60 protein-coding genes are annotated in these 53,316 nt (G+C 54.0%); 33 read left to right on the forward strand and 27 right to left on the reverse strand.

The genetic code is table 11. The features are described 5' to 3' along the window. The 3 genes from VSS37_RS02990 to VSS37_RS03000 form a co-directional block, all read right to left on the reverse strand. A partial coding sequence (locus VSS37_RS02990; protein ID WP_445971471.1) for an arsenate reductase/protein-tyrosine-phosphatase family protein occupies nucleotides 1-91 on the reverse strand: 91 nt, incomplete at its 3' end. A 67-nt stretch (nucleotides 92-158) separates the two neighbouring features. Beyond that, nucleotides 159-1,175 carry an ion transporter gene (locus tag VSS37_RS02995; protein ID WP_324693161.1) on the reverse strand — a complete coding sequence of 339 codons (1,017 nt, stop codon included), beginning with the start codon at nucleotides 1,173-1,175 and terminating at the stop codon, nucleotides 159-161. 68 nt (nucleotides 1,176-1,243) lie between these two features. Continuing rightward, nucleotides 1,244-1,579: a hypothetical protein gene (locus VSS37_RS03000; protein ID WP_324693162.1), complete on the reverse strand. Its 336-nt coding sequence runs from the start codon at nucleotides 1,577-1,579 to the stop codon at nucleotides 1,244-1,246. A gap of 178 nt (nucleotides 1,580-1,757) precedes the next feature. On the opposite strand from VSS37_RS03000, the gene VSS37_RS03005 reads away from it, so the two are divergent. Together VSS37_RS03005 and VSS37_RS03010 are read left to right on the forward strand one after the other, a co-directional pair. After that, nucleotides 1,758-2,594, forward strand: coding sequence for a hypothetical protein (locus tag VSS37_RS03005; protein WP_324693163.1), 837 nt, complete (start codon nucleotides 1,758-1,760; stop codon nucleotides 2,592-2,594). Nucleotides 2,595-2,736: 142 nt separating this feature from the next. Then, nucleotides 2,737-4,644, forward strand: coding sequence for a peroxidase family protein (locus VSS37_RS03010; protein WP_324693164.1), 1,908 nt, complete (start codon nucleotides 2,737-2,739; stop codon nucleotides 4,642-4,644). Here the strand turns inward: VSS37_RS03010 and VSS37_RS03015 are convergent. Together VSS37_RS03015 and VSS37_RS03020 are read right to left on the reverse strand one after the other, a co-directional pair. Further along, nucleotides 4,610-5,395: an HAD family hydrolase gene (locus VSS37_RS03015; protein ID WP_324693165.1), complete on the reverse strand. Its 786-nt coding sequence runs from the start codon at nucleotides 5,393-5,395 to the stop codon at nucleotides 4,610-4,612. The genes VSS37_RS03010 and VSS37_RS03015 overlap by 35 nt on opposite strands. Before the next feature lie 112 nt (nucleotides 5,396-5,507). After that, a complete protein-coding gene (locus VSS37_RS03020) occupies nucleotides 5,508-6,371 on the reverse strand; it encodes a PfkB family carbohydrate kinase (RefSeq protein ID WP_324693166.1) in 864 nt (287 codons plus the stop codon). An 86-nt stretch (nucleotides 6,372-6,457) separates the two neighbouring features. Between VSS37_RS03020 and VSS37_RS03025 the strand changes: the two genes are divergently transcribed. The 7 genes from VSS37_RS03025 (at nucleotide 6,458) to VSS37_RS03055 (ending at nucleotide 13,174) form a co-directional block, all read left to right on the forward strand. Beyond that, nucleotides 6,458-7,417, forward strand: coding sequence for a serine protease (locus VSS37_RS03025; protein WP_324693167.1), 960 nt, complete (start codon nucleotides 6,458-6,460; stop codon nucleotides 7,415-7,417). Between the two features lie 183 nt (nucleotides 7,418-7,600). Then, the gene (hflK, locus tag VSS37_RS03030) at nucleotides 7,601-8,794 is read left to right on the forward strand and encodes an FtsH protease activity modulator HflK (protein ID WP_324693168.1); all 1,194 of its coding nucleotides are present in this window, start codon (nucleotides 7,601-7,603) and stop codon (nucleotides 8,792-8,794) included. 2 nt (nucleotides 8,795-8,796) lie between these two features. After that, on the forward strand, nucleotides 8,797-9,678 hold the full coding sequence (gene hflC / locus VSS37_RS03035) for a protease modulator HflC (protein WP_324693170.1): 882 nt from the start codon (nucleotides 8,797-8,799) through the stop codon (nucleotides 9,676-9,678). A gap of 15 nt (nucleotides 9,679-9,693) precedes the next feature. Next, nucleotides 9,694-9,882, forward strand: a complete 189-nt coding sequence (locus VSS37_RS03040; RefSeq protein ID WP_324693302.1) for a DUF2065 domain-containing protein — start codon at nucleotides 9,694-9,696, stop codon at nucleotides 9,880-9,882. A gap of 7 nt (nucleotides 9,883-9,889) precedes the next feature. Beyond that, complete coding sequence (locus tag VSS37_RS03045; RefSeq protein ID WP_324693171.1) at nucleotides 9,890-11,080, forward strand: ATP phosphoribosyltransferase regulatory subunit; 1,191 nt, start codon at nucleotides 9,890-9,892, stop codon at nucleotides 11,078-11,080. Nucleotides 11,081-11,117: 37 nt separating this feature from the next. Then, nucleotides 11,118-12,413: an adenylosuccinate synthase gene (locus VSS37_RS03050; protein WP_324693172.1), complete on the forward strand. Its 1,296-nt coding sequence runs from the start codon at nucleotides 11,118-11,120 to the stop codon at nucleotides 12,411-12,413. After that, nucleotides 12,413-13,174, forward strand: coding sequence for a tRNA threonylcarbamoyladenosine dehydratase (locus VSS37_RS03055; protein ID WP_324693173.1), 762 nt, complete (start codon nucleotides 12,413-12,415; stop codon nucleotides 13,172-13,174). Before VSS37_RS03050 ends, VSS37_RS03055 begins: the two co-directional genes overlap by 1 nt. Here VSS37_RS03055 and dcd read toward each other — a convergent pair. The 4 genes from dcd to VSS37_RS03075 all read right to left on the reverse strand — a co-directional run bounded on the left by dcd (nucleotide 13,155) and on the right by VSS37_RS03075 (nucleotide 16,583). Further along, nucleotides 13,155-13,721, reverse strand: coding sequence for a dCTP deaminase (gene dcd / locus VSS37_RS03060; protein WP_324693174.1), 567 nt, complete (start codon nucleotides 13,719-13,721; stop codon nucleotides 13,155-13,157). The genes VSS37_RS03055 and dcd overlap by 20 nt on opposite strands. Next, entirely contained in the window at nucleotides 13,718-14,161 is a 444-nt protein-coding gene (locus tag VSS37_RS03065; RefSeq protein WP_324693175.1) for an LEA/WHy family protein, read from the reverse strand. The genes dcd and VSS37_RS03065 overlap by 4 nt, the downstream gene beginning before the upstream one ends. Nucleotides 14,162-14,231: 70 nt before the next feature. Beyond that, nucleotides 14,232-15,566, reverse strand: coding sequence for a TolC family protein (locus tag VSS37_RS03070; RefSeq protein ID WP_324693176.1), 1,335 nt, complete (start codon nucleotides 15,564-15,566; stop codon nucleotides 14,232-14,234). Between the two features lie 342 nt (nucleotides 15,567-15,908). Then, nucleotides 15,909-16,583 carry a hypothetical protein gene (locus tag VSS37_RS03075; protein ID WP_324693177.1) on the reverse strand — a complete coding sequence of 225 codons (675 nt, stop codon included), beginning with the start codon at nucleotides 16,581-16,583 and terminating at the stop codon, nucleotides 15,909-15,911. 101 nt (nucleotides 16,584-16,684) lie between these two features. On the opposite strand from VSS37_RS03075, the gene VSS37_RS03080 reads away from it, so the two are divergent. Genes VSS37_RS03080 through VSS37_RS03090 form a run of 3 tightly spaced genes read left to right on the forward strand, consistent with a single transcriptional unit; the run spans nucleotide 16,685 to nucleotide 20,801 of the window. Beyond that, the gene (locus tag VSS37_RS03080) at nucleotides 16,685-18,382 is read left to right on the forward strand and encodes a type I secretion system permease/ATPase (protein ID WP_324693178.1); all 1,698 of its coding nucleotides are present in this window, start codon (nucleotides 16,685-16,687) and stop codon (nucleotides 18,380-18,382) included. A gap of 4 nt (nucleotides 18,383-18,386) precedes the next feature. Continuing rightward, nucleotides 18,387-19,706 carry an HlyD family type I secretion periplasmic adaptor subunit gene (locus VSS37_RS03085; protein WP_324693179.1) on the forward strand — a complete coding sequence of 440 codons (1,320 nt, stop codon included), beginning with the start codon at nucleotides 18,387-18,389 and terminating at the stop codon, nucleotides 19,704-19,706. Nucleotides 19,707-19,730: 24 nt separating this feature from the next. Continuing rightward, on the forward strand, nucleotides 19,731-20,801 hold the full coding sequence (locus tag VSS37_RS03090) for a phosphotransferase (protein WP_324693180.1): 1,071 nt from the start codon (nucleotides 19,731-19,733) through the stop codon (nucleotides 20,799-20,801). Between the two features lie 52 nt (nucleotides 20,802-20,853). On the opposite strand, the gene apbC is transcribed toward VSS37_RS03090, so the two are convergent. After that, complete coding sequence (gene apbC, locus VSS37_RS03095; protein WP_324693181.1) at nucleotides 20,854-21,942, reverse strand: iron-sulfur cluster carrier protein ApbC; 1,089 nt, start codon at nucleotides 21,940-21,942, stop codon at nucleotides 20,854-20,856. A gap of 210 nt (nucleotides 21,943-22,152) precedes the next feature. Between apbC and VSS37_RS03100 the strand changes: the two genes are divergently transcribed. Together VSS37_RS03100 and VSS37_RS03105 are read left to right on the forward strand one after the other, a co-directional pair. Further along, the gene (locus tag VSS37_RS03100) at nucleotides 22,153-22,431 is read left to right on the forward strand and encodes a type II toxin-antitoxin system TacA family antitoxin (protein ID WP_324693182.1); all 279 of its coding nucleotides are present in this window, start codon (nucleotides 22,153-22,155) and stop codon (nucleotides 22,429-22,431) included. Further along, nucleotides 22,428-22,940, forward strand: a complete 513-nt coding sequence (locus VSS37_RS03105; RefSeq protein WP_324693183.1) for a GNAT family N-acetyltransferase — start codon at nucleotides 22,428-22,430, stop codon at nucleotides 22,938-22,940. Before VSS37_RS03100 ends, VSS37_RS03105 begins: the two co-directional genes overlap by 4 nt. Nucleotides 22,941-22,948: 8 nt before the next feature. Here the strand turns inward: VSS37_RS03105 and VSS37_RS03110 are convergent, their stop codons facing one another. Both VSS37_RS03110 and VSS37_RS03115 read right to left on the reverse strand, forming a co-directional pair. Beyond that, nucleotides 22,949-23,899: an AAA family ATPase gene (locus VSS37_RS03110; protein WP_324693184.1), complete on the reverse strand. Its 951-nt coding sequence runs from the start codon at nucleotides 23,897-23,899 to the stop codon at nucleotides 22,949-22,951. 11 nt (nucleotides 23,900-23,910) lie between these two features. Continuing rightward, complete coding sequence (locus VSS37_RS03115; RefSeq protein ID WP_324693185.1) at nucleotides 23,911-25,827, reverse strand: CHAT domain-containing protein; 1,917 nt, start codon at nucleotides 25,825-25,827, stop codon at nucleotides 23,911-23,913. 83 nt (nucleotides 25,828-25,910) lie between these two features. Here VSS37_RS03115 and VSS37_RS03120 point away from each other — a divergent pair, with 83 nt between their 5' ends. The 14 genes from VSS37_RS03120 to VSS37_RS03185 all read left to right on the forward strand — a co-directional run bounded on the left by VSS37_RS03120 (nucleotide 25,911) and on the right by VSS37_RS03185 (nucleotide 38,280). Continuing rightward, nucleotides 25,911-26,231, forward strand: coding sequence for a Pepco domain-containing protein (locus VSS37_RS03120; RefSeq protein WP_324693186.1), 321 nt, complete (start codon nucleotides 25,911-25,913; stop codon nucleotides 26,229-26,231). A gap of 8 nt (nucleotides 26,232-26,239) precedes the next feature. Then, complete coding sequence (locus VSS37_RS03125) at nucleotides 26,240-28,846, forward strand: SPOR domain-containing protein (RefSeq protein WP_324693187.1); 2,607 nt, start codon at nucleotides 26,240-26,242, stop codon at nucleotides 28,844-28,846. Between the two features lie 207 nt (nucleotides 28,847-29,053). Beyond that, complete coding sequence (gene rsxC, locus VSS37_RS03130) at nucleotides 29,054-30,559, forward strand: electron transport complex subunit RsxC (RefSeq protein ID WP_324693189.1); 1,506 nt, start codon at nucleotides 29,054-29,056, stop codon at nucleotides 30,557-30,559. Continuing rightward, the gene (locus VSS37_RS03135; protein WP_324693190.1) at nucleotides 30,556-31,632 is read left to right on the forward strand and encodes an RnfABCDGE type electron transport complex subunit D; all 1,077 of its coding nucleotides are present in this window, start codon (nucleotides 30,556-30,558) and stop codon (nucleotides 31,630-31,632) included. The genes rsxC and VSS37_RS03135 overlap by 4 nt, the downstream gene beginning before the upstream one ends. Continuing rightward, nucleotides 31,629-32,270 carry an electron transport complex subunit RsxG gene (gene rsxG / locus VSS37_RS03140; RefSeq protein WP_324693191.1) on the forward strand — a complete coding sequence of 214 codons (642 nt, stop codon included), beginning with the start codon at nucleotides 31,629-31,631 and terminating at the stop codon, nucleotides 32,268-32,270. Before VSS37_RS03135 ends, rsxG begins: the two co-directional genes overlap by 4 nt. Next, the gene (locus tag VSS37_RS03145; RefSeq protein WP_324693192.1) at nucleotides 32,267-32,962 is read left to right on the forward strand and encodes an electron transport complex subunit E; all 696 of its coding nucleotides are present in this window, start codon (nucleotides 32,267-32,269) and stop codon (nucleotides 32,960-32,962) included. Before rsxG ends, VSS37_RS03145 begins: the two co-directional genes overlap by 4 nt. Beyond that, nucleotides 32,959-33,240, forward strand: a complete 282-nt coding sequence (locus VSS37_RS03150) for an RnfH family protein (RefSeq protein ID WP_324693193.1) — start codon at nucleotides 32,959-32,961, stop codon at nucleotides 33,238-33,240. The genes VSS37_RS03145 and VSS37_RS03150 overlap by 4 nt, the downstream gene beginning before the upstream one ends. A 70-nt stretch (nucleotides 33,241-33,310) precedes the next feature. After that, on the forward strand, nucleotides 33,311-34,666 hold the full coding sequence (gene nhaD, locus VSS37_RS03155) for a sodium:proton antiporter NhaD (protein ID WP_375339124.1): 1,356 nt from the start codon (nucleotides 33,311-33,313) through the stop codon (nucleotides 34,664-34,666). Nucleotides 34,667-34,680: 14 nt separating this feature from the next. Beyond that, the gene (locus tag VSS37_RS03160; RefSeq protein ID WP_324693195.1) at nucleotides 34,681-35,010 is read left to right on the forward strand and encodes a (2Fe-2S) ferredoxin domain-containing protein; all 330 of its coding nucleotides are present in this window, start codon (nucleotides 34,681-34,683) and stop codon (nucleotides 35,008-35,010) included. A gap of 3 nt (nucleotides 35,011-35,013) precedes the next feature. After that, nucleotides 35,014-35,394, forward strand: a complete 381-nt coding sequence (locus VSS37_RS03165) for a hypothetical protein (RefSeq protein ID WP_324693196.1) — start codon at nucleotides 35,014-35,016, stop codon at nucleotides 35,392-35,394. Between the two features lies 1 nt (nucleotide 35,395). Then, complete coding sequence (locus VSS37_RS03170) at nucleotides 35,396-35,899, forward strand: tetratricopeptide repeat protein (protein ID WP_324693198.1); 504 nt, start codon at nucleotides 35,396-35,398, stop codon at nucleotides 35,897-35,899. Next, nucleotides 35,896-37,596, forward strand: coding sequence for an AAA family ATPase (locus VSS37_RS03175; RefSeq protein WP_324693199.1), 1,701 nt, complete (start codon nucleotides 35,896-35,898; stop codon nucleotides 37,594-37,596). Before VSS37_RS03170 ends, VSS37_RS03175 begins: the two co-directional genes overlap by 4 nt. Beyond that, entirely contained in the window at nucleotides 37,589-37,939 is a 351-nt protein-coding gene (locus VSS37_RS03180) for a NifB/NifX family molybdenum-iron cluster-binding protein (RefSeq protein ID WP_324693200.1), read from the forward strand. Before VSS37_RS03175 ends, VSS37_RS03180 begins: the two co-directional genes overlap by 8 nt. Further along, the gene (locus VSS37_RS03185; RefSeq protein ID WP_324693201.1) at nucleotides 37,936-38,280 is read left to right on the forward strand and encodes a hypothetical protein; all 345 of its coding nucleotides are present in this window, start codon (nucleotides 37,936-37,938) and stop codon (nucleotides 38,278-38,280) included. The genes VSS37_RS03180 and VSS37_RS03185 overlap by 4 nt, the downstream gene beginning before the upstream one ends. Nucleotides 38,281-38,527: 247 nt before the next feature. Here the strand turns inward: VSS37_RS03185 and VSS37_RS03190 are convergent, their stop codons facing one another. The 14 genes from VSS37_RS03190 to VSS37_RS03255 form a co-directional block, all read right to left on the reverse strand. Next, nucleotides 38,528-39,682: an Arm DNA-binding domain-containing protein gene (locus tag VSS37_RS03190; protein WP_324693203.1), complete on the reverse strand. Its 1,155-nt coding sequence runs from the start codon at nucleotides 39,680-39,682 to the stop codon at nucleotides 38,528-38,530. Between the two features lie 265 nt (nucleotides 39,683-39,947). Then, nucleotides 39,948-40,415, reverse strand: a complete 468-nt coding sequence (locus VSS37_RS03195; RefSeq protein ID WP_324693204.1) for a hypothetical protein — start codon at nucleotides 40,413-40,415, stop codon at nucleotides 39,948-39,950. Beyond that, nucleotides 40,412-40,705, reverse strand: a complete 294-nt coding sequence (locus tag VSS37_RS03200; protein WP_324693205.1) for a hypothetical protein — start codon at nucleotides 40,703-40,705, stop codon at nucleotides 40,412-40,414. Before VSS37_RS03200 ends, VSS37_RS03195 begins: the two co-directional genes overlap by 4 nt. A 3-nt stretch (nucleotides 40,706-40,708) precedes the next feature. Beyond that, nucleotides 40,709-40,942: a hypothetical protein gene (locus tag VSS37_RS03205; protein WP_324693206.1), complete on the reverse strand. Its 234-nt coding sequence runs from the start codon at nucleotides 40,940-40,942 to the stop codon at nucleotides 40,709-40,711. Between the two features lie 23 nt (nucleotides 40,943-40,965). After that, nucleotides 40,966-41,310 (reverse strand): hypothetical protein, encoded by a 345-nt coding sequence (locus VSS37_RS03210; protein WP_324693207.1) that lies wholly within the window; start codon nucleotides 41,308-41,310, stop codon nucleotides 40,966-40,968. A gap of 26 nt (nucleotides 41,311-41,336) precedes the next feature. After that, a complete protein-coding gene (locus tag VSS37_RS03215) occupies nucleotides 41,337-41,636 on the reverse strand; it encodes a helix-turn-helix domain-containing protein (RefSeq protein ID WP_324693208.1) in 300 nt (99 codons plus the stop codon). Nucleotides 41,637-41,816: 180 nt separating this feature from the next. Then, nucleotides 41,817-42,116, reverse strand: a complete 300-nt coding sequence (locus VSS37_RS03220) for a hypothetical protein (protein WP_324693209.1) — start codon at nucleotides 42,114-42,116, stop codon at nucleotides 41,817-41,819. Nucleotides 42,117-42,137: 21 nt separating this feature from the next. Continuing rightward, nucleotides 42,138-43,532, reverse strand: coding sequence for a M23 family metallopeptidase (locus VSS37_RS03225; RefSeq protein ID WP_324693210.1), 1,395 nt, complete (start codon nucleotides 43,530-43,532; stop codon nucleotides 42,138-42,140). A 13-nt stretch (nucleotides 43,533-43,545) separates the two neighbouring features. Then, nucleotides 43,546-43,728, reverse strand: a complete 183-nt coding sequence (locus VSS37_RS03230; RefSeq protein WP_324693211.1) for a hypothetical protein — start codon at nucleotides 43,726-43,728, stop codon at nucleotides 43,546-43,548. Then, a complete protein-coding gene (locus VSS37_RS03235) occupies nucleotides 43,725-44,273 on the reverse strand; it encodes a hypothetical protein (protein WP_324693212.1) in 549 nt (182 codons plus the stop codon). The genes VSS37_RS03230 and VSS37_RS03235 overlap by 4 nt, the downstream gene beginning before the upstream one ends. Before the next feature lie 256 nt (nucleotides 44,274-44,529). Then, on the reverse strand, nucleotides 44,530-45,876 hold the full coding sequence (locus VSS37_RS03240; protein ID WP_324693213.1) for an FtsK/SpoIIIE domain-containing protein: 1,347 nt from the start codon (nucleotides 45,874-45,876) through the stop codon (nucleotides 44,530-44,532). Nucleotides 45,877-45,881: 5 nt separating this feature from the next. Continuing rightward, nucleotides 45,882-46,823 (reverse strand): hypothetical protein, encoded by a 942-nt coding sequence (locus VSS37_RS03245; RefSeq protein WP_324693214.1) that lies wholly within the window; start codon nucleotides 46,821-46,823, stop codon nucleotides 45,882-45,884. Between the two features lie 26 nt (nucleotides 46,824-46,849). Continuing rightward, entirely contained in the window at nucleotides 46,850-47,941 is a 1,092-nt protein-coding gene (locus VSS37_RS03250) for a hypothetical protein (protein WP_324693216.1), read from the reverse strand. Continuing rightward, nucleotides 47,938-48,267, reverse strand: a complete 330-nt coding sequence (locus VSS37_RS03255) for a hypothetical protein (RefSeq protein ID WP_324693217.1) — start codon at nucleotides 48,265-48,267, stop codon at nucleotides 47,938-47,940. Before VSS37_RS03255 ends, VSS37_RS03250 begins: the two co-directional genes overlap by 4 nt. Nucleotides 48,268-48,569: 302 nt before the next feature. Between VSS37_RS03255 and VSS37_RS03260 the strand changes: the two genes are divergently transcribed. Continuing rightward, complete coding sequence (locus tag VSS37_RS03260; RefSeq protein ID WP_324693218.1) at nucleotides 48,570-49,403, forward strand: DUF6694 family lipoprotein; 834 nt, start codon at nucleotides 48,570-48,572, stop codon at nucleotides 49,401-49,403. A gap of 148 nt (nucleotides 49,404-49,551) precedes the next feature. Here VSS37_RS03260 and VSS37_RS03265 read toward each other — a convergent pair whose 3' ends face one another. Then, the gene (locus VSS37_RS03265; protein WP_324693219.1) at nucleotides 49,552-50,199 is read right to left on the reverse strand and encodes a S24 family peptidase; all 648 of its coding nucleotides are present in this window, start codon (nucleotides 50,197-50,199) and stop codon (nucleotides 49,552-49,554) included. 274 nt (nucleotides 50,200-50,473) lie between these two features. Here VSS37_RS03265 and VSS37_RS03270 point away from each other — a divergent pair, with 274 nt between their 5' ends. The 4 genes from VSS37_RS03270 (at nucleotide 50,474) to VSS37_RS03285 (ending at nucleotide 53,239) form a co-directional block, all read left to right on the forward strand. After that, entirely contained in the window at nucleotides 50,474-50,704 is a 231-nt protein-coding gene (locus tag VSS37_RS03270) for a helix-turn-helix domain-containing protein (protein ID WP_324693220.1), read from the forward strand. Beyond that, nucleotides 50,701-50,991 (forward strand): hypothetical protein, encoded by a 291-nt coding sequence (locus tag VSS37_RS03275; protein WP_324693221.1) that lies wholly within the window; start codon nucleotides 50,701-50,703, stop codon nucleotides 50,989-50,991. The genes VSS37_RS03270 and VSS37_RS03275 overlap by 4 nt, the downstream gene beginning before the upstream one ends. A 233-nt stretch (nucleotides 50,992-51,224) precedes the next feature. Next, nucleotides 51,225-52,418, forward strand: a complete 1,194-nt coding sequence (locus VSS37_RS03280; RefSeq protein WP_324693222.1) for a hypothetical protein — start codon at nucleotides 51,225-51,227, stop codon at nucleotides 52,416-52,418. Nucleotides 52,419-52,477: 59 nt separating this feature from the next. After that, nucleotides 52,478-53,239 carry a phosphoadenosine phosphosulfate reductase domain-containing protein gene (locus tag VSS37_RS03285; RefSeq protein ID WP_324693223.1) on the forward strand — a complete coding sequence of 254 codons (762 nt, stop codon included), beginning with the start codon at nucleotides 52,478-52,480 and terminating at the stop codon, nucleotides 53,237-53,239. Nucleotides 53,240-53,316 lie beyond the last annotated feature (77 nt).

The raw sequence follows: 53,316 nt of genomic DNA on the forward strand, positions 1-53,316 counted from the left end.
GCGACTTGACCAGATCCTCAAAAACACCCTGAGCCGTTGGGGAACGGCAGATGTTGCCCATGCACACAAACAAAACGCTAACTTTTTTCATCAGACCACAACACCGTAAGCTGTCAATATCAACATACCTGCCATCATAACCATAATCAGGCAGCCCGTCACAAAGCCGCGACTTGTCCCCGTTGCCTTTTGGCCGACCGCACATGGACATGCCCCGGCGGATGCTTGATCACAATGGCCTGCCCACAATGCGGGCAAGTCAAATAGGTCTGCAAACGGGTTTCCTGCTTGACCTCTTCAAACACCAGACGCGCATCCGCCCGGCTGACGCCGATTTTGACGCGCATCTTTTCCAGATAACGCAGGCTGCCGAAATCCAGCCTGCCATCCTCCATGGCGCGCACCAATTCCTGACGAAAATGCTCCCGCCGCCGTTTCAGTTCACTGATCATGCCGGATGCAAGAATCGCTGCGGGCAATGCGGCGACAGCAATGCCCGTGATAATGGTGACGCCGCTGAACACCCTGCCGGTTACAGTGGAAGGGATGACGTCGCCGTAACCCACTGTCGCCAACGTCACCGTCGCCCACCAAAGCGACCGGGGAATGCTGCCAAATTTGTCCGGCTGGATATGCCCTTCCACCAGATAAATCCCAGTTGCCGACAGCAGAATCAGCATGCATAGAATGAACATGGCCGAAATCAGGTTTTCCGCCTCCTGACGCAGCACCGCCAGCAGCAGTTCCAGCGAATGGGAATAACGGGTCAGCTTCAATAAACGCAATAGCCGCAAACTGCGCAAAACACGCAAATCAGCCACCCCGAAGAAAAAGCTCAGATAAAAAGGCGCAATCGCCAGCAGATCCACCAGCGCCATCGGCGACAGCAAATAGCGCCCCCGTCCGCCGATGGGATGCTGGAAATCCACATTCCCTGATTCAACACAAATCCACGCCCGCACGATATATTCAATCGTAAAAACCAGCACCGAGGAAACTTCCAAATATTGGAACAAGGTTTCGTGCGCCTTGTAGATAGCGTGTTCAGATTCAAGCGCCACAGCAACCACATTGATGACCACCAACGCCACCAGGCAGTGGTTAATGAATTTTGCCCATTTATTACCTTTCTGTTCCTCCAGCGCCAGATACAGCCAGCCCCGAACATTGTGCATACCCTGCTCCTCTTGCCCCTAATGATTGGGGCAAAGATTAACACAGCTTGTATCCGGCCATGCGCCCCCTATTTAAAGCGCTTACGTATTTTCTGGTACAAATCTGCGATCTCTTCACCCAACTCATGGATTTCTTCCATCCACTCCACGCGCAAATCCGCCACCTTGTCGCTTAATTTATGTTGCAACTTGTCAACCTCCTCGCCCATATCATGGACTTCCTCCTTGGTTTCCAACTGCAACTTATAACCTGCATCCCGCAGCCTCAATTGCAGGTTGTCCCATTTGGTTTCAGCTTTTTCCCACTCCTGTTTGGCCTCCATTTCCAACAAATGCAGGCTAACGCGAAAATCATCACGTTCAGTCGTCAAGCTATGCAACAATTGCTGTAATCTTTCGTTCATCTGCTTACCTCCTTTTACTGGCCTCAGTCTGAAATATAGCCTTCCTTCCCCGCAAGAGTAAGGGCATTGGTCAATGATTGGAACTTTCAACGCCATCAATGCTCTATCTGGTTACATTGATGCAGGTATTCCGATGGGTGCCAACATTTCATTCCAACAGGAAACGACAGGGCTTAACATGAAAAAAATACTGCTTTCGCTGACAGTCATCGCAGGTCTGGGGTTGTCTGCATGCGCGCCAATGACCCAGGTGACCCAACCCCAACCTACCGTGATACCCGCCAAGGATCTGAACTGGATTGCCGACAAGGTCTACAAGAATGAAACCAGTGGCAGCCCAATGCTGTTGGTCGTCTGGAATGACCGGGAAGAATTCGCCTCCCTCGGCATTGGGCATTTCATCTGGTACCCGGCTGGCCACCGTGGGCCTTATACCGAAACCTTCCCCGGACTATTGGATTACACCAAAGCGCAAGGCGTGCCAGTGCCGCAATGGCTGGCCAGCCGCCCAACCCGCACTGCGCCATGGCCAAACAAGGCAGCGTTTGAACGCGCCAAAAACGACCCTGAAATGCAGCAACTGCGCAATTTCCTGCAACAAACCATGAATATCCAGGCCAACTACATGGCAGACCGCCTAACCCGCGCCCTGCCGTTGATGCTCAACCAAGTCGCCGCACAAGACCGCGACCGCGTCTTGAGGAACTATCAGGCCGTGGAAAAATCACCACGCGGATTGTACCCCTTGCTGGATTACGTCAACTTCAAGGGTGAAGGCACCAGCCCCAGCGAACGCTACAACGGCCAAGGCTGGGGGTTGCTGCAAGTGCTGGCGGCCATGCAGCCTGTTGAGGCTGGCCCACAGGCGTTGGATGCATTCGCCAGCGCCGCTGAAGAGGTGCTGCTGCGCCGCATCGCCAACGCCCCACCGGAACGCGGCGAAGCCAAATGGCTGGCGGGCTGGCGCAACCGCCTGGGCACCTACCGTTCCCAAAACTTGCTCAGTGGGAACTGAGTCTGTTATTCGTGACCATTTGTCTTTGAATCTTTGGCGATGAGGAATTCGCCCTTGCCGCGCCAGCTTCGGCTGGCGTATTTTTTGCCTGGTGCCCTGTAAGGAATTTTCACTCAACGGATTGAACCAAAAGGAAAACATCATGCAAGCAATCGACAACATTTCCCGTTCCCTTTCCCAAATTTATAAGCAGTTGTCTGATGGCGGCAACACAACTGCCAGCCAAACAGCCACCCAGCAAGCGGTCGCCGCCCTTGGCCAATTGCAGGGATATAATGATAATGGCAGGAGCAGGCAAAACCCCGTCTGGAAAAACCTGCTAAACCTTATCCAAACGTTACTGGCGCAACTGGAGCAAAACAAGCCCAAACCAGCCCCCACCGAATACCGCAGCATGGACGGCTCCGGCAACAACAAGAAAAATCCTGCCTGGGGCCAAGCAGGCATCCAGCATCAGCGCCGAATCCCACAGGACAGCAGCCGCGAACCTGGTGGCAGCACCGAGCAACGCCTGCCCAATCCTCGTGAAGTCAGTAACGCCGTTGCCGCCCAAAATGGGCAAAACACCGTAAACCAAAAAGGATTGAGTGACCTGTTTTGGATGTGGGGGCAATTTCTTGACCACGACATGACCTTAACCCCCACCGATGCCAACGAGCCGATCAACATTGCCATACCCCAAGGCGACCCCCAACTTGACCCGAACGGGACTGGCACAGCCGCCATCACCATTGACCGCAGCGCCGCCACCCTGGATGCCAATGGGCAGCGCCAACAGAGCAACAAGATTACGGCCTTTGTTGACGGCTCCAACGTCTACGGTTCTGATGCCGCCTATGCGGACTCCCTGCGCACCCACAGCGGCGGCAAAATGAAAACATCAGCGGGTGATTTGTTGCCAACCGATGCCAATGGGCAATTCCTGGCGGGCGACCCTCGTTCCAATGAAAATATCGGCCTAACATCCATGCATACGATCTGGGTACGGGAGCACAATCGTCTGGCCGATGAGCTGGCGCAAAAGCATCCAGACTGGAGTGACGAAAAACTGTATCAGGAGGCCCGCCGGGTCAATGTTGCCCAAATCCAGTCCATCACCTACAACGAATTCCTGCCTAACCTGCTTGGCAAAAATGCCATCCCACGGTACACAGGCTACAAGCCCAATGTAGACCCCAGCATTGACAATGCTTTCGCCACTGCCGCCTTCCGCATGGGGCATACCATGCTTTCCCCCAACCTGCTGCGGTTGGATGAAAACGGTGAAACCATCAGCCAGGGCGACGTTGCTTTGCGGGATGCCTTCTTCAGGCCAGACAAGGTAATGGAGGCAGGCATTGACCCGATCCTGCGCGGCGCGGCATCCCAGACGGCGCAAGCCGTAGACCCGATGATTGTGGATGATGTGCGCAACTTCCTGTTCCCGCAAGGTGGCCTGGATCTGGCCGCCGTCAATATCCAGCGTGGGCGTGACCACGGTCTGGCAGGTTACGGTGATGCCCGTGCAGCATTGGGGCTGAAACCGGTCACCAGCTTTGAATCTTCCATCTGGCGCGAAGGTTTCGGTGAAAAGCTGGCGCAAGTCTACGCCAAACCTGCTGACGTTGACCTATGGGTGGCCGGTTTGGCAGAAAAACCAGTAGGTGATTCCCTGTTCGGGCAGACATTCACCAAGATCATGGCCGACCAGTTTACCCGCCTACGTGATGGTGACCGTTTCTGGTATGAAAACCAATTTTCCGGCAAGGAATTGCAGGCCATCAAGAACACCAAGCTGTCCGACATCATTGCCCGTAACACGGACTTTGACAACGTGCAGGAAAATGCTTTCGTGGCCTCCAATATCCACCTGGGTGGGCAGCCACAGGCAACACCAGCAACCCAAAGCCACAGCGTGGCACAATCCTTGGGCGCGGCGGATTCAGCAATAGGCAACGGCTCACGCATGGACAATGGCTTCACCCAGCAAATGATGCAGCCATCCTCCATGCTGACGCCTCAGCAGCTCGACATTTTCAATCAGGCTGTCCAGAAAGGCTATTTTGGATAAACAACTGCTGCAATAACGGCACGGTGACGCAGGTGTAAGCATCTGCGTCACCACTCAAAACGGTAAAAGGCATGCCCGGTTCGCCAAACTGGTCAAGCACTAGAACAGCCCGACTGAAATCGTGGCCACGAGTGTAATCATTGACCGTAACCACCGTTTTCAGATTGGCTGCCAACGATGAGCGGATGCCATTTTCTGAGTCCTCAAACGCCAGGCATTCCTCCGCTTTCAAACCCATCATGTCCATCGCGTACAGGTAGATGTCCGGCGCGGGCTTTTTCGCAGGCACAATGTCACCCGCCGCAATACAGTCGAACCAACCGACAGATGCCCCCCCCAGCGTCGCTTTCAGCAGATAGGTGACATTCTCCGGCGTGGTGGTGGTGGCGATGCCCAGACGCAACCCGGCGGTGCGGGCTTCATTCAGCAGACGGGCAACGCCGGTGCGCAATGGGATTTCCCCGGCTTGCAGCATTTGCAGATAGAAATGGGTTTTGCGCTTGTGCATACGCGCCGCAAATTCAGCCATGCCTTCTTCTGGCGCAAAGCCCGGCAGGTATTTTTCCAGAAAATAGCAGATACGTTCCTTGCCGCCAGTGACGGTCAACAAATCAGCGTACAGTTCCACTGTCCAATCCCAGTCCAGTCCGGCTTCACGGAAGGCTTTATTGAAAGCTGGCCGGTGTCCGTCCCGCTCAGTGTCCGCCAGCGTGCCATCCACATCGAACAAAAGCGCTTTAAGCTGTGGCATGTCGTCTTCTCCTCATTTTTACGCTGGGCGCATTCTAGCCCGAAGCAGAAAATGGGGGGAATAGCCTTTAAGCGCAGTTTTCCCAGCGATGCCTTGGACAGTACAGAGGCTATCAGACCAAACCATCGAACCCTTGTTGCTGCACCTTGCGCCCAGCCAGTTTGACGGCGTAATGCAAGGCTTCCTCCAGCAGGTTCCCGGTCGCCAGCGCATGCACCAGCCCGGCGTTGAACACATCCCCCGCGCCAACCGTATCCACCACCTTTCCCACCGGTGAAGCAGGCGCATGAAAGACCATTCCCAATTGGTCAATCGCCCAGGCCCCCGCCTCACCCCAGGTGCAGGTCATCCACACCTTGCCATGTTTGTGCTGCCGATCCCGCAAAAAGCTTTCCGCCTCCTGAAACCCCTGCGCCTGCGCATAGGCGCGCGGGAACATCGCCAGATCAACCTGCGGAACCAGATCCTCCAGCCCAGCGCGAATCTTCTCAATTTCCAGCGACACCGGCTGGTCGTACAGGTTTTCACGGGCATAGGCCAGCATCTTCGCCAGTTCACCCACATTCCGCCCCTCAAAATGCAGCCAGTCATAATGCGTCACCGGAACACGGCGAAAGTCCCCGGCGGACAACTCCGGCAAATCACGGTAATGGACGATGGTGCGGCTGCCATTCTGCTGATTGAGTGTGATATAGGAAACTGGCGCGGCGCCCGGATGGCGCACCACGTATTCCAGCCCGACAGATTTGCTGGAAAGATCAGCAGAAATGTGATCGCCATCACTATTTTTGGCAATTACTCCGCATAAATCACAACGATGTGCATGAGCCGCCAGCACCTTGGCCATATTGGCGGCATTACCGCCAGCGCTAACCCATTGATGCAGCGCACGCATTTCTTCGTCCTCAGACGGGTAATGGGCAACCAAATTGGTGATGTCGAGCGTGGCGTTTCCCGTTATCAGAATAAAACTCATAAAAATTTTCTCGTCCCGTGCAGCATTTTGCCGGTTTTGGCGGTCGTAAACGATGGGCTGAATCATAACGTGATAGGGGATTTATAATGTACAAATTATTGGGGCTCATTTTTTTCCTGTTGGTGCCACTACAACAGGTGCACGCTGATCCGATGAAAATGCGGATCATAGGGGGTAACCCAGTTGGGCAAAACGCTTGGCCATCAGTGGTTGCAATCAAGACAACAGCAACGGGGGAAGTTTTGTGTGGGGGCAACCTGATCCATCCGTTGTGGGTGCTGACTGCGGCGCATTGTGTCCGCGGTGAGGCTGAGGGGCTTTACTACGAATACGGTGTTGACGACATGATCATCTTTTCCGGCGCGACCGGGTTGGATTCCCCCAGCGGCCGGAACATGCGCGTGCAACGCATCATTGTCCACCCCAATTACAACATGGCGACCGGAGCCAATGACCTTGCCCTGCTGATGCTGGATGCGCCGCTGGAAGGCGCGACCATGCCGGTTTACGCCGATAACCCACCGCCAGGCACCTCCGCCACCGTAGTCGGCTGGGGAGCGCGCACCGCCAAGGCGCCCAATGGTTATCCTGGCAATTACCCGCGCCAGTTACAGCAGGTCACGATTCCAATCGTGCCCAATGAAGCCTGCAACACGCCATCGTCCTATAACGGCAGGATCCAATCGACCATGCTGTGCGCCGGTTTTCCCCAAGGCGGCAAGGACGCCTGCGTCGGCGACAGCGGCGGGCCGTTGATGGTGCAGCAGAACGGCGTTTACCGGCAGGTGGGCATCGTCAGCCAAGGCGAAGGTTGCGCAATGCCGGGCAAATACGGCATCTATACCCGCGTGGCCAGCTACGCCAACTGGATACAGCAGTTCGCCCCGCCGCCTTATGCTGGCTCGCCGGTTTCCCAGCCGGACAACCCGCGTGTCAATTACCCAGGAGGCGCGGGTGCGCTGGATCCAGTTGGTGCCGCCGGACTCTTTGCACCGTTGCTGCTGACTGCGTTCAGAAGGGGGAAATCTGCCGGGGGTGCTGGTTAGAACCGGCCTTCCCCCGTCTTATTTATTCCCTTGTCAGGCCAAATTTGCATTTGAATCGCTTTTCATCCCCCATTTTTCGGGGGTGAGTTGAATACTGCCCCCCTGAATCTGCTATGCTTCGCGTTGAAATTGACCCTGCGACCCTTAGACTCGCGAAAATTAGAACATTTAGGAGCTTAAGCTATGCCCTGGAACGAACCGGGTGGAAATCAACAAGACCCATGGACGGGGAAAAAACGCACCCCGGGAGGCAATGATCCCGAAGAGCTGATCCGTAAACTCAACCAGAAACTGAGCAAATTGTTTGGCGGTTCAGGCCATGGCGACGGGTCTGACAACAATGGCGGAAAAGGTGTCCTGTTACTGGTGGGCTTGCTGGTGATCGGCTGGTTATTGTCCGGTTTTTACACCATTGATGCGCGCCAGAAAGGGCTGGTGCTGCGCTTTGGGGCTTACCAGGAAACCACGGGGGCAGGCCTGCATTGGCGTTTGCCTTACCCATTCGAAACGGTCGAAGTCTTTGATGTTGAGCAGAACCGTAGCGCGCAAGATCGCAGCACCATGCTGACCAAGGATGAAAACATCGTCGATATCGCGGTTTCCGTCCAATACAAGATAAGCAACGCTGAAGAATACGCCTTCAATATCCTCAATGCTGACTATGTGTCCGACCAAACCCAAGGCACCCTCTATCAGGTCATGCGCGGTTCCATCCGTGACATTATCGGGCGCAATAATATGGACTTCATTCTGCAGGAAGGCCGCGAGCAAATCGCCATCGACACCCAAAACCTGATGCAGCAAATTCTGAATGACTACAAGGCAGGCCTGAAAATCATCAAGGTTAACCTGACTTATGCCGAAGCGCCGACCGAAGTCAAGGACGCCTTTGATGAGGCCAACCGCGCCCGTGAAGACAAAAACCGTTTCCAGAACGAAGCGGAAACCTATTCCAAGAAAGTCCTTCCCGAAGCTGGCGGCCAAGCGGCACGCCTGAAAGCCGATGCGGAAGCCTTCCGGCAAGAGGCTGTCGACCGGGCGATGGGTGACGCCGCCCGCTTCAGCCAATTGGTGGTGGAATACCACAAAGCCCCGGCAGTCACCCGTGAACGCCTGTATCTGGATGCGATGGAATCTGTCATGTCTGGCAGCCGTAAAGTGATGGTTGACACCCGCAGCAACAACATGCTGTATCTGCCGCTGGATCAGTTGAACACACAGGGCAACGCGGCAACAGCAGCGGCCACGGCAGCAGCGGCCCAGAATGCCCAGCAGGATGCCACCACCAACGTCAACTCACCCGCCGCCGCCAGCAACAATGGCGCTGCCAACGTGCGCCAACAGTCTCGTGAAACCAGCGTCAGGGAGGGCCGTTAATCATGGACATCAGAAATACAATCATTGCCGCCGCTGGCTTGGTGTTGCTGCTGCTTTACTCCTCCATTTACATGGTCGACCAGCGCCAGCGCGCCATCCTGTTCAAGTTCCGGGAAATCGTCAACCCTGACATCGGGCCTGGGCTGCATTTCCGGGCACCGTTCATCAACACCGTCAGCAAGTTCCCCTCCCAGATTCTGACGCTGAGTTCCGAATCCGAACGTTTCCTGACCGGCGAGAAAAAATACGTGCAGGTTGACTTTTTCGTCAAATGGCGCATCCAGGATTTTGCATCGTTTTACCGCTCCACCGGCGGTGGGCGTGTCGAGGATGCAATCCAGAACGCCCAAAACCGCCTGGAACAATTGATGAAAGATGGCCTGCGCAACGAATTCAGCCGCCGCACCATTGAAGAGGCCCTGTCAGCTGAACGTGGCATGATCATGCAGGGGCTGGAAAACAAATCCAATGAAGTGGCCAAGCAACTGGGCATTGAGATTGTGGATGTGCGGGTCAGCAAGATCGATTTCCCCGAAACGGTCAGCAATTCCGTATTCGAACGGATGCGCTCCGAACGCCAGCGGGTAGCGGAAGATTTCCGTTCACGCGGTAAGGAAGAGGCGGAAAAAATCCGCGCCGACGCCGACCGGCAGGCCACCATCATCAAGGCAGAAGCGTACCGGGAAGCGGAAAAAATCCGGGGTGAAGGCGATGCCAAGGCCGCAGAAGTCTACGCCAGCGCCTATCAGCAAGATCCCGAATTCTATGCGTTCTACCGTAGCATCAACGCCTACAAGAACACCCTGGGCAAGGGCAACGACATGATGGTGTTGGAGCCGGATTCCGAGTTCTTCCGCTACTTCAAACAGCAATCTGCCCAATAAGTCCATGCCGTGGAAGTGAACTGGAACGATTTGCTCAACGCTGTCGCCCTCCTTCTGATAGTGGAGGGGCTTATGCCGTTTTTAAGCCCCTCCCGCCTCAAACAGGCCTACACCCAATTGCTCTCATTACCGGACAAAACCTTACGAAGCATTGGTCTGGTAAGTGTGATTGCTGGTATCCTACTGCTCTTTTTGACTGATTAGCCAAAATATGCTGAATACTGACCAATATTGGGCGCTCCCCGACGGCATCAGCGAAGCCCTGCCCGATGAAGCCGAGTGTCTGGAACAACTGCGCCGCAGCCTGCTGGATCTGTTTTCCACTTGGGGTTACCGCTTGGTGATGCCGCCGCTGGTGGAATTCATGGAATCGTTGAGCACCGGCCACGGCACCCACCTGGATGTGCAGACCTTCAAACTGACTGACCAGTTGAGCGGGCGCATGATGGGCGTGCGCGCCGACATGACGCCGCAGATCGCCAGGATTGACGCCCACAAGCTCAAAACGGCGCAAACCAACCGCCTATGCTATATCGGCAGCGTGTTGCGCACCCGCAGTTTCCATCGCGACGGTTCCCGCTCCCCCCTCCAGGTTGGCGCGGAACTGTTCGGCCATGCGGGGTTGGACAGTGATTTCGAAGTCATTTCCCTGCTATTGGCGACACTCAACCATTGCCAGGTTCCTGATTTGCTGCTGGATATTGGCCATGTCGGCATCTTCCGCTCCTTGGCCCGCGCCGCTGGCCTGAATGCACAGCAGGAACGCGCGCTCTATGACATCTTGGAACGTAAATCCCTACCGGAAATGGATGAATGGCTGCAATCCGCCAAGCTGCCTGACAGCATCAAGCGTTGCCTGCGCCAGTTGCCCCGCCTGAATGGCTCCGTGGCCGTGCTGGATGAAGCGGCAGGGCTGTTCGGCGATGCCTTCCCGGAGATTCAGGAGGCGCTTGCCTACCTGCACACTTTGGTCGGACGGGTTGCCGCCAGCTTCCCAAGCTGCCGGATTCATGTCGACCTGAGTGAATTGAGCGGTTACGACTACCATACTGGCATTGTGTACGGTGTCTATACGCCCAACATGGGCCGCGAAGTGGCGCGCGGCGGACGTTACGACGGTATCGGCGAAGCCTTCGGACGGGGGCGCCAAGCCACGGGTTTCAGCACCGATTTGCGCACCCTGGCGAAATTCTCCCTGCCCTCCATGCAGTTGCCGACAGAGACGGCGATTTTCGCCCCAGCCCTACAGGATGCAGCGCTGGAGCAACTGATCCATCGGCTACGCAACCAAGGCCAGCGGGTAATCCGCGCACTGGACGGGCAAACTGCAACCCCTGCGTCACTGGGTTGCAAGCGGCAAATTACACTGCAAGACGGCCAATGGAGCGTGGTGGCCGTCTGAGATTTTCTGACACTTTGAAGCATTGAGCGAGACTGACATGGGAAAATTCGTCGTTGTATTGGGCACTCAGTGGGGTGATGAAGGCAAGGGCAAGATTGTTGACCTGCTGACCGAAAACGCCTCCGCCGTTGTACGTTTTCAGGGCGGCCATAATGCCGGGCATACGTTGGTCATCAACGGGGAGAAAACCGTCCTGCATCTGGTGCCGTCCGGCATCCTGCGCGCGGGTGTCGAGTGCATGATCGGCAACGGCGTGGTGCTCGCCCCGGATGCGCTGCTCAAGGAAATCGAGATGCTGGAATCGCGCGGTGTGCCTGCCCGTGAACGCCTGAAAATTTCCGAAGCCTGTCAGTTGATCCTGCCTTACCACATGGCGCTGGATGCGGCGCGTGAACAGGCGCGCGGCAAAAAAGCCATCGGCACCACCGGGCGCGGCATTGGCCCGGCCTACGAAGACAAGATTTCCCGCCGTGGCCTGCGCGTCGGTGACCTGCTGAACCCAGAACAGTTTGAGATCAAGCTGCGCAGCATCATGGAATACCACAATTTCGCGCTGGAGCACTATTTCAAGTGCGCCCCGGTTGACCCTGACAAAGTGCTGGACGAAGCCATGCAGATGGCTGAAATCATCAAACCAATGATTGCCGACATCCCTTACCGCCTCTACGAATTGCGCAAGGGGGGCAAGGATGTGATGCTGGAAGGTGCGCAAGGCACCCTGCTGGACATCGACCACGGCACATACCCTTACGTCACCTCCTCCAGCACCACCGCAGGCGGCTCCTGCACCGGCTCCGGCATTGGCCCACGCAATATCGACTATATTCTCGGCATCACCAAGGCCTACACCACCCGGGTGGGCGCTGGGCCATTCCCAACCGAACTGTTTGATGATATTGGCGCGCATATCGCCAAGGCTGGCAACGAATTCGGCTCCACCACGGGACGGCCACGCCGTTGTGGCTGGTATGACGCCGTTTCCCTGCGCCGCGCCATGCACATCAACACGGTCAGTGGCCTGTGCATCACCAAACTGGATGTGCTGGATGGCCTGGAAACTGTGCGTATCTGCACCGGCTATGAACTGGATGGCAAGGTTATCGATGTGCCGCCAGTTGACACCGACGCCTTTGAACGCTGCAAACCGGTTTATGAAGACCTGCCCGGCTGGACTGAATCCACATTTGGCGCCACCAGCTATGATGTGCTGCCCGCCAACGCCAAAGCCTACCTCAAGCGTCTGGAAGAAGTGGTCGAAACCCCAATCGACATCATTTCCACCGGCCCTGACCGGGAACAGACCATCATCCTGCGCGACCCTTACGCCGCATAATGGATGCAGTGGATGTCAGCCGCCGTTTCGGCGGCATCATCCGCCTGTATGGTGAAGCGGCGTTCACCCGCTTCACTGCTTCCCACATCTGCGTCATCGGTGTCGGCGGCGTCGGCTCCTGGGCGGTGGAAGCCCTTGCCCGCAGCGGCGTCGGCAAACTGACCCTGATCGACCTCGACAACGTGGCCGAATCCAATATCAACCGCCAGCTTCCCGCGCTTGGCGACACCGTAGGGCGTGCCAAAGTCGAGGTTTTGAAGGAACGTTGCTTCGGCATCAATCCCGCCTGCCAGATTCACACCATTGAAGATTTCGTGGAAAAAGACAATGTCGCCGCATTGATCCACGCCGGTTTCGACTATGTGATTGACTGCATCGACAATTTCCGCGTCAAGGCTGCGCTGGCAGCCCATTGCCGCCGCAACAAAATCCGCCTGATCATGCTGGGTGGTGCCGGTGGGCAAAAAGACCCGACCAAAATCCGCCTTTCCGACCTGGGCAAGACCCATCAAGACCGCTTGCTGTCGCGGGTGCGCAAGGAACTGCGCCAACACTACGGCTTCAGCCAGAACCCAAAGCGGCGTTTCGAGATCCCTGCGGTATGGTCGGAAGAGGCCATGACCTTGCCCGAAAATGGCCCGGCCTGCGACCTGAGCTGCGCCGGAGGCATCGGCTCCGTCATGACGGTCACCGCCAGCTTCGCCCTGGTCGCCGTCAGCCATGTGCTGGGCAAACTGGCCGCTACGTCTTCGGCAGGGTGACGCCCTTTTGCCCCTGATACTTGCCGCCGCGATCCTTGTAGGAAGTTCCGCAAATTTCGTCTGACTCGAAGAACAACATTTGCGCCACCCCTTCGTTGGCGTAAATTTTGGCGGGCAGCGGCGTCGTATTGGAAAACTCCAGCGTCACATGCCCTTCCCACTCTGGCTCCAGCGGCGTGACGTTGACAATGATGCCGCAGCGCGCATAGGTGGATTTCCCCAGGCAAACCGTCAGCACGCTGCGTGGGATGCGGAAATATTCCACTGTCCGCGCCAGTGCGAACGAATTCGGCGGGATAATGCACACCTCGCCGGTGAAATCGACGAAACTCTTTTCGTCAAACGCCTTGGGGTCAACGATGGTGCTGTTGATATTGGTGAAAATCTTGAATTCATTGGCGCAACGCACGTCATAACCGTAGCTGGAAGTGCCGTAGGAGACGATTTTCCCGCCATTCACGGAACGCACCTGCCCCGGCTCGAACGGCTCAATCATGCCCCCGCCCTCAGCCATCCGGCGAATCCAGTGATCCGACTTGATCGTCATTGCTGCACCCCTATCCCACCCTGACGTTGGAATGGGACGCTGATCAAGGGCAGCTTCACCGCACCATTCAGGTCATATTGCAGCTTGCGTTCACGCCAGGCGACCGGGGCCAGTTGGGCCAGCTCGATAAAATCCAGTTTGATGGGGATGCTGACCGGCACTTCCTGACGCGCGCCGATCATCTGGTCTTGGGATTGCTCCCCGGTTGCAACCAGATGCCCATTCAGGTTCAGGCCATACTGGATGCCCTTGATTGGGATCGGAAAAGCGTTGGGGTTGCTGACATTCAATGTCACTAGGGCCGTTCCCTGCGTCAGGGAAATATTTTGCACGGCGATATTCTGAACAGAAATTTTGGGCTGTTCGACAACGCCAGGAACGCTGCTGCACGCCTGCAACAACACGACGGAAAACAGGCCGACAAGAATGGGTTTCAACATGATTTGTTCTTCAAAGTCCAAACGAATTCGCCGAATACTAAACGAAAACAGTGGGCGCAGAAACCCAGCATTAGGGTTTGCCCACCATTCCCGCCACTTCTTCGCCCGGTTGCCGGGAAGAAGATGCCCAGGCGTTAATGGATTTCAGGGTTTCCAGGTCAAACGTCCCCGCCGTCTGCTCCAGTTTCATCAGACCCAGCAGGTAAGCATACTGGATTTCCAGATAGTCCCGTTCTGCCTGGAACACTTTCTCTTGCGCCAACAGGACATCCGTCATGGTGCGGCTGCCAAGGGAACGCCCCTCCCGGGTTGTTTGCAACGCTTCACGGGATGATTCCAGCAGTTTCTGATAAAGCCGGATGCGTTTGTAATCGCCCAGCACAGCCCTGTAGGCGTCGGCCACCTGCTGGCGCACCGTGTCCTGTTGCGCCGTAAGGTTTACCTGCGCCTGCTCCAACTCCAGCTTTGCCTTCCGGACGCTGGATTCCGTCCTGCCGCCGTCGTACACATTCATGTTGAACTCAAGGCCAATGCGGTTATCGGAACGGTCGCCAAGATTGTCCTGGTAATAATGGTCGCCATTATGCTGCATCACCAGGTTCACCGTAGGGTCGGAGCCAGCCCGGACGGCATCCAGGCGGGATTGGGCGATCTGTACCTGATACAGCGCATCCTGTATCGGCTTGTTGTGCTTGAGCGCCGCATCCTGCCAGTATTCCGCCTTACGCTGCGGCGCAAACTGTTCCAGCCAGCCCTCCCGCAAGTCATCCAACGCCTGATAGTTTTCACCGGACAAACGGAACAAGCGGGTGCGCTGCCCCTCCAGCCTGTCCTCCGCTTCCACAACCCGCACATCGATTGTGTCCTGATACGCCTGGAGTTCGTGCAAGTCGGTAATGGTGGCATTTTGCTGCTGATATTGGCGCTCCAGTATCTGCAACTCCTCAGCGCGCACATCACGCTCCTTCCGTATCAGCTTTAAATCATGGGCGGTAGCCAGAAAATCCAGATAAGCGCTGGCAACATTCAGGAACAGCTTCTGCCTGCTGTCCTGATACAGATTGTCCGCAGCGCTCACCTCGCTGGCGGCTGCCGTCCGGTCAATATCGGCTGCATGATCCCATAATGGTTTGCGCACAGTCACGCCGTAACCAATGGCAGCGCCTGACACAGCGCCGCTACCGTCAGCGTGATAGGGGGAGGCGGACACATCCACCTTGGGTTGGAATGCCGATATTGCCTTCCGGCGGTTTTCTTCGGCAATTTTGTAATTAATGTCTGCTGACTGTAGCGTTGTATCGTGCGCCAATGCCGCCTCGTACACTTGCAACAGGTTTTCAGCCTTGGCAGACACTCCAAACAATAGGCATGGCATCAGGACAACACCATAAATATATGTCTTCATTATTGTTTTTATTCATGAAAGATGCCCCAGCATAACATAAGGGCAGACACTCCGCTGTTGGAGCAGATGCACGGTAATAACATCAATAGCATTAAGCGCAACACCCATTAATTAATGCCATTAATCAGATGGCCGTCATGGTTTTATTGATAAGGGCTATACTGGCACCCTGCAATATGATGATCGTCAGCCCAATCATCAACTTAGATTGACCGAGTGTTGCAAACTCACAGCAGTACGTTTGCGTTCCAATGCATTACCCAACAATAAGGAAGAGCACCCATGAACAAATTCAGTCATTTTGGCTTTGACTATATTGGGGGAGGGGCCAAATGCGGCTCCTCATCCCATAATGAACACTCCACCCCAGCCGTTCCAGGCGGCAACTCCTGCAATGACCATCACGATGGCGTCAGCGGCAAACATGACGGCGGCGGCAGCGGACATGGTGGTGCGGGCGGCGGACACAGCCAGGGTGGCTGTGACACCGGGCAAGGAGGCCACGGCTCCGGCAATGGACACGGCGGGTTTGGCGGCGGGCACGGCCAGGGTGGGTTTGGCGGTGGACACGGCCAAGGCGGCTGTGACACCGGGCAAGGAGGCCACGGCTCCGGCAATGGACACGGCGGGTTTGGCGGCGGGCACGGCCACGGCGGGTTCGGCGGTGGGCACGGCCAAGGCGGCTGCGACACCGGGCAAGGAGGCCATGGCTCCGGCAATGGGCACGGTGGTTTTGGCGGCGGGCACGGCCACGGCGGGTTCGGCGGTGGGCACGGCCAGGGTGACACCGACAATGGGACTTGCCATGGCGGTTCCGGTAGCGGCTCCGGCTACTGGGACAACAAAGACGAATACGATGAAAATGGCTCCGGGGATTGCGGCTGTCCTCAATCCCCGGAAAATGACCCGGAAAACGGAACGGATGTCACCCCTGACGACAATGGCTCCCATGAGGAACAGCCACCGACTGACGATAGCGGAAACCATACTCCAGACGGTGATATCCTTTACTAACAATATCCTGAAGTTTCCAACTGCACACTGGACATTGCTTACCCTGGCAATGTCCAGCGGCACCAATCAAAGTGCTTAACAAATAAAATCACAATAATAAAAACATGTACTTGATTGAAAACCTGCATCCATCCCTGCAAAAGATACTTGACCAGAATGCCCCCACTTTCCGGGCCATCCTGGTTTTCAGCTTCTTCATCAACCTATTGATGCTGTCAATCCCGTTATACCTGTTGCAGGTGTACAGCAAGGTCATCCCCAGCCATGCGTTTGACTCCTTGTATTTTCTGACCGGAATGGTGATGGTCGCGTTGTCTGTGCTGGCGGCGTTGGAGCGGGTTCGGCACAAACTGTTTTCCAAGTTTGGTGCATTCTTCGATGAAATGATCAACCAGCAGGTGCTGGAAACCATCCTGAAAAAATCGGCTGACAAAGCCGCCCCCAAGTCCATCAAAGGGCTGGTGCATCTGGATACCGTGCAGCGCTTTCTGTCAGGCTCCCAGGTCATCTTCTTGTTGGACATTCCCTGGACGCCCTTGTACCTGTCAATCCTGTACCTGCTACACCCAGTGTTAGGCATAGTCGTATCGCTGGCCGCAGTTTTCCTGATCATCCTCGGGCTGATCAACGAAAAGGTGTCACGGCAATTGTTGCAAGACTCCGAAAACGCCAACAAAGACCGCTTTGATAAGGCCGCACATTTCGCATCAAATGCGGACATCATTGAATCCATGGGCATGCGCCCCAATGTGCTGGACCGCTGGGGCAGCATCGCGGAACAAACCCAAGGAAAACGGGCAAAAAACTCCACGCTGGAAATGCACATACGCACCACCCTTAAATTCTCACGGCTGTTGTTGCAGGTTGTCGTCGTCAGTGTCGCCACCTGGCTGATCCTCAATAAAGAACTTTCACCCGGTTCCACTATCGCCGCAGTCCTGCTGATGCGTCAGGCAGTCACCCCACTGGAATCGGCCATCCAGTCCCTGAGCCATTTCATCAAAGCGCGGGAAGCCTTTTTCGGCATCAACGAGTATTTGCACGACGGCGAAAAATTCAAAAAACCCCTGAACCTACCAGCCCCAACGGGAAAACTGGTGCTGGAATCCGTCGGCTTCCGTTATTCAGGCTCGCCACAGCCAGTCTTTGACAAGGTGAACCTGACCATCACCCCCAGGGAAATCATTGCCCTGACTGGCAAGATGGGAACGGGCAAAAGCACCCTCGCCCGTATCCTGGTCGGCCTGCTCGAACCCAGCCGTGGCAAAGTCCATTTGGGAAGCCACGACCTTTCCCTATGGGATTCCCGCCAATTAGGCCCCCATGTGGGCTATCTGCCGCAAAAGGCCAGCCTGTTCTCCGGCACCGTGCGGGAAAATATTTCACGCCTGGAACAGGGGGAAATCGAAAAGGTCATACAAGCCGCCAAGCTGGTCAGAATCCATAATATGATAGAAAACTGGCCAGACAGCTATGAAATGGATGTCGGTGAGGACGGCCAGAAGTTATCAGGAGGGCAGCGGCAGATGGTGGCGCTGGCACGGGCAATTTATGGCCTTCCCAAACTCATTGTCCTGGACGAACCGGATGCAGGCCTGGACAAGGAAGGGCTGGCATCACTGGCCATCGCCCTCCAGCTATTGAAAAACAAAGGTTCGATAGTCGTCATCATCACCCACAACCCTTCCATGCACCGTTTTGCGGACGCGGTCTACGAACTCAGCAGCGGACGCCTGAAACGCATTGATGATGAAAACAGCCAAAAGCCGACAAAAGTTGTCGACTTCGTCAGAAAAGCATAGCGATATGACACAAACAACCCTACAGGACAGCCGCAACAGCCTGGCCGACATCCAGCAGGAAATACGCAAAGGGTATTTCCTGATTGTGGGCCTGTTGCTGCTGTTTTCAATCTTCGTCGGCATTGTCCCCATCAAGACAGCCGCCATTGCGCCAGGCCAGTTGATCGTGGAAGGCGAAAAGAAATCGGTGCAGCATCTGGAAGGCGGCATTATCCAGCAAATTCTGGTCAAGGAAGGCGATTTGGTCGAAGAAGGCCAAGTCCTGGCCAAACTGGATGAAACCCGCCTGCGCACCGAGGTCAACAGCCTGGAAACACAGCTTATCCTCTCCCAAGCCCGTAAAGCGCGTTGGCAAGCCCAGCTGGCTGGCAGCAAAACCCTGGAGTTTTCCCCCTGGCTACTGGAACGCCGCCATAACCCACAAGCGGCCAGCGCCATGGATGACCAGCAAAAACTCTATACAAACAGCCAGGAATTGTTCAAGGAACAGCAAAAATCCTTCCAGCTCCAGATTGCGCAGGCGCAGGAAAAAGCCCATGGCAGCCAGCAGCAATTACAGCAAAAAAAGCAGCAGCACCAGCAAATCAAACAGGAAATCCAGAACCAGCAAAACTTGCTTGCCAAAGGGCTGGTGACCCGCTCCCTGCTGCTTGACCTGGAAGAACGCTCTGGCGACGCAGCGATCAACGCCAGCGAACTGGGCAGTTCCGCCACCGTCTATCAACACCAGGCCGAGCAACTGAGCAGCGAACTGGCGAAACTTGAGCACAGCCACCTGACTGAAGCCGCCGAAAAACTGGACGAACTAGGGGAGCAAATCGCCACAGCGGAACAGACCCTGATCGCCCGGCAGCAACAGCTGGCCCGTGCCAGCATCCGCGCCCCCATCAGCGGCTACGTCGTGAATATGCAGGTCAATACGCAAGGCGGCGTGTTGGGGGCTGGCCAGACACTGATGGAAATCATCCCCAGCCAAGGCAGCATGGTCGTGGAGGCGCAGATTCTTCCCAAAGACCGTGACGTTGTCCAGATCGGCCAACCCGCTGAAATCCGTTTCTCGGCATTCAAACAGAATGCCGGGCTGCCTATCCAGGGCAAGGTCAAACTGATTTCGGCGGACATCATCAAACACCCCGAAGACCAGTCCCCCTATTACAAGACACTGATTGAACTGGATATGGCGGCTTCGCAGCTACCGGACAACATGACATTGCACCCCGGCATGCAGGCTGAAGTCATGATTGTCACCGGGGAAAAAACGCTGTTGAGTTATATCTCGTCGCCACTGACGGCCAGCTTCAACCGGGCCTTAACCGAAAACTAACCAACAATAACATAAGGAACCGTTATGCAAACGTCTGCCCAAGCTTCCATCGGCAACCCCGTTCCCCCGCAAACCAGAACTTCGGCGTCCCGCCCCCCTGTTTTTTCCAAGGAGCAGATTGCGCAGATCTGCCAGGCCAGCATGAAGCAAGCCCCAGCGCGGGTCAGCTTTCCCGGCGGACGTTCCCGCTCTTCCTGCCAAGTCACACTGGCGGATGGGCAGCGCATTATCCTAAGCAGGCGTGCTGACGCCCGCGCCCGCCAGGAAAGCGACATCCTCAATTTGCTGGGCAGCCATCAGGCCGCCGCGCCGCACCTGCTGGCGACCTATCAGGACGATGTGCTGATCCAGGAAGAAATCATCGGCCAGCGCCTGTCATTGCGCCTGCAACAGGCTGACGCGGCGGCCAGCTTCAGTTTGCTGGGCGGAGCCTTGGGCGCTCTGGCCAAAATCCAGCAGATTGCATCACAAGCCGGGCTGGACAACCAACTGGCGGTGCTGGGCAGCGATGAGGCGTGGCTCAAGACATTCCTCCGCCAGCCGTTCCTGATTGGCAACGCCCTGAAAATACCCGTATCACGCCGGTTGGATGTGCGCCAGCTCTATATCGTGCTGCAATGCCGGACGCCCCGCTTCGTCAAATGGGATTCCAGACCCGGCAACGCCATGGTCACGCCGCATAACCGGGTGGTCTGGTTTGACTGGGAGCATGCCGGAGCCAGAAACCGTCTGGACGATATGGCTTGGTTGCTGGGCGATGAATTCACGCCTGACAACCCACTGGTGGAAAGGGAACTGATCAAGCGTTTCCTGCCCCATTTTGCCGACGACCTGAATGGGCAAGAGGCCATGCGCTACCTGATGGCCTATGGAACCTTCCACCTGGTCGTGCGTTTGGGGTTGATCCTGAAAAACAAGGGCGACAACGATTGGTGGGACCCCACCTATTGTCTTGAACAGGACAAGATCGGCGTCACCTTGGAATGCGCCCAGCGTTTATGCAGTAAAGGTAGCCGTTGGGCGCAAACGGAGAGCCTTTTGCAGCCGCTGGCAGGCTGGTTTGAAAAAGTTTCCAAAGAACTGGAAACACTCTGACTGACTGGAGCCGCCTTCCCGCCGCACAACGGGACGGGAAGGCGTCAGATGCTTACACGTTCATGATCTTGATGGTCGGGAACTTGGTGCTGTAATCCTTGGCCTGCCGCGCCAAACGGGCGGCGGCTTTGCGGGCAATGTTCTTGTAGATTTGCGCCACCTTGCCATCCGGGTCAGCCACAACCGACGGATTGCCATTGTCGACCTGTTCACGGATTTTGATGTCCAATGGCAGGCCGCCGAGGTAATTCACACCATATTGTTCAGCCATGCGCTGGCCACCGCCTTCACCAAAAATGTGTTCCGCATGACCGCACTGGCTGCAAATGTGGATACTCATGTTTTCGACAACGCCGAGAATTGGCACCTCCACTTTTTCAAACATTTTCAGTCCCTTGCGCGCATCCAGCAAGGCAATGTCCTGCGGGGTGGTGACAATGATCGCGCCGGAAACCGGAATTTTCTGGGAAAGCGTCAGCTGGATGTCGCCAGTGCCCGGTGGCAGGTCGATCACCAGATAATCCAGGTCGCCCCAGTTGGTGTCGCCCAGCAACTGCTCCAGCGCCTGCGTCACCATCGGCCCGCGCCAGATCATCGGGGTATCCTCCTCAATCAGGAAACCGATCGACATGGCCTTGACGCCGTGGTTTTCCATCGGTTCCAGGCTCTTGCCGTCCTGGGAAACAGGCTGGCCGTAGATGCCCAGCATGCGCGGCTGGCTGGGGCCGTAAATATCGGCGTCCAACACGCCGACTTTCGCGCCATCAGCCACTAGAGCCAGCGCCAGGTTGACCGCAGTCGTGGATTTGCCAACCCCACCCTTGCCGGATGCGACAGCAATAATGTTTTTGATGCCATCCTTACGTTTGACGCTCTTTTGCACCGCATGGGCGGCCACCTGGGTTTCCACACTGACATCAGCGTCCGCCACGCCTGCCGCCGCCAGCGCCGCCTTGATTTCCGCCACCAGCTCGTCCCGGTATTCGCCCGCCGGATAGCCTTGCACGACGCGCACCGCCACCTTGCCGCCATCGACATGAATATCCTTGACCTGGTTCAGGGAAACGATGTCCTGATCCAGATAACGGTCCTTGATTCCTTTTAGTAGCGCTTCAACCTGTTCGCGTGCCATGTCCGCCATTCCTGTCTCCTCAATGAACGTGAAAATCTGCGCGGGATTCTACACGCATCCGCCAACAGACCCAAATAAGCACCCATTCAATGTGCAGGTGTTTGCCTGCCGCCAAATATTAATGCCGGAGTTCCTCTTGCGGCGATCCCAAAAACAATTGGCGATTGCGGAACATTGTGCTAGCCTGTACGGTATTAATCCGTATCAGGAGCAAAAATCATGTCAGCAGAAACCATTGAGCGGTTTGACATCCGCTTGCCTGCCAGCACCAAACAGATGCTGGCGAAAGCCGCCGAAATCAACGGCAGTACTCTGACAGCTCTGGTTATCGGAGCAGCCATGGACAAGGCGCGTGAAATCTTGCAGGCGCACCAGCTTTTTGTCCTGAATGAACGGGATTGGCAGGCGTTCGTCACCGCGCTGGAAAACCCGCCCGAACCCAATGAAGCCCTGTGCAAGGCATGGGCTGAATACCACGAGGCGGGGCTTGTTGAGTGAAAATCGAGGCGTTTGACCCCGCCCGGCATAACCGCTCAGGCTTTGCATCCGGCAATCCTAGGCTGGATGAATACCTGCAACGCTACCTTTCCCAAAGCGTAAAGAAAAGTATCGTGCAAGCCTATGTCGCGGTTGACGATGGCGGCAAGGTGCTAGGCTACTACACCCTGTCCGCCGCGCATATCCGGCATGACGAGTTGCCCGAGGAAGCAGCGAAGAAGTTTCCACGCTACCCCATCCCGGCGGCGCTGCTAGGGAGGATGGCGACCGACACGGCGGCTCGCGGGGCGAATTTGCATGTCGGCTCGAAACTGCTTGTCCACGCCATGAAACAAACCCTGAAAGCGACGGGTACGTTGGGTGTGGCTTGCATGGTGGTGGATGCGAAGCCGGAAGCGGTGGGGTTTTATCAGCGCTTTGGTTTTATGCCGCTCAAACAGAAGGATGGGTTGCGGTTGTATTTGCCGGTCGAGACTATCAGGAAGATGCAGCAGCTATTCGCTGCCTGAATCGAGCTTCAAGAATATTCCTTCAACCGTTCCATATCCTGCCTGTCTTTCAACAGCACACCCAGATAAGGCAGCTTGGTCAAATCGTCTTCAGCGGCAATCAAGGCTTTTTGCAATTTGCCTTCGGATGTTTCCGCCAGCATCGCCATTACCCGCAACCATGCCAGAAACTCCCCTGTAGCCGATTTCCTGCGTAAATGCTTTTCACGCAAATCCATGAAACGGTTAACGGCGAGGTCAATGAAACCCTGTGATAATTTCCCCTGAAAATCTTCCCTGTGCGCCTGAATGGCGCGTCTTAACAAGGCTTCGTTGAATTCAATATGGTGGAAAACGCAACGTCGCAGAAAAGCATCCGGCAAGCGCCGCTCGTTATTGGAGGTAATGAATACCAGAGGCCGGTGGCTGCTGTCTCCGCCAATTTTCAAATCATCCAGTTCCGGGACAGTGAATTCCATCTGGTCGAGTTCGTGCAGCAAGTCGTTCGGGAAATCGCGGGGAGCCTTGTCGATTTCGTCAATCAGGACAACGCGGGTGGTGGCGGATTCCAGCGCCTGCCATAACACACCCTTGCTGACGGCTTTCCACTTGATGGCGTTGGTGTCGGTCGGGGCATCCTTGGAGCCTGCTTCCCGGTAATACCGCACATGGTCGAAGCGGTACAGAACATCCTGCGCCGAACTGTTGGATTTGACATGAAACTCCAGAACCTCACCCAGCCCCAGCATTTGGGCGACATAATAGGCTGTCTGGGTTTTGCCGGTGCCGGTATCGCCCGTCAGCAACAGGGGTTCGCCAATCGCGATGGCGGTATGAATGGCTGTTTTCAGGGCTTCGTCAGGGTCAAAGCGGATGGCGTCCCTTCTCAGGTTGCGGCGGTGGGACTGGTTGCGCTGGCTCAACAACTCATGGCCGTTGCGTGCGTTGGGGTGATCCAGCAGGTCAAAGGGGTAACTCATGGGGTTCATCCTTATGCGAAGTCGAAGTCGTCGTCAGCACTCGCCTGAACGCTTTCGGGGGTAATCATGACGCTGTGTTCATACAGGTTGATCAGGCATTCCAGCGTGCGTTGGTAATGGCCGCCGGTCTTCCTTTCGATTTCGGCAACCTTGGCGTCCACTATTTGTGCTGGCACGGGCAACTTGAAGGTCTGAATAAAGTCGCGCATGTGATCCTGGGAAATGGGTTCCAACGACGGCAAGCGTCTGACCATCAATTGCTGGCTATTCAGCGGCTTCAGGTGTTTGTCGTACTGCTCTTCCAGCTTTTTCAGGTTATCCAGTTCATAGCCCAGGGTGATGACCGCAGGTATGCGTGCCTTGACCAGTTCCGGTGCGACGATCCGCTGCCACCAATCCAGGAAAAATTTGAAGTTGGCGGGCACAGCCCAGTCCTTGTCCGTGGGGCGGACAGTTTGCAGGCGCAGGTGGAACAATAGGCGATGGCTGCCTGCATGAAGCGAGACTTCTTTCAGAAAGCGCGGAATGGCTTCAATACTTTTGGGCGCGGCGTGATAAATGCAGCGGAAACCAGCCAATAGGCTAGCGCGGAAAACTTCATCGCGGCTTTCATCGGGAATGGCTATCGGCCAATTCATCTGACAGGTAATCAAATCCATGTTGTGGGGAACTTTGTGGGATACCCGCTCATGCAACAAATCCACCCCAACACTGGCGTTGCCATACCAGATACAGCACAGCGTATCGACACTGGCATTGAGGACGGCTTCCAGGTACTCGCCGATATAGCCGCTCTGGCTGACGCGATCCAGCTTGAGGGGCCAGTCTTTGTCCTGCCGGTTGAGGTGATGTAGGTTGGGTTTGCGTTGGCAGCGCCATTCGGTGTAATGGCGGGTCAGGATGGGCGTCGCCCAGGATAAATCACCCACATCCTCGGAACCGCTGGTGACGGTGCGGTGTAGTGCTTCATGGGGCGATAGGGCGTCCAGCAGCAGGTATTTCAGGACGCTCAAGCCTTGCCGTTGGGCGACCGATACCCACGCTTCGGTACGGTTGGCAATCACGGCGGCGCAACCATAGCCCAGTTGCAGACCTGCGCCCATCTTGCCGCCGCTGGCGCTCATGCAGGCATTGATGTAACACACCGCAGGCGAGCCGCCGACTGCGCGTTGCAAGGTTTCCCGCAAATGGATCAGGCTCATGGTTCCCGGATTGGCGGATGTCGCTGCTTCCAGCCGCAAGCGTGAACTCATGCCGTCGCCTTCGCCATGCCCGTAATAATACAGCACGTCAAAATGCTGGCGTTGCAGGATACGTTCCAGTTCTTGACGTGTATGCACAATCTTGAACAGGGTGGGGCTTTCATAGGAACGGATTTCAGCCGTCAGATCGTCTTTTAGCTGACGGATATGGGCGTCTGTTCCCGTCAGTCCTTGGCCGTCGAGTTCTGGCGGGCTGAACACCAGCAAGGCGGGGAGGCTGGGCATGTCAATCCGTTGCGTGTTGTAGTCCCGAGCCAGGGTTATTTGCCAGTCGGCGTAGCGCAGGAAACGGTTGTCGCTGTCCCGCGCCAGCATGTTCCACGGCAGGCGATGGATGTGTTCGCATGGGCTGATGATGCGCAGGTCGACGGCTTCCTGATCCAGTTCCCTACCTCCATACTTACCCAAGGTTGCTTGGTAGAGGAATACGCCAATGTCGTACATGCCAGCTTCATCAGCATATTGCCTGATGCTTTTTTCATTGAACTTGTCCAGCAGATCAAGAACAGCTTGTAACGTTTTGGATTCATTGAGAAGGTTGAACCGGCATTCCGGGCGTAAATCCGCCTCCTTCAAATTGACACGGCGGTTTTGCTGCGGGAACTCCAAAGCAAGATCGTAGAGACCCTTCACCGGTTTTGGAGTCAGCCAGCAATTCAGTTGCATGTGAAGGTTCCCCTGTTGCCCTGCATGATATATAAACACGTTTGATCACACTTTTATGGTTAATATTTAGCAGGTTTGCAGGTATGAGTAAAATGTATATTCGCGTGGCTGATGAGGAAGAAGCTACCTTAACGTCTTCCGGCACACTATCAGGGCGTGGTGGACGCAAGCTACCGCCCGGCATCAAGGAAATCGACAGCGCCGAGCTTGCCAGCAAAATGCAGGAACTGAGCCAGCAACTGAGCGAGGTCTTCAGCAAGGTTGAGACTGTGGGCAAGTTCAAGTTGAACAAGGTTGAACTGGGTATCGAGATCAGTGGTGAGGGTGGCATCAACCTGATTGCCAACGGCAAGGTTGGCGGCAAAGGCTCCATCAAACTGGTGTTTGAACCGGCTAAACCCTGATCAGCATCATGTCGCCATCCGCCTCCATCCCTGTTTTTCCGCTTGCTCCATTTCTACTGGGGTTGGGGGCGATAGATATTCATTTGACACTGGATGATGTGCGCCGTGTCCAGCAGGTATTGGAGACGGATACCTGCTGGACACATGCGCGGTTGCGGCAGGTGTTGATGTCATTGCTGGCGAAAAATGAGCAGCAGCGTGAAGGGTTTGAACGGCTGTACGGACAGTTTCAGCAAGCAGATGATGAACAAGCAGCTCACCAGCAAATAGAGATCACCAGCTTACAGCAGGATTTACAACGGCTAATCACCCAATATGGGTCGCAATGGGAACAGGCGCAGCAGAACATCAGTGGACAATTTGAGAGAGAGTCAACAGCAGCAAACAATTGGTTTCGGTGGGTATTTGTTACGTCTGCGATTCTTATTATTGGAATTCTTGTAATATTATTCTATTGGCCAGATGTTATTGGTTCAAATACCCCATCTGACTCGTCTAGCTCTTCTTCAAAAGAGGTAGCTGCTTTAACTGATTTTTCTGGAGCAGAAATTTCACAGAGGCCACCAGCTCTTCATCCTAAAAGTTCCAATTCATCATCAGCTTGGTGGTTGGCGGCGTTTCTATCTACTTTGTTCTCTTTGTTTTTATGGTGGTGGCTGAGAAAGTCACGGCAAATGCCGGGATTACCAACAGCATTACATTGGCAGCAGGATAGCAAGACATATTTTGATCCTGCATCAATAGGTATGCCGATGCCTTTTTGGTTAAGTGATGTGGTATTGGATGAATGTGCTGACAGCATTGGCTTTTCTTCGATTGAAACTGAAAGTTTCTTGCTGAATATACCGGCTACAATCAAAGCATCCGCACAGGCAGCGGGTTTGCCGGAAGTTCGAATGTTGCCGCAGCGCTTCCTATTTCATATTTTGGTATTGGTAGATGTTACCGCTTCGGAACAACACTGGTGTCCAATGGGTTATGAACTAGTTACTGGATTATGTCAGCGCGGTTTACCTGTAACTTTTGGTCGTATATATGGAAATTTACGTGAATTTCGTTCTGATGAGGGTGAGTTAATAGCATTAGAATCATTGTCAGAAGAACGTGGTCATTATATAACTTTGATTTTTGCTGATGCTCGAATGGTAGATTGGCAGAAGGATAAGCTGTTATTGGAAGAGCTGGCCTTGTGGCCTCAATTGGTGTGGTTAACTCTTCGTGAACAACGCTTTTGGAATGAACGTGAACTGTATTTAAAGACCGCTGGCATCCGTTTGTGGGCTGTTGAACCCACTAACTTGGCTGCAATTTTCCATGAGTTATCTGGAGAATGGGAGCAACCGCAGACCCCACAAGTTCCATACAAGCGATTTATTGGGCGAGGAGCAAATGAACCGTTGGCTAGGTATGTGCAAAGGTTGTTGGGGGATACACTGCCATTAGCACGTATCGTAGCGGTATTGCCGCCGCCTGTCAGTCCAGCATTGCTGGTGCGTTTGTTGTCTGAGTTTTTTCCACATTTGTCATTGAGCCGCCTGCAACGCCTGTATGCTTTGCCAAGAACTGAGATAGGAGCAGTAGGGTTGCATTGGCAGGTGGATGTGTTGCGTTTGCTGCGCGGGCAGTTTCACCAATGTTATCGTGGGGCAGAAAAGCAGAGGGTAAAAGAAAGGCTATTAGCTTGGTATCAATCAGGTAAACCGAATAATGATGGTAGCCTGTGTTACTTCATCTGGTATTGGTGCTACTTGCGCTTGTTGTTGGAGTTTGATCCCAAACAAACCATACCAAAAATGGAACAATTACAGCTCTCTGTTATGCCATTACAAGCACAGATTGAACGTGAGTTGCAGCAGGATGCTTTGCCATTTCCGTTGCCAGAACCATCTGATGAAGAAAACCGCAAGCGGCTGATGCGTATTAGTAAAGGCAAGGTTATCAATGAAAAAATGGTGTGGCCAGCCATGCACTCCTATAAAATGGTACTATTACTTAGCTTGGTGATTTCTATGAGTTGCATTCTGATGGCGGCAATGCGTTCATTGGATTTATTTGTAACGAAAAATAATTCTTCTCAGAATGCAAATAATTATAAGTATTATACTGTTCAGAAGGGAGATACTGTATTTCAGGTGATGAGAAATACTGGTGTTTATTGGAAAGATATTATTAGATTAAATAATTTAACTGCGCCCGATTATTTGATTAATCCTGGACAGAAATTGATTATTGGCTATAATGGCGCACCCAGTTACGGTGTTGTTGAAACTTCTGGTACGTCTACATATTATGATTACTCTGGCTACAATGGGGGGGACAGTATTGACTCTTCAAAGACACCTCCCGCCCCTGCTTCTTATTATGATTATTCTGCGACGAATTCCGGTGATGGTGTCTCATATCCTATTCAGGTACTCGCCTCTTCCAATCGCGGTAATGCCGACGCTATGGTAAGTCAGATGCAGTCTATGGGGTTCAATGCTGAGATCAAGATTGACCAGGGGAGCGGCTATTACAAGGTGCTTTTGCCCTTCAGTAGCGAACGCGCGGCGAAAGCCAACTTGAATCGTATCCGTTCTTCTGTGCCGGACGCATTCTACATCGCCGTCCGTTAATTTTTCTACCCAAGCCTCTGATCCTCTCCCACCAACATGCCCCAAGTTCAGAACGGTTGTCGCAAACCCTACATCCCTACCCCCTTGTCACAAACCCCACCAATAAACACCCTATAAAAACCTTGTCTATTCATTAACATAAGCCATTCCTAATGAACTGGCACACTCCCTGCATAATCCTAGCAAAGTCATTTCAGAGGAAATGCCATGGGATACCTGACTACCCACAAAATCACCAAACTGTTCCGCATCCGTGGCGGCGTGCATCCGGACGACTGCAAGACCCTGAGCGCCAGCCAGCCGATCGAAGACCTGCCAATGCCAGACCTGTTGCACATCCCGCTACAGCAGCATATCGGTGCGGCGGCGAAACCGGCGGTCAAGCGCGGCGACCGCGTGCTCAAGGGACAGTTGCTGGCCAATAGCCAGGGGATGATTTCCGCGCCCGTGCATGCGCCGACTTCCGGACGTATCGTCGGCGTCGGCCATTACCCGGCGCATCACGCTTCCGGCCTGTCGGTGCACACCATCACCCTGCAACCGGACGGCAAGGATGAATGGGTTGACCTCAACCCGGTGGCCGACCCGTTCGCGCTGGAGCCTGCCGAAATCGCCGCGCGCGTGGCTGCCGCCGGGATCGTCGGCATGGGCGGGGCAACCTTCCCTTCCGCCGTCAAGCTCAACCTGCGCAACCGCTACGCGTTGCACACGCTGGTGATCAATGGCGCGGAATGCGAACCCTACCTCACCTGCGACGACCGCCTGATGCGCGAACAAGCTGTTGAGACGATCGACGGCATCCGCATCATGGCTTACGCGCTGGGGGTGGAGAACATCGCCATCGGCATCGAAAACAACAAGCCGGAAGCCCAGGCCGCGATGCGCGCAGCCGCGAAAGATTTCCCCAACATCCAGGTGATCGGCCTACCGATGCGCTACCCGATGGGATCGGAAAAGCATCTGGTGCAAACCCTCACCGGGCTGGAAACGCCCGCGCGCGGCCTGACCGCCGACATCGGCATCGTAGTGCACAACCCGGCCACTGCGCTGGCGGTGCACGAAGCCTTGCGCGCAGGCAAACCGCTGATCTCCAGGGTAGTCACCGTTTCCGGCGGGGCGGTCAGCCAGCCGCGCAACCTGCGGGTGCTGCTGGGAACCAAGGTGCAGACCCTGATCGACCATTGTGGCGGCTTCCGCGAAGAGCCTGCCCGTTTGATCAGCGGCGGGCCGATGATGGGCAACCTGCTGCCCGACACCCGCGTACCGACCGTCAAAGGCGGCAACGGCGTCCTCGCCCTGACCGCGAAAGAGGTTTCCGAAAACCAGGAATCGCCCTGCATCCGCTGCGCCAGTTGCGTGCAAGCGTGCCCCTGCGGCCTGCTGCCGCTGGAAATGGCCGCCAACGCCCGCGCGGGCAATCTGGACGCTGTCACCAAGCTGGGGCTGCTGGATTGCATCGCCTGCGGCTCCTGTTCGTATGTGTGCCCGTCGCACATTCCGCTGGTGCAGTATTTCAACTACGCCAAGGGCGAACTGGCCAACCGTCAGCGCGCCAAGCACAAGCAGGACGAAACCAAACGCCTGATAGAGTTGCGCAACGCCCGGATGGAAGCCCTGGCGCGCGCCAAGAAAGAGGCGATGGAGCGCCGCAAGCGTGAAGCCGCCGCCAAGAAAGCCGCCGCAGCGAAGAAAGCGGAGGGAGCCAGCGCATGAGCAGCCCAATGATCAGCAGCCCGCATACCCATTCCGGCAAAAGCGTCCAGAACACCATGCTGTTGGTGATGCTGGCGCTGGCCCCGGCGACCTCCTTCGGCCTGTACCTGTTCGGCTGGCCCGCCATCAACCTGTTCCTGGTCACCATCCTCGGCTGTCTGCTGTTTGAAGCCATCAGCCTCAGGATCATGGGCAAGCCGGTTGGCAAATACCTGTTTGACGGTTCCGCCATCCTCACCGGCTGGTTGCTGGCGATGAGCCTGCCGCCGTCCGCGCCGTGGTGGATCGGCATACTCGGTGCTTTCCTGGCCATTGTGATTGGCAAGCAGGTGTTCGGCGGCATCGGCCAGAACCTGTTCAACCCGGCGATGGTGGCGCGGGTCGCCTTGCTGATTTCGTTCCCGCTGGAAATGACCACCTGGGCCCACCCTGCCCCGCTGTTTGGTGCACAAGCGCCGGATTTCATGCAAGGCTTGCAGATCACCTTCGGCGGTTGGGCGCCGGACGGGTTTAGCGGCGCGACCACGCTGGGGCATATCCGCACGGAAACCGGCCAGGGGCATGCGTTGTCCTCACTCACCGGCTTGGCCGACAGCTCCAGCATGGCAATAGGCTGGGTTGGCGGCAGCATGGGGGAAACCTCCGCATTGTTGCTGCTCGGCGGCGGCCTGTTCCTGCTGTGGAAACAGATCATCAGCTGGCGCATCCCGGTATCGCTGATCGGCACGCTGTTGCTGCTGGCGGTGGTCATGCACGCCATCCACCCGGAAAAATTCCCCGGCATCGAAGTGCATTTGCTGGCCGGTGCGACCTTGCTGGGCGCGTTCTTCATCGCCACTGACCTGGTGACTTCACCCGTGTCGCCCACCGGGCAACTGGTGTTCGGCGCGGGCTGCGGGCTGCTGGTGTACGTGATCCGCACCTGGGCGGGCTACCCGGAAGGCATGGCCTTCGCGGTATTGCTGATGAATGCCCTGACGCCGCTGATCGACCACTACATGCGTCCGCGCATTTACGGGCGTGACCGCAAGGGCGAGCCGCTCAACTACGTCAGCGAGGGAGGCAAGCCATGAGCGCCGATGCGACCGTCAAAACCGGCCTGGACAAATGGCTGGACAGGATTCCCTATCAGGCGGTGTTGCTGGGCGTTTGCGCCGCCATCGCCGCCGCCCTGTTGGTGGGGGTTGACAACGCCACCCGCGAACCGATCGCCCAACGCAAGATGGAAGACCTGCAAGCTTCCTTGGAACAGGTTGTCCCGCATGAATTGCACGACAACAATATGGTGGCCAAGCCGCTGCTGCTGAAAGACGCCAGCGGCAAGGACGTGAACGTCTACCAAGGCACCAAGGCAGGCAAGGTGACGGCGCTGGTCTGGGAAACGGTCGGCATCGGCTACGCTGGCGAAATCCGCACCATTATTGCCGTCGACCCGGAAGGCAAGATTCTCGGCACGCGCGTGCTTGCCCACAAGGAAACGCCAGGGCTGGGCGACAAGATTGAGGCGGCCAAATCCGACTGGATCAGCAAATTCACCGGCCTGTCGCTCGGCAATCCGCCAGAAGACCAGTGGAAAGTGAAAAAAGATGGCGGCCAGTTCGACCAGTTCAGCGGTGCCACCATCACCCCGCGCGGGGTGGTGAAAAGCATCCGTGAAGCCCTGCAATTTTTCGCGGCGCACAAGGCCGACATGCTGGAGGTGAAACCATGAGCAATGATTACGCCCGCATTGTGCGGGACGGCCTTTGGGACAACAACGTGGTGTTCGCCCAAGGGCTGGCGCTGTGCCCGACGCTGGCGGTCACCAGTTCCGCCACCAACGGCCTTGGCATGGGGCTGGCGACCACCGCTGTATTGGTGATCTCCAATTTGCTGGTGTCATCAGTGCGCCAGATCGTCAGCCCGGCGGTGCGGATTCCGGTCTACATCGTCCTGATCGCCACCCTGGTGACGCTGGTGGACATGTCGCTGAACGCCTGGGTGCATGAGCTGTACAAGGTGCTGGGCCTGTTCATCGCACTGATCGTGGTCAATTGCGCGATTCTGGGACGGGCGGAATCGTTCGCCTCCAAAAATTCGCCAGTCCCTTCCGTCGTTGATGGCCTGATGATGGGGCTTGGCTTCACCCTGGCGTTGATGGCACTGGGCGGGATACGCGAAATCCTGGGAACCGGCACGCTGTTTGCGGGCGCATCGCTGCTGTTGGGCAAGACGTTTTCCTTTATGGAGCTGACCGTCATTCCCGGTTACCGTGGCTTTTTGCTGATGATTTTACCGGCAGGCGGCTTTATGGCACTGGGCTTCCTGTTGGCTGGCAAGCGGATTCTGGATACCAAACTGGCGGCGCGGCGCGAGCGTAAAGCAGCCCTGCCGGATGCGGAACTGGCGGGAGGTGAAGCATGAATGTGGGCATCGCATACGCGGACAAATTCAGACAGACCTGGCTGAAACTGGAAGTGCCGGATGGCAGCACTGTCCAGGAAGCGATTGAACATTCCGGCATCCTCAAACAGTTTCCCGACGTGGATCTGGAAGCGCAAGCCGTAGGCATTTTCGGCAAGATCACTGATCTGGACGCCAAGGTCAAGGACGGTGACCGGGTGGAAATCTACCGCCCGATCACGGCAGACCCGGAAAAGGTCGAGCGGCGTGACCGGGACAATGACGGCGACGACGAGTGACTGCCGCACCGCAACATTAAGAATGCAGAAGTGATGATTTGGCTCAAGACGCCCTGGCATCAGGGCGCGCATGATGCTGATTTCTACAACATCCTATAAAGGAACTACCGTGAGCGAATCACCTAGCTTTATCAGCACAGGTTACGGCGTCATTGCGCTGCTGACCTTTCTGGCCGCCTATACGCTCGTCATCCTGGAAGAGCGCCTGCATATGCGCAAATCCAAGCCTGTCATCCTCGCCGCCGGGATCATCTGGGTGCTGGTGGCGTTGGCTTACGGCAGCGTCGGCAAGAGCGAACAGATGGCGGAAATCCTTGACCACAACCTGTTGGAATACGCGCAGTTGCTGCTGTTCCTGCTGGCGGCGATGACCTATATCAACACATTGGAAGAGCGCAATATTTTCGAGGCGTTGCGCGCTTGGTTGGTGTCGAAGGGGTTCTCGCTGTATTGGATTTTCTGGATCACCGGCATCCTGGCCTTTTTCATCTCTTCCGTAGCCGACAACCTGACCACGGCGTTGCTGATGTCAGCAGTGGTGATCGCCGTCGCGCCCGACCGTCCGCAATACTTGGCGATGTCTTGTGTCAACTTGGTGGTGGCGGCCAATGCGGGCGGTGCATTCTGCCCATTCGGCGACATCACCACGCTGATGGTGTGGCAATCCCACACCGTCCAGTTCTGGCAATTCTTCGACCTGTTCATCCCCGCCCTTGTCAACTGGTTCGTGCCAGCACTGATCATGTCGTTCTTCATCGACAAGGATCATCCGGCACCGCTGACCCAAACCGTGGAAATCAAACGCGGTGGGCTGGTGATCCTGGCGCTGTTCATCAGCACCATCGTCCTGGCGGTCACCTTCCACAACGCGCTGGACTTGCCGCCGGTGCTGGGCATGATGACTGGCCTGGGGCTGCTGAAAGTTTATGGCTGGTATCTGAAAATCACCGACCACATCCCCGAAAACGATACGGAGGAAGGGACTGTTGGCCGTTTCGATATCTTCACCCATTTGCAGCGGGCGGAGTGGGACACGCTGATGTTCTTCTACGGCGTCATCCTGTGCGTCGGCGGGTTGGGGGCGCTGGGCTATCTGGCGCTGGTTTCCAATGTGATCTACAGCGGGCTGGGGCCGGTGTGGGCGGGCATTCTGGTCGGCCTGATTTCCGCCATTGTTGACAACATCCCGGTCATGTTCGCCGTGTTGACCATGCACCCGGACATGAACCTCGACGGCTGGCTGCTGGTGACCATGACGGCGGGCGTGGGCGGTTCGCTGCTGTCCATCGGCTCGGCTGCCGGGGTGGCGCTGATGGGTCAGGCACGCGGCATTTACACCTTCAATTCCCACTTCAAATGGTCAGGTGCGATTTTGCTGGGCTATGCGGCCAGCATACTGGCGCACCTGTGGCTTAATGGTATGTAAAGGAGCAATAGGAAATGGCAAAACCCGAAAAACATGTGTTCGTTTGTACGCAGCAGCGCCCTCACAGCCACCCACGTGGCTCCTGCGGCGCTGACCACGACAGTTTTTCGCTGTTCGCCGCCCTGAGTATGGAACTGGACCAACGCGGCCTGTTCCAGAAGGTGCAGGTCACCTCCACCGGCTGCATGGGCCCCTGCAACAAAGGCCCCAGCGTGCTGGTGTATCCGGAAGGCGTGATGTACGCCAGCATGAAACCGTCTGACCTCCCCACGTTCATTGAGGAGCACCTGATCGGCGGCAAGCCGGTGGAAAGCCTGCTGATGCCGAAGTCGGACTGGGGCTAAAACATGAACGGGAGCTTGGCGGACAAAATCCGCGCCGTGGAACCTTTATCCACCGCCGTGTGTGCAGAATTAAACCGGCAAATCCTCAAACTCGGCTTTCCGGCAGAGCGCGCGAACGTGACGCTGGGCGAGCACATGCAATACAGCCTGCAACGCGACACCTTCTCGGGGCAGGATTCGCTGCTGGGGGTGTGGATGCACCCGACCAGCGGCTACAAGCTCGGTTCCTTGCTGATCCATCCAGATGGCAATTTCTTCGCCGAGTACGACGTGTTGCAGCCGCATCCCAGCAAGCGCAAATGGTTCGTGGAAGCCGTCACGGCCTGGGGCAAGGACGGCGACATCAAAGGCGACCCGCGCCTGCTGCCTGCGCTGGAGGACTGACATGGGTGTGGCCAGCTTTTTCCAGGAACGGGTGATTTTCGGCAAGAATATCCCCGCCCCGGTCAATGCGCTGTTGCAGGAAGCGGCAGGCAACACCGACAACTTTGCCCAGGCGGAAAAGCTGTTGTTGCAGGCGCAGGCGATAGACCCGCAGCAGTTGCCGGTCTATACCGCGCTGTACAAGCTGTATTTCTACAACGGCCATACCAGCAAGGCGGAAGACGCCGTTTTCCAGTCATTGCACCAGGCGGCCAAACAGGGAGGCTTCCACTACGACTGGACGGCGTTGGAAGCGCAAGCCGAATGGTCCGACCCCGATTCAGCGGGGCGGGCCTATCTTTACAGCCTCAAGGCGCTGGCTTTCATCCGTTTGCGGCAAGGTGACAACCAGGGGGCGCAAGACATCCTCGCCACCTTGCAGCGGCTGGATCCGGCTGATGTGGTCGGGGCGGATGTGATACGTGCATTGGCGGAGTCAATGGCGGAAGAATGGGGTAATGGATGAAACTGCAAATCGAACGGCAGCATGTCGAGGCGCTGGCCAGCGAATTTCCTGACCTGGGCAGCCTGCGTGAACAACTGAAATTCGGCAGCAAGGCCGAGCTGCCATTCCAGCAGCTTTCCGCCGACCAGCTGGGTTTCTTGCACAAGCTTTATGCCGCTGGCGGGGAAGCAATGCAGGGTCGGGCGGCGCAGATCGCCACCCTGCAACGCGCCGTCAACGATGACGGCAAGCGTTATCAGGAAGGTGAGCTGGAACGGCTGGTGCCGGACATGATCGAGTTCCTGGTGCGTGACGGCATCCGTGGCTGGCTGTTCAAGGCCAATACCTCCGGCAAGCCGATGGCTTATCTGGTGGCGCGGATTGATTACACGCCGCCGGGTGAGGAAGAAGCCGGGCGTGTGCTGCTGGATCTGAAAACCAATAGCATGGCGAAGATCGGCACGGCTACGCTGATGATCCGTGAGCGTGACATTATCGGCCAGAGCATTCCCGAAATGCTGGCGGCCAAGGGCTACTTCAAGGAAACGCCGGAACTGATGGCCGCTTACGACCAATCTGCTGCCCGCTATTTCGAATGGCGCGGTGAATACGGCAGGCAGTTTTCCGGGCGCGGCACTGGCATTGTGGCCGAAGACCCAACCGCTACCCACCGCAGCACCGACTGGTCACGCAAGAATGTGGTGGTGCTGTCTTCCGGCGGTGGCTGGGCGCGGCTGGTCAACGATGAAGAAATCATCAAGGATCGTGCGCTGACGCTGGATGCTTCCGGCGACATCGTGGGCAAGTATTTACGCAAGGCCGGGCGCAGCAACAATTACAGCAGCAAGGTGGAAAACGCGGCCGAATCCTTGCAAAGCGACATTCCACATGGCCTGTTTACCGAATTGCCGGTGCAGGGCTACGTCCTCATGTTCCACCTGGAGCTGCATCACCACCTGTGGGTGCATGTGGATGATATTGAGCCGTATGTCTACCAGCCGGAGCTCAAGGACAAGCTGATCCTGCCGCCAGAACAGACTGACCTGATCGACATCCTCACCGCCGAAATGGATGTGTTGATGGATGACATCGTGGAAGGCAAATCAGGCGGCACCACCGTGCTGTGCGCCGGGCCGCCGGGGGTGGGCAAGACGCTGACCGCCGAGGTCTATTCCGAGATCATCAAGCGGCCGTTGTACCGGGTGCATTCCGGCCAGTTGGGGCTGAATGTTTCGGAAATGGAAACTGCGCTGAAAAACACCCTGACCCGTGCACAGCGCTGGGGCGCGGTGATGCTGATCGACGAAGCCGATGTGTACATCAAGCGCCGCGACGACAATATCGCCGCCAATGCGGTGGTGGGTGTGTTCCTGCGGGTGCTGGAATATTTCAACGGCTTGCTGTTCCTCACCACCAACCGGGTGGATGACATTGATGAGGCGATTATTTCGCGCTGCATTGCGCTGATTAAATACCATCCGCCGGGTTTGGAAGACCGCCGCAAAATCTGGGAGGTGATGACCGAACAGTTTGGTTTGAAGGTGGAAACAAGCCTGATCGACGAGCTTTCCAACCTGTTCCCGGATGCCAGCGGGCGCGACATCAAAGGCTTGGCGAAACTGGTTGCCAAATACTGCCACCACAAGGCGGTTGCACCGACCCTGGAAGTGTTCCAACGGTGCAGCATGTTCCGTGGTCTGGAGCTGGCGCATGAGTGAAGCACACAAACTGGCGGTTGCCACCAAGGATGGCTTGGCCATCAGCGAACATTTCGGCCACGCCAAGGAATTCTGGATTTACGCCGTTACGCCTGATGAATGCACTTTTGTGGAAAAGCGCGAGGTCGAGCATTATTGCCTCGGCAACTCCTCCAGCAAGACGGCAATGGAGAAAATCCTCGTCACCATCAATGACTGCGAAGCGGTATTCGTTGCCAAGATCGGTGATGGCCCGACTGAAAAGCTGGCGGCGATTGGGGTGACGGCGGTTGCCGATTATGCCTGGGAAACGATCCCGGAATCGCTGATTGACTACGTACGCAACGCTGGGGCTGCATCGTGAATGCCGCCCATGTACAACGTTGGGTACAGGAACATCCGCTATCACCGATCCATGTTGATTGCGCGACTGCTGTCATGCTCAAAATCCTCGATGGCAAGTGCAAGATGGATGCTGAGGAAAAGATCGTGATGGCGCTGCTATATGACGAGGTGAAAGGCCATGCTGGCGAAATGCTGGGAGCGGATATTCATGCACTAATCACCACTGCCCGCGACACGCATGAAGATGATGAGATTCGGGAGTTTGTGTATGAAAAGCGCGTGCTGGCTGAAACGATGATTTCCCGCCCGGTGATGAAGGGGTTTAAGGCGATGATCCGGGCGGAGGGGCTGTTTGGATAGCAGGTGCAAGCAACCATTTCATGAAATCAATGTTCAAGCCATTAGCGGCAGCCACTGCGGTTCGGACAAGGGAATACCGCCACTAAACCGCCCAGAACTGCCAGAAAAAATAAAAGCCTTATAACTCATTGAATTATAAGGCTTTATTTGGTGGCGGCGGGAATTGAACCCGCGTTACTGACTTTAATTATTTTATATATTTCAGTATGTTGATTATTTTCAACTTAAAATGCTGTCATAATTGCTGTCATAACCTTCCGGCAAACACAGAAACCGCCCTATTTCCAGCTTCAGGGTCTGCATCATCTAGCCAGTCAGCATAAACCCGTAAAGTGGTGGTCAGATCAGAATGACCCAAATGGGCAGAAATCCATTTTATGTTTTCGCCAGCACTTATCATCATGCTTGCGAATGTGTGTCTTGTTTGGTACGGGTTACGGTAACGAACGCCAGCGCGTTTCAGGGTTGGAACCCATAGTGTTTTTCTAATGGGCTGATCTCCTGCCCATGGCCTTCCTGTCTGCGGATTATGAAACACAGAGCTACCGGCAAGGTACGTGAATTGCTTTTGATGAACAAGCGCCTCAAATGCAGGAAGTAGCAGCTTTATTGTGCGTTCTCCGGCCTTTGTCTTCGGTGACTCTGCAACTGTCGATGCCTGTGTGACTGCCCTGCTTATCTTTGCTGTTCTGCCAATCCAGTCAATATCATTCCACTCAAGACCAACCGCCTCACTAGTGCGAATTCCAGACCAAAACAGGAACTGCACAAGGTTCCTGCCCTGCCCTGACAACCTGCTAATAATCGCCGCTTGCTCATCCGCGCTGAATGGGTCTTTTTGCTTTCGCGGCCTTGGCGCTTCCTTGTTCCTGAATTTCCAGCCATCCAGGGGATTTACTTCAATCAATCCATCATCAACCGCATCTTGAAGCGCTGCGCGCAGTGGGGACAGTATATTACTGATCGTCTTGTTGCTTGCCCTGCTTACGCTTATCCATTCCCTTACCTTTGGCCTGCTGACCTGCTCAAGCGTGTTTTCACCCAATGCAGGGATAATTTGCCCTTCAAATATTTTGCGGTACCCGTCTATCGTGCTGCTGTGCAGTTCACGGCTTTTCATGTCCAGCCATGATCTCAAGTAATCTGCCAGCCTTGTGTTGTCTGGCGTTGGTGTGTCGCTGAATAGGTGCGCACGCTTCGATTCTGGGAATGTAACAGCATAGTCAAACGTGCCTTTCAGAATGGCATCCTCAATAGCCGCCTTGTGCAGCCTTGCCCTCTTCATGTTCTCTTTTGTTGGGGAAAGTTTTAGGCGTTCACGGCAACGGACGCCACGATACTGAAAGGTGATTTCTATTGATGTTGAAGAGGCTTTTTTAACCCCGCTTCCGTCTCTTGCCATGCTTGATTTCAGGTGAGTGGCGGCGGGCTATTGCCTTGCTTTTGTGCTCTGGTAGCCTTGCAGCCAGTTGAAGTATTGCGCTTCGCTTGAGTGTATGAGGATTTCACCCACTGTGCAAACGCTTCAGGGTCTGCGAATATGCGGCCATTTGGAGCCTTGAACCAGTGGACTCCTTCTTTCACTAGTCCACGCTTGATAAGTCCGTTGAAGGCGTCAGGGGTGACGCCAGTCATGTCTTCGAGTTTCGGCAGTAGTACGGGGAGCATTACACTCCCCACACCAAAAGCCCTGCATCCCTGCAATGCTGGTTAATACGTCCGTTATGCCCGGTAATTCGACGAAAACGATCAGCGTCCAATTTCCCTTGAGGGTGAACCGTCCTGATTTCGTAATCACACCCAAGGCGACGCCCGACGAATTGCAGGGTATCACGCAACAGTTCCGCTTCACGCAGCACTGACCCGACATTGACCGCAGTTCGCTGGATGACCGCAAGATTCTTCCCTGCCTTGTGCCACACAGACTTGGTGTTTGGCAGTTCGATAACGATGATTGCCCGCTTGTAGGTTTCCGTGATGTGCCAGATCGCACCGGCAAAGGTTGTTTCACGTATTTCCAGGAAACAACCGTTAACCCGGTCAAACACTGCAATCCCAGTGTGCTGACCAGCATCAAGACCAATTGCAACCGGGTATGCCGCTGATGTTGAGACAAGATCAAGCTGTTGCGTCATGTCCTGTACACCTCCGGCAACTGGCGCGGCATTGTTGGAATTCTCTGCTTGCTGCGTTTCTGCGGAATGTAGTCAATTGTTTTCTTGTCTATCACTGTCACGACAGCATCACCTTTCAGAACAAGTTGCAAACCGTGGTTAGGTACATTCACCTTCACGGTTGATTCCGTATTCTCAGCCAGTGACGCACCTGCCCGTGCTATTACGGCGATTTCACGGCGCATGGTGTCAAAATCGACGCCGTGCACACGCTCCATGTACCGAATCAGCGCATGATCGGTTACACGCATTTGTTACACCTCACTTACAGTGTTCAGCAGCGTTTCCAGATCGCTTGTCTCTTCTTCCAGCTTTCCAAGCTTGTCAGCAAGTCGTGCTGTAACGTACTTGCTGATTGCGCCCTTGCTGATGGCGTGTTTCTTTGCAACAGCCTCAACGCCTTCCTTGAATGTTTCAGCAGCATCCATTGCTGACTGTTTTAGGCTTGCCAGCTCATCGAGTGCATCTTTCAGTTGTTCGCTTGACATGTTCATTCCTCTTAGCTGTGAGATTAACGATTGATTACGCGCGCCATCGCTTCCAGTTCGATGACGTGCTTGATTGCGTTGTGCCGGGTAACTCCGTCTGTCATTTCGTCGTAAAGACGGCGGGCGTTTTCTGCCGCCCTGACTGTCGCCTGATTACGGGTGCAAAGACCCGTGAAAACTGAATCTTCCTTTTGGTGCGGGTTGTGCGGTTCGCTAGAGTTCTTCGCTGCTGTCACTAGCCGTTCAATGCTGTCCGCTCGCAAGTGATCTTCCGTGATTTTTACCCGCTTACATATTTTCATTGCTTCTGTTGACATTGCTTCTATCTCCCCTGACATTTTCTTAATTTGTTCATCGGTGAAAATCATTGTTTTAATCCAATTTGTTTAAAAGTTTACACGCTACGCAAAATATAACGCGCAATCTTGCTTGTTGTTCCGTACCTGTTTGGCACTGTAATGATATGTGTTGCTATTTCATGGCCTTCTGCGCGTAGTTCGTAAATCCTTGCGCCAAGTCTGCGTATTCCCAGGCACTCAACTGCAATATCCTGCGTGATAAATCCGTGTTGTTGCAGGTGGCTTAATACCGCCTTATTTTGAGGATACATATCCAATACTCGCTGGTCTGCTTCCAGAACAAAGCTCACTCCATGCAAGTGAAAGGCAGCAGTAAAGTTCAAGATCATCTTCATCTTCGCTGTTATCAATGAATTCCATCTTTATACCTCATTAGTTGTGTTGTTGAGTCTCTATAATCTATTATCGACAACATAATGTAAATCTTTTTTTTACATAAACGACAAGCGGCATCAATCAATAAAAAAGCCGGAGTTAAATCCGGCTGAATTTAGCGAATTGCTGCAACGGACTTCTTATTTCCCTCGCATCACAGCCCATGCAGCCCCAGTGAAAAACGGAATTGCGAGCCATGCAGCAGATAACACCCAGGCACCTACCACCTCAGCAGAGCCGTACATCAGATAGTAAATAACTTCCCATGCTGACGTAATAAAGCCAGACGGTGAAACCCCTCCGATCACGGATGCAATCACCATCAATACCGTCAGCAAAATCAGAAATGGCAACACAACAAACAGCCATAACCAGCGCAGAAAACGACCTGCCAAGTACCCAATCAAGCCAAAGCCACCACCAATTAAAATCATATCCATAACAACAATACCTCAATTCTTTCAGAAACTTGCACCTACTCCAGATGACGCCATTTTAACACCTTGCGCACCATCCTGTGATGATGTTTGCGCAATTTGACGGCCTTCTATGGCTCCAAGCATTGTTGCGGCTGATGCACTTGACCCGTACTTTGCTTTAAATGAATCCTCACCGCGTCGTGCAATTTCTGAAGTGTTTACCCCGTTCGCATCTTTGCTATCTTGGCCGTACCCGTACCACTTTATGGCATTACCAACCCCAAACTGTGATGCATGTAGGAATCCTGCCACCTTATGCGCTGGCGTCAAGTCGCTGATGATGCCAGCTTGACGACCAGCCATCAGGTTACGCTTTTGCCAACGGCGATATGCTTCCTTCTGGTGGCCTTCCGACTTCAGGAAGGATTCACGCCCACCGGCAATTGTCCAGTTTCCGGCATACTCCAAAAACTTGTTCCCAACAGGTTGCGCATCACACACCTGTTGCTTGATATATCCTGCGTCGCACAATGCAGGCGTACCCATTTGGAATCGACCAACATAACCGAGCTCATTGATGGCTTGCAGATCGCCTGTTCCACGCGATTCTGAAGCGGCCACCACGTCTTGAAAGTATTCCCACATGGGCGCTGTCGTTGTTACGCCTACAACCGTCATAGGGTCGTAATACTCACCGTCAGCATGCTGCAACCCAAGATGCAGATGCGCTCCCGTGCTCCTTCCGGTACTTCCTACCTCTCCTATTTTCTGCCCGGTTGAAACCGCATCTCCCTGCTCAACATACTGCTGACTCAAATGCAGATAAGACGATACCTCGCCATTTGCATGCTTGATCTTGATGTATTTTCCTGCTGCGTCGTCCTCGGCAACCGTGATAACAATCCCTTGCTGGATTGCAAGAACCTGAGTGCCTTCAGTGGCGGCGAAGTCAACCCCGTTATGCATCTTTCTAATTCCCAGCACCGGATGCACACGCATACCGAACCCGCTTGTTACACGCGGCTTCCCGGAGAGCGGGAAGATATACGATGTTTCCCCGCCAGCGTACTCAATACCCCAATTGATTGCCTTACGTGCAGTCCAGTTTTCCAAGTCTTTGACAGTTCCCGATGTCCATACGAATGGATGCAACGCATTCCCGCCGGATAGTGAAAGTTCATAATTGGCGTGTTCATGCAGGGTGTTGATTCCTGGATAGACAACGGCAAGAGCCGCAGCAAACGATAAAGCCCATCCAATGCCCTGTTTCGCATCTTCAGCAGCATCGCGCATTGCATCAAAACCATCCTTTTGCTGGCGTGACAACTCGGCAGTTTTCTTTTTCTGCTCCTGCAACTGGCGATTAATCCGTGCCATTTCGCGCAACAATTCCTTATGCGCATCAAGTTGTGCATTGCTTAAGGCCGCATCTGACATATTTTTTCTCCTGTCAGATGAATCTCAGGAATGAAAGCAGGTCTTCAAACTTGGCTACCCAAGCGTAGATTTCCTGCCCCCACTGCGATGATGCTCCTTGAAATGCGGCTGGAACTGCAAAACGCGCACACCAGACAACAGCAAGTGCAATGTATAGGCGATGCCAGTATTTAAAGTGGCGGATTGCGGCTTTCATTTGTTTTGCTTCCACACGTAACCGCTTGAGCAATTGCGCTGGCCTTTTTCAGTTGCATTCGCGTTGTTCCCTTGCCCGCACCACTCAAGCTCTGATGCATTCAGTGGGCGAACACGCAACCACCCATCAAAGCTGACACCGATAGCGCCATCTTTCGGATTTCCGTACTGCTGCGACCAACCTTCAGAAACGCCTTTTTGCGTAGCTGATGCCGCTGTAACTGCGGCTGACTTGACGCCTTGGGCAACACCAGCAGCAAAGCGACTGGCCTGATTGCCATTGAAATTAACATTACCGTTTGCAAGCGCAAGCACCACAAGACCAAGACCCATGACGCCTGCCATCTTGTTTCCAGACGCTGCGAGGCCGACACCGGAAGCACCTATAATCCCGGTCGTAATGATATTCACAGGAACGTTGCTTGAAACATCCAGAATAGGAACGCCGCCAGCAACTTGAGAAAGAATTGAAGCGCCAGCAGCCAGCGTAGCAATGCCGCCAACTCCAACGCTAAGAAGATTTGAATGCCCGCCAAATCCAGACATGACTTGATACCTCTTTGTGTTTTTTACTGTAATGTCTGGATTATGGCTAATTTGACATTTATTTGTAAATCTTTTTTTTACATAATCGACAAGCGGCTATCCACCTGCCCTACCGGCATCCTGGTGATAGCGCTTTTTAGATACCAGCTCCCACCACTCCTTTCCATACAGTTCATTTTTAAGTGGGGCAACTCCTCCAGTTTTATCTAGTATCGCCTTGGCTTCTTCCTGGCTGAAATGCCAGGAAGATTGTCGATCAATCCCCCAAGTATGCAGCCCTGCCATAAGTTATCCTGTCACTGCCTCCAAACTTTGCCACAAAACCGCCTTCACGAGGCAAACCGGCGGCATCGTCACTATCAAGTGTCACCCGGCTTGAAACCGCGTTTGCATGGCTGAATGCAATGATGTTCCCGGCATTCGCTTTCAGTTCGCCAGGAATCACTGACGTATCAGGCCGTTGCGTACTTACCAAACCAAGCGCCCCTGCTGCGCGGTGCCGTCTGTAGATCGCTGAAATGTCGGCAACAACCTGTTTTTTCAGTTCGCTAGTGCTGTAGGCGGCAACTTCATCAATGATGATTACCACCGGCCTTGCGTCATCGCCAATTCCTCCAACTTTCCTGTACTGCCAGATGTTCTTTGACCCTGCTTTTGACATGCGCAGCTTGCGGGCAATAAGGTTATGCGTGTGCAATTCGTCAAGTGATTGCCCAGTTGGTTCTTCGGTAAGGTCGCGCAGCAGTTGCGCCCCTTCTTCCAGGCTTGTGATGTACGCACCTCCGGACCGACCGCAATTCTCTGCAAACACCCCCATATTGTCGTTCGGGTCTAGGATGTAGAGGATGGGATTAAGACCGGCTTCCACCAGTGATTTGATATAGACCATTGTCCATTCTGTTTTCCCGCTCCCTGTACTGCCTGCGGTGATCGTGTGAGGATTGATGCGCAGATCGGCAGTTAGGTACTTACCGCGAATGTCACGGCCAATTATCACAACCGGTTCGCCTTTTCGGATTGCGGAATGGTCAAATGGAACTGACTCCCATTGCGCTTGTGGAAGCGGAAGAAGGTAGGCTGACGCCCCCGCCTCAAACACTGGGATAAAATGCACTTCATCCCGTTGCAGCCCATGCTTGATTGCGATTGCAGACAGTATTGAATTTCTTCCCAATGATTCAGGGTCATCATTCCTCACCACCAGAACGCGGTATTGATCTGCAAAACGCTGTTCTGCCACCAGTGATTCATCCCCCAGCTTTTTGCGAAGGACGCCGGTAGTATCCCAACAGACATCACCGCCCATGCTTGCGCCATCAACGGAAGGAGGCGCAAACAGCCAGCCGTTACGCTTTGAGCGTGTAGTTGCCATGTGCGCCATTCCAAGCACCGCCAATGATGACACCCCCGCCAAAATAGCTATTGTGTCGCTTGCGCCTATCATGCTGGCGGTTGCCCCAACACCAAGCACAGTGCCAAGCACGGCAGATGCAGGAAGCACGCCGCTTGTCATGGCTGCAACGGCCTCACTAATGCTCGGCATGATGCCAATGCGAGCCACATTCATGGCATCATCAATCTGTTTTTCTACTCTGTAATTCATGGCTATTATTCTCCATGTTCTATTTGTTGTGTTTTCGCTGGTTCAGACGGGAACTGTCCGGCCTGATTATTTGCTGGTTGATTTACACTGGCTGCAACTGCCAGAAGGCCAATAATTCCAGCACCCCACATCCAACCTTTTGCGCTTCCCCATTGCCCGGTTGTCATGTACGGGTCAACGTCGTTGCGCATTTGCGCGGCCTTGCGACGCGCCTGCATTTCCTTCCTTGCCAAGTCTTCATCCCTCTTGGCTGCATCCAGACGGCGGCGGGCTTCCTTGCCCTTATCGGTCTGTTCAAAGCGTTCGTGACGGGTAACGTTGCCGGTTTTGTCGATGGTGACGTAAGGCGATTGGGTGATACATCCAGCCAAATGGGCTACACCTACCTTACACGCCACACCCCCCGCCCGTACCCCCGTGGCTACTGCATGGGTTATACGCCGGGTATGACATCCAGCCGCTAGTTTTAGCTCGTCAATAATTGCAAAACGCAGGGTGTTCTCCTCTGTTTTTACGATTAAACCAACGTCCTGTAATAGCTGGCTTGCTTTTGTATTCACCTGCCTATCTGATAGTTTATCCATCAATGCGCGGATTTCAGACAGCGTTACAGGCTCACCAGGGACAAGCTCCAGGGCTACAGACTTCATGCCTGAGACATACGCCATGATCGCCGCCTGATCTGTCCCTGTAACCTCTAAAACAAGGCTTATAACCCGCTTTGCCTTTAGTAAATTAATTGCTTCTTCCCTTGCCTTGGCAATAATTACGGCTTGCTTTTTCGCCTTTTCCTCTTCCGCCTTCGCCGCCTTAATATATTCATTCTCAATATCATCTGTATAATTTTTAGGCGTAATAGACCCGTAATGGGGGCGTAACGGCTGATTTTGCCCATTTTGGCGGGTATCGGACACCTCCGAAACGACTTTTAGGGTTGGCTTGCTCATTACATTAATACCTCTATTATCCTGCGTTATTTCTGCTTGAAGCCTTCGATGCTAATCACCTTGTCACTTTCTGACAATTGGAAGCGCGGCGCGTCTTTCGGGTAAACGTAACGGGTTGAAGCGCCCTCCCCAGCTTTGATCAATGCTCCACATTTAACCGCCTTGTCACGCGCATTCTTGGCCTTGCGCTCCCCGCAATGTGCATACGCCATGATCGCCTGATTCGTGACTCCATTTGACTGGTCAGACGGAATAAGCTCTCCGATAATAGCCTTCAACGGGTCAATTGCCGTGTGATGCTTAATTTTTGCCGGGTCTGACATCGGGTCTGACATGGGTATGACGTTTTCAGACGCGGATTGGACGCTGTTACCACCTGTCAGACCCGATTTTTCAGAGCGGGTAGGACGGTAAAAGCTGGCAAGCAACAGCAGCACCGGGGCTACGACTTCATAAGCAGCCGACTGCACCCATCGCGTGATTGTCGCCTGTTTGCTTTCTATGATCGACTCAACTTTAGCCAGCACTGGAGCGGTAAAAACCTCTGCGGTTTCCTTTGCTGGCTGTGGTTCCGCTACCTGCAAAGCGGTCATCTGTTCCAGTAGCGCGGCATACTCTGACGGGTTTTTCTTCTTGCTGGTACTGCGCATTTCTTCCGTTACCTGTTCAAGCATTGCAAGGCGTTTTTCTTCCCGCGCTTGCCATGCCTTGCGGCTCTCTGCATTTTCCGTGTCAATACGCGCTTTTTCTGCATCCATTCGATCCTGATAATTTTCAAGCGCAATACGGTTAGATTCTTCGATTGTTTTATTTTTAATTTCTGCCTGTTCTGTTGCCTGCTTTGCGGCAATGGCTGCTGACGAAGAGTTGATGGCAAGGATGGAGGCGGCAGAAAAAACCACGGCAGCGGCAAGCCCAACGTCACGGGCTTTTACCGGCTTGCCTGAATCAAACGCGGTATGCCACCCTGCAAAGATCGTTGCAGAGATTCCGGCAGTCAGCAGCCATCCACCAGCAGAGCCGAAAGAAGCAATGGCGATGGGTGCGGCTTTCACTGCACCCGTGCCAGCCACTACAGCGGCGGCGGCAACCAGCGGGTAATAGATTGCCTTGCTCATGCAGCACCCCGCACGAACAGGCCGAAGGTGATCTTGTGGAATGACCACCACAGAAAGAAATCGAAAGGCGTGTTGTAACGGACGCCAGCCCACTTGTGGTAACTGGTATGCTCGGCATCGGTAAGCAATACGCCGTTCCATGCGGCACCAGCAAAGACCGGGAAAGACGCCACATTGAACAGGTGATGCGCTTCCAGCTTGCGAGTGTCACCACTCAATACAGACCGTGCGGCGCAGCGTCTCATGACAGCCTTGCGCCATTCTGCCTGAGCTTTCCTGTCACGCTTTCCTGTAAGTAAAATCTTGATGATGTTGAAAAACTGCATTGACTTGATACCTCGTTTTTTGGTTATTCATTAATAGTATCAAATGACAAATTATTGTAAATCTTTTTTTTACATAAACGACAAGTGGTTGAGCTACCGACTCAGGACATAAGCTACGGACACAAAAAAGCCCGGTACACGACGGCATACCGGGCTTGCCGCACAGGAAGAGGTATCAAGTCAAACCCGCGCAACGGGTGCATGATACATCAACAGATCACAAATTACTTGAAAAGTACCCATCTGCATGTCAGCTTATAAAGTAAAATTTACACACAAGACAACCGGTCTATAGGGCTAACATGAAACTGAAAAACTACACGATATTGCCGACAATGCTGGCTATCTCAATGCTTCATGGATGCGGAGAGCCGCGCATAGACTCAACATCTGACGACGCCTTTAAATCCTCGCTATCCAGCGTCAGGGCATCCATGACCGCAGATCAACAGAAAGAGCTTGATCATGAAATTACATCCATGATCATCGGCAGTGTAGGAGACTTGTTTTCACGCAATGACAGCCAGCAAAGCAAGTTTTCAGAATTAAAAACCCGCCTTGATGGCAAGACCGGGAAAGAAGCCCTGGAAGAGTTTAAACTGATGCGGATTGCTTCAATCGATAAAGAAAAATCAATAAAAGACAAAGAGATAACTGATCTAAAAAGGAAATCGTCAGAACTTGCACAGCGCATTGCGCAAGCCGCAAGCGCCAAGACAAGCCTAGAAAAATTCAAGGTCTTATCATCCAGTTTCTACTTCGATAAAAACAGCCTACTGCATGACGCGATCATTGAAGTAACTGTTAAAAACGACACGTCAACACCAGTTGCAACGGTATATTTCTCGTGCACACTATCGTCTCCAGGACGATCTGTTCCATGGGTATCTGATGATCTTGTCTATCAGATCCCTGGCGGTATTGAGCCGGGAGAGCAAGCTACTTGGAAGCTATCACCTAATATGTTCTCGCAATGGGGGAACGCTCCACGAGACAGGAATGACCTTGCCATTGCCATTACGCCATACCGTCTTGATGGCGGCGATGGAGCGGTGATACTAAATTCACTCCCAAGCAAATCCGACATTGATGAACTTGAGCGAGTGAAAGCCAGGATAACCGCCATTTCTCCTTAAACCCGCTCCCAATATTCACCGCACCTGCCGCACCTAAACAACCGCGTACCCTCCAGACTGACCCGGACAAACCGCCATTGGTGGCGGGTCAGCCTGCATAGCCACCAATTAACGGCAGTTGAAAGGCGACGCTTTACAATCTCCACCCTCACAAATCACGCCTTCCCTGCCACACATACACGACGCGCCCGGCAAGCTCAAGCTTGCTGGTCTTCATCTTCATGGCCTGGAACCTGTCATTGTCGTAGGTGATGTGAACAGAATCTCCATCAGGCTCATACTGTACCCGCGCAATGCTTAAGGCTCCTCCTTTTCCTTCAATCCCGTACAGGCCGTTTACGTGAGTTCTTCCAGCCCTGTCAATCACAACGAGATCGCCGCGATTGATCGTGGGCTGCATTTCTGTCGATTCCATCCTGTAGATTTCATAATCACCCCTTTCGGGGTTCACACCAAAGATTTCCGCCAGCCATTCCCCACGGCATAGCAGACTTTCATGCTTAAGTCTGTCTCCCTCTGTCATATCCCTATAGTCACCCTGTTTAAAAATTGGTATTACTACCTGACCCGGCGAAACATTCACCGCCCCCGGCCTGCCGTATTCTCCGTGTTGTAGCCACTGTGGATCGCAAGCAAGGAACTTTGCGGCAACGAATAAATATTTATTAGGCACTTTGTCACGCCGCGTCCAGCCGTAAATGCTCTGTCTATCAAGCCCAAGTTCGCGCGCTAAATCGGAGAAATTCAGCTTCATTTCATCAAGTCGGGTTTGCAGCCGATCTTTTAATGTTTCCACTACTTATACCTCATTTTGTGATTTTACTGTAAAAAAATTGTATTCGTAATTGCTTCCTTTGCGCTATGAATGTTTTTTGAGACAGGAATAAACTTTTGTTTTACTCATTGCCGATAAGTTATGTGTAATTATTGATCATTAATATCATTAAACTAATGTTTTACACTGTTTTATCGACTTTTTGGCGCATAATGAGTAAACTTTACATTTACATATAGGCGGTTTTATGTAACCATGGGATCATCAACAACAAATCACAGCGAGGTAAAAAAACATGAGCGAATTACAGAAAGCGTTCTTTCTGATCTCAGGAAAGCATGAGCAGCGAGGACAAAAGGCAGCCGTCGCCCGCGCAATGGGAATAACGCGGATGGCAGTTAACAACTGGTTCAGCCGGGGAATAGATGGGGCTGCGGCAGTGTCAATCTGGAAAGCATCAGGGCGGCGGATTGACTTGGTTCGGCTCGTTGAGGAAGGAGAGGAAATGAAGAGGAGAGCAGCATGAATGTTTTAGAGCAATCACTCGCATCAATCGCCGGATTTGAGCGTCGCGGATACAAGGCAAAGGCTGCTGAACGTCTTGGCGTGTCACCGTGCTCCATCTATAGGTGGCAACGGACAGGATTCTCTCCCAATACCGCAACAATCGTCTGGCTTGCAACCGACAAAACCGCCAACCTGCAAGAGCTTATCGAGTTCGGCGCAAGCTTGGGGGGGGGGTATTACAGGAAAGAAGTTGAAGATCATCAAAGCCATATCCGCTGGCGATTCACCTTACAAGATCGCCGCTGAATTAAGAACTGATGCAGCAAAAGTTATGCAGATCGCATTCTCACTAAAAGCCAATAAAGCAGCATAAAAAAACCCGGCATCATGGAGAATGCCGGGTGGAAAAGATTTATGAGTGTAACCACTAAACATTAAGCTGATCATTTCAATTCAACATCTAGAGGATAGAAAAAATAATACCACAAGATGTTGAAGTTATGTAAACAAAATTTGTTCATCTTGAAAAGGAAAGATTTATGATTCACCGATCAAAAAGGCAGCATGGATACACTGTTATAGATAATCAGGTATTCCGTGATAACTCCCTATCGTGGCAAGCAATGGGATTGCTTTGCTATGTGCTATCCAAGCCTGACAACTGGCGAATCCATGCAAAACAACTTATGAACGTCACAAAGGGTACAGCAAAGCACACAAAGCGCGATGGCGTATATGCAATCCTGACTGAACTTAAGGATGCCGGGTTTGTGTCAATGCGCCACACTGGGAACGATGGCTACGAATGGAGCGTTCATGATACTCCAGAAGAAAAACAGATGCCGGATACGGATAAGCCGGATACGGATAAGCCGGATACGGATAAGCCGGATACGGATAAGCCGGACGGTATAATAAATACTGAAAGACAAACAAGTACTGACTTAAAACAACCACTGACTGGTAGTAAGGTTGCAGCGCCAGAAAATCACGCGCAAATCGAACAGCATGAAGCGATGGCAAAACCGCAATCCGCGCCCAGCAAGCTGGGTGCACCCGGCTCGGTCTTGGTGGATGGTGAACAGGTTGAGGCGGAATGGATTCCAGCAAGCGATGGTTGGACGTTGCAGGAGATCAGCTCCGATGGCTATCCAGGCATGGCAGAACTTGAAGCAGATGAACACCGCCATCAACCAGGATGGCAAGAGCCGCGCAAGCATGAAAACCAACACAACCAACAAAACGCTTCAGAATTGCGTATAAACGATTTAAACAGCCAAGAGCTACCCTTGTATGGGTCAATGGCCGATAGCGCTGTCACAGCCAAAATAGATGGCAAAACGCGGCCTTTGCGCAAGGATGGAAAGCCCGTATCAGACGTGACGTGGCTGTTCATGGCCTACAACGCCGCATACCAGGACAAATACGGCATCCAAGCTCCAAGCAGCGCAAAGGCAAACCGGCAGTTGCAGCAGGTGATTGCCCGTATCGGACTTGAATCCGCCCTGGCAGTTGCCGCCATTTACCCCTACCACACTGGGGCATACTACAACCGCACAGGCCACGGCATTGCATCCATGCTGCAAGACTGCGAGAAGCTACGCATGGAAGCCCTGACAGGGCGGCGCGTTACTGGCATCAGTGCACAGCAGGATGAGGCCACTGGGCATAACCTTGACGTGATGCGCCGGGTATTGGAGCGGATTGATCTGCAGGCGGAAAAGGCGGCTTAGTTTGCCCATCGTGTAAACTTTTTAACTAAAAAATGAAAACTAATTGTCATGTGATTGTTATGAAAATTGATATTGTCGTTCCTGTATCAGGAGGAAAGGACTCTCAAGCATGTCTAAAGCTGGCTATTGAAAAGCATGGCTCGGACAAAGTGTTGGGTTTGTTTTGTGATACTCAGTTTGAGCATCCACTCACATATCAACACGTTGACAAAATGAAAGAGTTATATGGCGTTAACATTGAAAGGATTTGCCTTGGGTCTGTTCCAGATGTTGTGCGTAGATACAAGAGGTTCCCCGGTGGAGGTGCGCGTCACTGCACAAAAGAACTGAAGATAATCCCATCAAAACGCTGGTACGTTGATTTTGCGAAAAAGAATGGTGGTTTTGATGTGTGGTACGGGATGAGGGGTGGTGAATCTAACGCAAGAATGAAACGATATTCAGATAAAGTCAGCATGGAGCGTTATCCACCTAACGACGTTTTGGCCGACTATCCAAAGTCGTTGCATAAAAATGGAGTATGTTTCGTTCTTCCAATTCTGGATTGGAGCGAATCCAATGTGTTTGACTTTCTGGACGGTCATGAAAATCCGCTATATCGAATGGGGGAAAAGCGCGTTGGTTGCTTCCCGTGTCTAGCCGGTGGAGACGCATCTAAAGAGCATTCTTTCAACATGGACGAATTTGGTAGGCAGCAGCGTGAAGTTGTTAGGGTGCTTGAAGGCGAGTTAGGCCGTAGCATCTGGACAAGCAAAGGTGGGTGGCTGCGAAACGAAGCGCCACAACTGGACTTTGGCGGCTGCTCATTTTGCTCAATGTGACGCTTTGTATTCCGTTCGTCCGTAATGTAAAAAAAAGATTTACAAATATTTGTGTTTTTGCGATGATGTCCACATCA

The organism is Candidatus Thiothrix phosphatis (genome assembly GCF_035668035.1).
Taxonomy (GTDB): Bacteria; Pseudomonadota; Gammaproteobacteria; order Thiotrichales; family Thiotrichaceae; genus Thiothrix; species Thiothrix phosphatis.

Coding starts and splice junctions, on each gene's coding strand:
- VSS37_RS03020 (WP_324693166.1), bottom strand. CDS start 6,371: ATGAGTTTTATTCTGATAACGGGAAACGCCACGCTCGACATCACCAAT.
- VSS37_RS03055 (WP_324693173.1), top strand. CDS start 12,413: ATGGATGCAGTGGATGTCAGCCGCCGTTTCGGCGGCATCATCCGCCTG.
- VSS37_RS03165 (WP_324693196.1), top strand. CDS start 35,014: ATGAACGGGAGCTTGGCGGACAAAATCCGCGCCGTGGAACCTTTATCC.
- VSS37_RS03145 (WP_324693192.1), top strand. CDS start 32,267: ATGAGCAATGATTACGCCCGCATTGTGCGGGACGGCCTTTGGGACAAC.
- VSS37_RS03100 (WP_324693182.1), top strand. CDS start 22,153: ATGTCAGCAGAAACCATTGAGCGGTTTGACATCCGCTTGCCTGCCAGC.
- VSS37_RS03170 (WP_324693198.1), top strand. CDS start 35,396: ATGGGTGTGGCCAGCTTTTTCCAGGAACGGGTGATTTTCGGCAAGAAT.
- VSS37_RS03225 (WP_324693210.1), bottom strand. CDS start 43,532: ATGTCAGATGCGGCCTTAAGCAATGCACAACTTGATGCGCATAAGGAA.
- VSS37_RS03070 (WP_324693176.1), bottom strand. CDS start 15,566: ATGAAGACATATATTTATGGTGTTGTCCTGATGCCATGCCTATTGTTT.
- VSS37_RS03005 (WP_324693163.1), top strand. CDS start 1,758: ATGAAAAAAATACTGCTTTCGCTGACAGTCATCGCAGGTCTGGGGTTG.
- VSS37_RS03090 (WP_324693180.1), top strand. CDS start 19,731: ATGCAAACGTCTGCCCAAGCTTCCATCGGCAACCCCGTTCCCCCGCAA.
- hflC (WP_324693170.1), top strand. CDS start 8,797: ATGGACATCAGAAATACAATCATTGCCGCCGCTGGCTTGGTGTTGCTG.
- VSS37_RS03205 (WP_324693206.1), bottom strand. CDS start 40,942: ATGTCAAGCGAACAACTGAAAGATGCACTCGATGAGCTGGCAAGCCTA.
- VSS37_RS03135 (WP_324693190.1), top strand. CDS start 30,556: ATGAGCAGCCCAATGATCAGCAGCCCGCATACCCATTCCGGCAAAAGC.
- VSS37_RS03150 (WP_324693193.1), top strand. CDS start 32,959: ATGAATGTGGGCATCGCATACGCGGACAAATTCAGACAGACCTGGCTG.
- apbC (WP_324693181.1), bottom strand. CDS start 21,942: ATGGCGGACATGGCACGCGAACAGGTTGAAGCGCTACTAAAAGGAATC.
- hflK (WP_324693168.1), top strand. CDS start 7,601: ATGCCCTGGAACGAACCGGGTGGAAATCAACAAGACCCATGGACGGGG.
- VSS37_RS03210 (WP_324693207.1), bottom strand. CDS start 41,310: ATGATTTTCACCGATGAACAAATTAAGAAAATGTCAGGGGAGATAGAA.
- VSS37_RS03180 (WP_324693200.1), top strand. CDS start 37,589: ATGAGTGAAGCACACAAACTGGCGGTTGCCACCAAGGATGGCTTGGCC.
- VSS37_RS03120 (WP_324693186.1), top strand. CDS start 25,911: ATGAGTAAAATGTATATTCGCGTGGCTGATGAGGAAGAAGCTACCTTA.
- VSS37_RS03115 (WP_324693185.1), bottom strand. CDS start 25,827: ATGCAACTGAATTGCTGGCTGACTCCAAAACCGGTGAAGGGTCTCTAC.
- VSS37_RS03110 (WP_324693184.1), bottom strand. CDS start 23,899: ATGAGTTACCCCTTTGACCTGCTGGATCACCCCAACGCACGCAACGGC.
- VSS37_RS03260 (WP_324693218.1), top strand. CDS start 48,570: ATGAAACTGAAAAACTACACGATATTGCCGACAATGCTGGCTATCTCA.
- VSS37_RS03080 (WP_324693178.1), top strand. CDS start 16,685: ATGTACTTGATTGAAAACCTGCATCCATCCCTGCAAAAGATACTTGAC.
- VSS37_RS03255 (WP_324693217.1), bottom strand. CDS start 48,267: ATGCAGTTTTTCAACATCATCAAGATTTTACTTACAGGAAAGCGTGAC.
- VSS37_RS03200 (WP_324693205.1), bottom strand. CDS start 40,705: ATGCGTGTAACCGATCATGCGCTGATTCGGTACATGGAGCGTGTGCAC.
- VSS37_RS03230 (WP_324693211.1), bottom strand. CDS start 43,728: ATGAAAGCCGCAATCCGCCACTTTAAATACTGGCATCGCCTATACATT.
- VSS37_RS03085 (WP_324693179.1), top strand. CDS start 18,387: ATGACACAAACAACCCTACAGGACAGCCGCAACAGCCTGGCCGACATC.
- dcd (WP_324693174.1), bottom strand. CDS start 13,721: ATGACGATCAAGTCGGATCACTGGATTCGCCGGATGGCTGAGGGCGGG.
- VSS37_RS03015 (WP_324693165.1), bottom strand. CDS start 5,395: ATGCCACAGCTTAAAGCGCTTTTGTTCGATGTGGATGGCACGCTGGCG.
- VSS37_RS03220 (WP_324693209.1), bottom strand. CDS start 42,116: ATGGATATGATTTTAATTGGTGGTGGCTTTGGCTTGATTGGGTACTTG.
- VSS37_RS03285 (WP_324693223.1), top strand. CDS start 52,478: ATGAAAATTGATATTGTCGTTCCTGTATCAGGAGGAAAGGACTCTCAA.
- VSS37_RS03245 (WP_324693214.1), bottom strand. CDS start 46,823: ATGAGCAAGCCAACCCTAAAAGTCGTTTCGGAGGTGTCCGATACCCGC.
- VSS37_RS03175 (WP_324693199.1), top strand. CDS start 35,896: ATGAAACTGCAAATCGAACGGCAGCATGTCGAGGCGCTGGCCAGCGAA.
- VSS37_RS03000 (WP_324693162.1), bottom strand. CDS start 1,579: ATGAACGAAAGATTACAGCAATTGTTGCATAGCTTGACGACTGAACGT.
- VSS37_RS03215 (WP_324693208.1), bottom strand. CDS start 41,636: ATGAAGATGATCTTGAACTTTACTGCTGCCTTTCACTTGCATGGAGTG.
- VSS37_RS03050 (WP_324693172.1), top strand. CDS start 11,118: ATGGGAAAATTCGTCGTTGTATTGGGCACTCAGTGGGGTGATGAAGGC.
- rsxC (WP_324693189.1), top strand. CDS start 29,054: ATGGGATACCTGACTACCCACAAAATCACCAAACTGTTCCGCATCCGT.
- nhaD (WP_375339124.1), top strand. CDS start 33,311: ATGATGCTGATTTCTACAACATCCTATAAAGGAACTACCGTGAGCGAA.
- VSS37_RS03045 (WP_324693171.1), top strand. CDS start 9,890: ATGCTGAATACTGACCAATATTGGGCGCTCCCCGACGGCATCAGCGAA.
- VSS37_RS03010 (WP_324693164.1), top strand. CDS start 2,737: ATGCAAGCAATCGACAACATTTCCCGTTCCCTTTCCCAAATTTATAAG.
- VSS37_RS03270 (WP_324693220.1), top strand. CDS start 50,474: ATGAGCGAATTACAGAAAGCGTTCTTTCTGATCTCAGGAAAGCATGAG.
- VSS37_RS03280 (WP_324693222.1), top strand. CDS start 51,225: ATGATTCACCGATCAAAAAGGCAGCATGGATACACTGTTATAGATAAT.
- VSS37_RS03235 (WP_324693212.1), bottom strand. CDS start 44,273: ATGTCTGGATTTGGCGGGCATTCAAATCTTCTTAGCGTTGGAGTTGGC.
- VSS37_RS03160 (WP_324693195.1), top strand. CDS start 34,681: ATGGCAAAACCCGAAAAACATGTGTTCGTTTGTACGCAGCAGCGCCCT.
- rsxG (WP_324693191.1), top strand. CDS start 31,629: ATGAGCGCCGATGCGACCGTCAAAACCGGCCTGGACAAATGGCTGGAC.
- VSS37_RS03190 (WP_324693203.1), bottom strand. CDS start 39,682: ATGGCAAGAGACGGAAGCGGGGTTAAAAAAGCCTCTTCAACATCAATA.
- VSS37_RS03275 (WP_324693221.1), top strand. CDS start 50,701: ATGAATGTTTTAGAGCAATCACTCGCATCAATCGCCGGATTTGAGCGT.
- VSS37_RS03250 (WP_324693216.1), bottom strand. CDS start 47,941: ATGAGCAAGGCAATCTATTACCCGCTGGTTGCCGCCGCCGCTGTAGTG.
- VSS37_RS03125 (WP_324693187.1), top strand. CDS start 26,240: ATGTCGCCATCCGCCTCCATCCCTGTTTTTCCGCTTGCTCCATTTCTA.
- VSS37_RS03025 (WP_324693167.1), top strand. CDS start 6,458: ATGTACAAATTATTGGGGCTCATTTTTTTCCTGTTGGTGCCACTACAA.
- VSS37_RS02995 (WP_324693161.1), bottom strand. CDS start 1,175: ATGCACAATGTTCGGGGCTGGCTGTATCTGGCGCTGGAGGAACAGAAA.
- VSS37_RS03195 (WP_324693204.1), bottom strand. CDS start 40,415: ATGACGCAACAGCTTGATCTTGTCTCAACATCAGCGGCATACCCGGTT.
- VSS37_RS03065 (WP_324693175.1), bottom strand. CDS start 14,161: ATGTTGAAACCCATTCTTGTCGGCCTGTTTTCCGTCGTGTTGTTGCAG.
- VSS37_RS03240 (WP_324693213.1), bottom strand. CDS start 45,876: ATGAATTACAGAGTAGAAAAACAGATTGATGATGCCATGAATGTGGCT.